Genomic DNA, 57,094 nt, shown 5'->3' on the forward strand with positions numbered 1-57,094 from the left:
TTCCGACGGCGCTAAACAGATCTTGAACGCCATCGGACAGGTCGCCACCAATTCCCATCGACCCGAGGATGACGACGAGATTCGCCCAGATAGCAGTCGGGAGCGGGAGGAGAAACGCGGGAAGAAGTGTCGCGTTCAGCTGGGAACCGAGCTGTGCGCCCATCGAGAGGAGCACAGCGATCGGAATCCCGAGTGCGACCAGGGCGAACGAGAACACCTGTAGCAAGGTGACGAGGGTCGTCGACACCAGCAGCGAGTTGAACACCTGTCGCTCGTGGTACGGGGAACTGAGCAAGAGCTCGAACTGGCCACTGGAGATCAGATTTCCCGCCATGCGCTGCCCGGTGTTCACTCCCAGCACACTCGAGAACGTCGCGAGGAGGTACGGTCCCTGGATCAGAAACAGCGCCAGCGCGAAGGCGTACTCGCTGTTTTGCGTTTCGAAGTAGAGTCCCACGAGTCGCTGGACGCTCCGTCTCGTCGTCGGCGTCACCGATCCCGGAGAACCGATACTCACCACGGTGATCCCCCCAAACACCACGGCCAAAAACAGCGGCATGGCGAACAGTTTGAGCCGCCGGGAGTGCAGTTGCTGCCACACCAGCGCCTCCGAGAGGTCGATCGTTTCGGTTTCGTTACTCATAGTTCGCCTCGATGTTCTTGTACAGTGATTTGACGGAGTTCTCCATCATCTTCACCTCTCGAACGTTGATGCCGTCTCGTGCGAGCCTCGTGACGAGATCGCTCATCTCGGTCTCCGGTCGCTTGGTCACGACCACGTACGAATCTTCGACCGCCGGTTCGTAGCCCTCGCTCTCGAGGGCCTGGCGAGCTGCATCGGTATCGACAGCCTCGAAACCGATGGTCGGTCGTTCGAAGGCGCGGTCACGGACCTCCTCGATGCTTCCGTCGAACACCAGTTGGCCGTCCCGCATTATGAGCAGACGTTCCGCCAGGTCGTCTGCCTCGTTCAGGTCGTGGGTCGAATAGATGACCGTCTGTGTCTTGCCCAGCTGATCGAGATAGGAACGGATATCCTGTGCGATCATCGGATCGAGTCCGGTCGTCGCCTCGTCGAGAAACAACACTGACGGGTCCGGAAGGAGCGCCTGTCCTATCGATGCACGCTGGGACTGCCCACGGCTCAACTCGCCAGCGTTACGATCCAAAAGTTCGCGGAAATCGAATCGGTCCGCCAGCTGCTCGATCCGGTCGGAGACAGTTTCCGTCGGGAGGTTCTGTACCTTCCCCCAGAACCTGAGATTCTGCCGCACCGTCAACCCGGTGTTGAGAACCGGACGATGTGGGAGGTAACTCACGTCCCGTTTCACGCTCGCTTCTTCGTACGGGCTCCGCCCGTCGACCAAAACCGTGCCCTCGTCGGGCTCCAGAATCCCGCACCCACAGCGAAACAGCGTGGTCTTCCCGCAGCCGTTCGGGCCGAGGAGGACATTGAAGCCCCGATCCAACTCGAGAGTCACGTCGTCGAGGACGCGCAACGACTTGTATCCTGCCGTCACCGAAGAGTAAGCGATACCGGTCATCCGTATTTACTCCAGTCACGACGATCGTTCGCCGGAGCGATCGGATATCCGAACGTAGGCGGTGTTCCATCGACGCCTCCGGCTGGTCCGTTTCGTCTTCCGTGGGTCCGTGTTGTTGTACTCATTGTTTATCCGTCTCGAATTCGAAGCGTACCGATCGCACCGTCATCGGTGACGGTAACGAAGAATTCCTTCGAACCGCTGGCGTCCGCGAGAGCCAGTTGAATCACGTCCCGCTTTTTACACATGGCTTCGATACCTTCGAACGAGTCGATATGTGTGGTCCATCCCGACTCGATGTCGGCCACCGTTACCTGCTCTTTGAGTTCCGCAGTGAGCATCTCGTACACCGTCTGGAACTCCCCCTGGTCGAGCAAGTCGACGACGTCCGTGACGATGTCGTGTTCTCGCTCCGTGAGTTCCTGCTTTCGGTTGCGGAGTCTGCCGGTGATAGACGACACTTTGGATTTGCCCAGTAGCCCTACGTCACCGAGGGAGTCCAGCAAGCCCACGTCCTTGTCTTTAAAAATATACAGCCCCTTCGGATCCGCGTTGTCTGTGTAGAATATCTGAATTTTGAACGGCTCGTCGCCGAAATTTCCGTACGCCTCGACGGCCCGCTCTGACGAGTCCATATCGGTTTCGTCCGATAAGTCCGGGTCGACGACGATTTCGTCCACGCCTGCGAAGTGGCCGTGTACGTCTTCGGTCTTTTGCCATGCCGATGTAATCTGAGTCGCCGCCGCCTGGCCGAAACTTGTGATACTGTCGCGCGTTCCGGTGTCCAGAGACCCGATAATGTCCCTGGATTTCTTCTCCAGCAGTTCACCTGGTAACTCGTTCTCATTGTTTTCTGTCATTAATATACCTCTTATTAAATACAGATTTAAATTTTATTGTTATAAATATGGCCAAGAGCAAGACGAGCGGCCCACAGACGATTTTCGCCGCCCGTTTCGTAGATACATCCCAGGCGGCCGACCCCATCTTGATCCAGTTTACACCCGTCCAGACCACCGCTATGGGATAGAGGATATTCGTGAATCGCACGACGGTAAAGGACTGGATTATCGAGGAGCGCGCCTGAACGAGTTCTACGGACTCAGGGGCCGAGATCTGCGTGATAGCGAACAGCGTCGCGGCCGTCCCGAGGAGTGAACTGAGGACGTACGGTATCATCCCGACACCCGTCAACCAGACGGTCGCTCTCAAATCGACATCGATGAAGCTCAACGTCGCGATCACGTAGAACGCGACAGCCGTCCCGATCCAGACTGCAAGCGGTAACAGGACGGCAGTCACAGCCGAGATGAGATAGATATTCGTCGTCGAGCCGGGAAGGACGGGCGCTACCCACCTGACACTCGCTATCGCACTGACGAGGTTCGATACAGCAGCCAGTAGGACGATCGCCGCTGGCGTCCGAAGTTGATCCAGTTCCTGCCGGTCGACGATCTCTCGCAGATCGAACAGAAGATCGAGAACCAGGGGGACTGGGTTTTTATACTGTTTATTTGTCATTGTTGCGGTGTTCTTGCGGTTGTGGCCGAACATTGGGTGGTAGTCGACTCCGTGGTCAGGTTCTGACTTTGTCGTCGGTCCCAGTCACATCGATGTCATCGAGCTTTCGCATGATTTCGTCTTTGTTCTCGGCGAGCCGGGCGACGTTCTTTTCGGTACGATCGCTGAGGAACACGTCGCTTTTGATGAGTTCCGTCCGATTTTCGCGGACGTATTCGAGAAACTCGTCTCGGTAGTCACCCAGCAGATCGTGACAGGCGTGGCAGATGCCGGTGTACTCGACTGCCGGGTCGACGCCCATGCGATCGAGGAGCCGTTTCGGTCCGACCTCGTGTATGAGCCAGTAGACGAGATTGTCCTGCGAGTTCTGGATGATATTGACCAGCGAGTCCTCTTTCAGGTTCCCCATCGTGAGGTCGGGGCGATAGAACTGGGCGTGACCACAGCAGACTTTGACCGACCCGTCCGGGTGAATCGAAAAGGTGCTAACGACGTCGCGACACCCGACGTCGACGTCTTTGACTGCGGAGTACCTGCTGGGGTCCAGCTGGATGCCCGAACCCATCGGCGCGGCCGCGTCTTGGAGGGTGTGTAGCTTTCCGATTTCACCGACCGGGCGACCGACCCGTTCTTCGATGGCTGCTTCCATCCGCTCTAGGTCGTACTCGGGCTCCTCGCTACCGATGATACAGGCCAGCGCAACAGCGCTGAGTTCATCGTACTCCAGGGACGCCTCGATCATGTTCACGATGTTCTCGAAGTCCATGTACTCCGTGTGGAAATCGTCGTAGCTGGTGTTGATCTCGTCGAGGCCTGCGTCAACGAGGTCCTGGAGCATATCGTGGGTGTTATCCATATCGTGCGCCCACCAGGCGTTCGTGACGATTCGGGTGTTGAGACCCGCTTCGGAACATCGTTCGATTCCTTCGAGGAGCTTGTCCTTGTGAAGCGTACATTCACCGCCGGTGAAACACACCAGCTGGAGCGTGTCGAGGGTCTCAAGTTCGTCGAACACGTCCCCCCGCAAGTCGTCCGGCATTTCGAATTTCGTTTCCGGACTGCTCCCCACGCTACAGTGATCACAGGCGAAGTTACACTGATAGTCGAGAAACACCGAAACTGACGTTGGAATCATTACTGTTTTGATGTTGATTGGTATCGTTTGAATTGGATTCAGTTAGTGTGAACACCGAGTACCGCCTAGTAGTGCCCGGTCGTCACAGTCGTGTTCACAGCGGCTCCCACCGTCGCGGCGACGCCTGCGGCGGCGGCGGCGACCACGACCACGACAGCTGCGACACACGCTGCGACTGCGGAACATGCGATGTGGCCATCGACAACCGGCGTCTCGGCGTTGCTGGCTTCCGCCATCGAATCGATCTGGGAGTCGATCTCGATGAGCGCCTCGACATCGTCCTTGGACAACGTGTACTCGTTTGCCTCTTCGGCGAGCTCCTCAATGGAGACGCTGTCGATATCCTCGACGCCCTGCATGTTGAGAGCTTCCTCGAACTCCTTCGTGCAGAGGTCGGTATAGGAGTCGAGAACCTCGTCCGAGATGGTCTCCTCAGTCACGAGCTCGGAGATCTCCTCTTCGTCGAAGAGTCCACTAAAGTAAACGGAGGAACTCACGATTTCGGCCTTGAACGGGTCTATATCGGTCTTGAATTCCCCGTTGTGTGCGATGCTCTGCGAGTGATCTACATTTTCGGACCCAGTTACTGCCGTGGGCATATCCAGTTGAATGAAGAGGAATAATTAAATAGTTTTCGACCATATCGATAAATCGTAACATCGGTCTTACTGGCGAATCATATGATGGTCAACGATGAACAAGCAGTCAGCACAAGTCTTCCTGCCACCGCGTGAGCGATGCTTTGAGTGTCTCCGTCTCGCCCGGTTCGGCGAGACGGTGACATGTGTCCACTGCGAGAAAGACGCTGTCGTCAAGCGAGGGACGACCAGCAAAGATGCCCAGCAATACTGGTGTAAGGCGTGCGAGACCTACTTCAACGACCTCACTCACACGCTCTTCGGCCAGCATCGGTTCGCCCTAGAAGAGATGTTCTACATCGTCAAGGAAATGCGATCTAAGCCGACCACTCAAATCGCTCGGGACCTCGGTCGAGATTACGAGGCTGTCCTCAACTTCGTTCACACAGTCCAGGACGTGGGCGGTGATATCGATGAAATCGCCATAGCTTCCTTCGTCAGTGACTGGTGAAGTTCCGAGGTATCTCAAAACGTCACCTCCAGAAATACCCTGGCTTCCTCGAACTGAAGCTCAACTCACCGAACGACAGCTTCGAGAATTTGCTGTGGTACGATGTATTGGGATGAGCAATAGTTCGGTGAAACCATTCTAATAATTCGATTCGGCGGCCACGCCGACCCGGTGGAGGACAGATAGGCAACGCGACGGCCGTCTGCTGATTCACGATGTCCGAGCCCACCACCGATGCACAGAAGGGGAATCGAGAGGATGGACCGTTTGCTGACCACTCAAGCCGATCAGGTGCCTCGCTGACGGCCTACGGCGTTCCCGTGGGGGTGCCATAGGGATTAGCAGTGGTGTTCGGGGGTTCGTTCCAGAAATCGAGCTACCCGAGGGGCCACTCTCGATGGGATCTATGGGAATAACTGCTAATCCCTATAGCCGTGCGTCCCCGTGGTCGGTGTGGTCCCGCTGAGGGCATCTCGTCCCGTCTGTAGTGTGTGGTCGCAACTCTCCCGTATAGCTTTCCTCTCCGATGCAGGGTAGTCTTCGACAACATCTCTCACGTCGTCTAGCGTCGTTTTCACATCGCCCTGGATCGCTTCTACCGTGGTTCGAGTATCGTCGGTGAGTTCGAGGTTTGTCAGAAAGCACTCGTAGGTACTGTGTTCCAGTAACCCTCGCGCGACAACCCCGGCACCGATGCGTTCCGCAGTTTCGTTCCGCGTGCGGAGGTGGTCGTAGACCGCTCCCCCGGAAGAAGGATGGTATTCGCCCGACAGACAGGACCCGAACCGCTCCAGATGCTGCTGTTTTCTGTCCGCGAGAACAGCGAACAACTCCCGTGCTCGATCGTCGGGTTCGCTGAATGTCCACTGAGAGTACAGCGACTTCGCACCGTAGAGACCGTTACACGCCAATTCGATGGCTCCTCGCTCGTCGGATGGGGATTCGAGAAGTGCTAATAGCCACTGCTCCGAGTGATACAGGTCGAACGCCATCTCGTTAGCGGTCCGAATTTCGGTCAAATCCACAAGTAGATAGTATTAACATCATATAATATTATTTTGGCGATTTCTATGCTGGATCGAGCGGACACGGCACCACGTCGAAAGTCGCTCGCTCGCATCACTCTCGTTACGCGTCACAGCTGTAGAGCCAGTCGACGAGCTCCATTATCACCGCTTCAAACACAGATGTCGTATCCCCCGTCGCTGGGATAGTGTTCAGATACGCAGGGCTGTAACTCGCCTTGTGAACCCAGTTATGGATCGTCGACCGCGCACGAGTAACGCCGAATATTTCGAGAATCGATACGGTATTCGAAAGCGAAAGACCGGCGAGATGCAACTGAATTCCCAGCTTCAGCAACAGCCGTGGCGTTGCTTCTCGCTCCACAAACTCTACGTCGATTTCGCCCAAACAACCGCCGAGGCCGGTGGAATTTGGCATGAAGCACTGAAATCACTCCGCGCCCCACGTTTCAGCCGTATCTGAACACTATCGATTAAAACCCGTAAGCGAGAACTGTGGTCACGGAGTGAACCTGCCTCGGGGTCAAGCCCCGAGACTTCCCGCTTCGGCGTCGGAACTTGCACCCTCCGAAGAAGGCACAGTGGTTCCAGACTCCACGGGCGTTCTTCCACGTTGACGAGACGCTTCGCGTCTCGTTCGCACACCAGAACGCTTCGCGTTCTGGGGACGCTGGAAAGATTCGGAGCGTCCCGCCCCTATCTTTCGGGATGGGCGTTCCGGAACGCGCCACGCCGAACGCCGGGGGTTTGTTCAGCCTCCCGTACTTACGTTCTGGCGGGCCATGTGGCCTATCACGTCCGAACAGAGGTTCGGACGAATCATAAAGCTTACGCGATTCACCCTCGCGGTCAAGCCGCGAGGCATTCTCGCTGTCTTTTCTGTAGAGGTCGCCACAAGAAAAACGCAAATGTTGAAAATCACTCTCCTCGGTGATCGATAAGAGGCACTATTGACCGTAATCTCCGATTGCGATTACTGGGCAACCGGCGCGATCGCGTCCTCGACGGCCTGTTTGACTTGGAGCGCGGCGGTCGCGGCGAGCTGGTGGGCGACTTCGTCGCGATCTTCGTCGGGGATGCCGTCGACGAGCTCCTCGGCGTCGGGCGTGAAGCCCGCGCTCACGGCCGGGCCGACGGGCGGCTGGACCGCGATCGTTCCTTCGGGACCGTCGGAGCCGGCGACGATCTGTGCGCCGACGACGTACTCGTCGGGGAGGAACTCGCGGGTCCGGGCCGCAACCGTATCGAGTCCGGCGCGGAGCTCGCGACGCTCGTCGGCCGAGAGATCGGGGACGTCGGCGTCCGCGCGCTGGCCCGCGCCGATCGCGTCCGGCCGGCCCGCGTAGGGCGTGTTTCCGTTCATGAGAAGGACAGGAACGGTACGAGCGCCCCAGTCAAAAACCTCCCGCTACAGGATCGGCTCGCTCTCGCCGTAGACCGCGAGCACGATCGCCGTCACGAACCGTCCCGAACCGTTCTCGTCGGCTATCCTGTCGGCGGTTTCGATCACGATTGCCTCGTCGTCGAACGACCACTCGCGGAGATCCCGACCCGCCGCCAACCCCGCTGTGACCGTCTCACGGACGCTCGCCGGATCGACACCCGATGCCTCGTAGAAGATCCCGCGACCCGCCTCCGTGACCGACCAGCCGAGTCCGGCAGTGGCCACGGCCGCGTCCGCCGGCTCCACGTCGTCGGCCGCGGCGCTGCCCGTCACGCTGGCCGCTCCATCACCGGCGCGCGCTTCGACCGTGGCACGCGCCTCGACCACGGTGAGACGCTCACCGACCGGACCGAGATCGGACGCGGTATCGTGGCGTTCGATGTCGCTACCGGCGGGGATCATCGAGGAGACCGAGACGAGGTTGTAGTTGTGAACGCCCGCGTCGGCGAGCGCCGTGTCGTACGACGCCATCGCCGTCGGGCCCCGACCCGTGCCGGCGACGATTCTGATGGTGCTCATGGTCGGACGGAGTGGCGCGGGGGCGAGAAGGGTTGTGATTTCGGGACGGTGCTCTCGACTCGGCTCGGTCTGGCCGTTCTCCAGTCCGCTGTCAGTGGAACGCGATCGGCTCGGCCGCGGTGTCCTCGTCCGTGACCTTCTCTAGGGCCGCCTCGAAGTCGTCCATCTCGACCTCGGTGCGCTCCTCGCGGATCGCGAACATCCCGGCCTCGGTCGCGAGACTTTCGATCTCCGCGCCGCTTCGTCCCGCGGTCAGTTCGGCGAGTTCGGCGAAGTCGACGTCGTCGGCGAGGGTCGTCCCGCGGGTGTGGATCTGGAAGATCTGCTCGCGACCCTCCGCGTCGGGCTCGGGGACCTCGATGAGCCGGTCGAACCGCCCGGGGCGGAGGATGGCGGGATCGAGCATGTCGAAGCGGTTCGTCGCGGCGATGATCGAGACGTCGCCGCGCTCGTCGAACCCGTCCATCTCGTTCAGCAGCTGCATCATCGTGCGCTGGACCTCGGCGTCGCCCGACGTTTTGGAGTCGGTGCGTTTGGCGGCGACCGCGTCGAGCTCGTCGATGAAGATCACCGCGGGCTCGTGTTCGTTCGCGAGTTCGAACAGATCGCGAACGAGGCGCGCTCCCTCGCCGATGAACTTCCGGACGAGTTCGGAGCCCGCCATCTTGATGAACGTCGCGTCCGTTCCATTGGCGACTGCCTTCGCGAGCATCGTCTTGCCCGTTCCGGGCGGACCGTGGAGCAACACGCCCGTCGGCGGCTCGATCCCCACCGTATCGAACCGTTCGGGGTCGAGCAGCGGGAGCTCGACGGCCTCGCGCACCTCGCGGATCTGGTCGTCGATCCCGCCGATGTCGCCGTAGCTCACTTCCGGGCGGGTCTCGACCTGCATCGCCTGGGCGCGCGCGTCGGTCTCGCTTGAGAGGGTCTGCTGGACGCTGAAGGAGTCGTTGACGGCAACCCGATCGCCGTTGTCGACCTCCTCTTCGAGCGTCGGCGAGATCTCGGTCAGCACCTCCTGGTTGTTGCCGTGCTGGCGCACGATCGCGCCCTCGTCGGTCAGCTCCTCGACCGTGGCGACGTACAGCGAGGAAGTCTTGAGCGTCTCGTTCTCCCGCTGGAGCCGTCCCGCCTCGCTCTCGAGTTCCTCGTGGCGCGCCTCGGCCTCGTCGAGGCGTTCGGCGAGCTCGTCGTGGACCTGCGCGATCTCCGCCAGATGCTCGTCGAGCGCCGCCACCCGCTCGTCGTCCGAGAGCTCGGGGTCGAGATCGAGCCGGGGCCGGTCGGGGAGGGAGGGGCTGTGGGACATTCGGTGCCCGCTGGTAGGGGCCGTGTGTTAAAAGTCCCTTTGGGTTCGGGAGAATTATGGGGCTCAGGCGAGACGCTCGAACTCGGCGAGCGAAGCGTCGTAGGCTGCGAGCGCCGATTCGATCGGGTCGGCGGTCGTCATGTCGACGCCGGCCTCCCGGAGGAGATCGATCGGATAGCCGTGTGAACCCGATTCGAGGAACTCCCGGTAGGGCTTCGCGGCTGCCTCGCCCTCCTCCTGAATGCCCTCGGCGAGCGCGACCGCCGCCGAGATCCCGGTCGCGTACTGGTAGACGTAGAACGACCGATAGAAGTGGGGGATCCGCATCCACTCGCGGGCGATCCGGTCGTCGACCGCACTCGTCGCGTAGTACTCCTCCTTCAGCCCGCGATAGAGGTCGTCGAGTCGATCCGGCGTGAGCGCCTCGCCGTCCTCCACGAGCCGGTGGGTCTCCTTCTCGAACTCCGCGAACATCGTCTGGCGAAAGAGCGTCGACCGGAAGCGTTCGAGGTACTCGTTCAGCACGTGCCGGCGGAAGGTGTCGTCCTCGACGGTGTCGAGCAGGTGGTTCGTCAGGAGCGCCTCGTTGACCGTGGAGGCGACCTCGGCGACGAAAATCTCGTAGCCTCCATACACATAGGGCTGGGTCTCGCTGGCGAGCTGGGTGTGCAGCGAGTGGCCGAGTTCGTGGGCCAGCGTGTACATCGAGTCGATGTCGTCCTGGTAGTTCATCAGGATGTACGGCTGGGAGTCGTACGTGCCGCCGGAGTAGGCTCCCGACTGCTTGCCGACGCTCTCGTAGACGTCGACCCACCGGGAATCGAGCCCCTCCGCGAGCCGGTTCTGATAGTCGTCGCCGAGCGGCGCGACCGCCTCGATGACGTGTTCTTCGGCCTCCTCGTAGGGCACTTCGGGACTCTCGTCGTCGGCCAGCGGCATGTAAACGTCCCACATTTGAAGCTCGTCGACACCGAGCGCCTCTCCTTTGAGATCCGCGTGGCGCTGCAACAGATCGAGATTTTCATGTACTGTGTCGATCAGGGTGTCGTACACCGAGACCGGGATGTTCGCGCCGTCGAGCGACGCCTCGCGTGCGGTGTCGTAGTTGCGGGCCTCGGCGAGCTTGACGTCCGCTTTCACGCTGTTGTGGTGGGCCGTCCCCACTGCGTTGCGGACCCCGGTCCACTCGTCGTAGAACTGCTCGTAGACCTCCCGGCGGAAGTCGCGGTCGGGGCGTTTCTGGAGAGTGGTGAAGTTGCTCAGCGAGATCTCGACCGGCTCACCGTCTGCATCCTCGACCGCGGGGAAATCCATGTCGGCGTTCGTCAGGAGGCTGTAGACCTCGCTCGCCCCGCCCGTGACCTCGCTGAGATCCGCGAGGAGCTCCTCGATCTCGGCCGAGCGGGTATGGGGTTTCATCCGGAGCACGTCGTCGAAGTAGTGCTCGTAGGTCGCGAGTTCGGATTCTTCCTCGATCATCGCATCGAGCTCCTCGCGTGTGCAGTTCTGGAGTTCGGGTTCGATGAAACTCGCTGCGCTCCGTGCGTCGGTGGCAAGTGTACTCGCCCGCGAGGCGAGCGCCTGATAGTGCTGGTCGGCGGTGTCCTCGTCGCTGCGGAGCTTGGCGTAGGTGGCGACGTTCGCGACCTCGCGCATGAGCTCCTCGCGGGTTTCGAGGGTCGCGAGCAGGGTCGCGGCGCTCTCGGTCGTCCGGCCCTCGTAGGCCGCGAGATCGTCGAGGCGCGCCTCGATCGCGTCGAAGGCGTCCTCCCACGCCTCGTCCGAGGCGAAGAGGTCGTCGAGATCCCACGTGTACTCGGTCTCGATCTCGCCGCGTTCGGGAACCGAACTCATGGGCAAGCGTTGCGAGGGCACCGAAGTAAGCCTTCTCACACCGGAGCCGGTGGCGCAACAACGGCCGAAACGCTCCCCACGAAAGGCGGGCCGACGGAGCAGGGGTTCGGGGACCGAACGCGGCGATCGACGGCGTGTCTCGGTCGAGATCGCTCGCCAACCGTCAGCAATCATATGTGAACTATCGAATCCGAACCGCGCGGGACGACTGATACTGCGGATGGAGTGGGTCAGAGAAGCGTTCCGACGACCGCCGAGACGGTTTCGATGAACGACCCCCAGATCGAGACCCCCGTGAACACCGCGAGGAACGTATCGAGCGCGAAGAACGCGAACAGCGCCACGCCGAAGAGATGGGCCTTCCGGACGTCGATCCGATGGGCGAACCGATGGAAGAAGAAGGCGTTGGCGAGGCTCACGGGGATGATCGCGACCATCTCACCGACCCAGATGGCCGCGGTCGCGCCGTACTGGGCCGCGAGGCCGATCGTCACGAGCTGGGTCTTGTCACCGAACTCGCCGGCGGCCATCAGCAGGAAGATCGGGACGAACCCGCCCAGCGACTCCGAGAGGTCGTGCCCGAACACCGTCGGTGCGTCGATGCTCGGCGCAATGGCCGCGACGCCGCCGTCGGTCCGTCGAGCGACGCCCTCTGGACTATCCGCGTCGGGAATCGACCGATACAGCAACACGGCGAACAACAAGAACAGACACCCCGTCAGCACGTTGAGCACCGTCGGGGAAAGCGCGGTCTGTAGCGTCCGCCCGACGAGGATTTCGAGCGCGGTCCAGCCCGCGAACGCCAGGCCGGCGGCGCTCACGACGAGCCACGGCCGGAACTGCGTCGAGAGGCCGGCGATGATGTACTGCACCTTCTCGCCAGGCAACACCGCCAACTGGGCGACGAACGCGATCACCGCGATCTCCAGCCATCCCGTCACGTCCCACTCACCTCGATCGACGGCGGGCCGGTCGACCCGACTCGGCGGCCACGGATCGTCTCGGTGCCGCCGATCCGTTCGAGGGAGCGGATCGCTCCGAGACCGTCCTCCATCCCGTCGCTCGTCACACTCGAATTAGATAGCTCTAACCTTTTGTAGTTTGTCCACTAAATCGTCTCCCGCCCGACGATTGTTCGCTTCAGCAACCGATGCGCGGTCGCGACGTTCCGCGGCCGGGTTCGGAGCCGAACAGTGATCCCACTACGCAACAGCGTCGGTTCTTCGAGACCGATCCGTGATGAGGGTGGGGAACCCACTGACACCGCCGATCCGACCACGGAACGATTCACGGGGCAAACCCACCGATCCGGCTGGTTTCGACGAACTCGTCGTCGCTCGGCCGAACGGAGCAGCTGTGGGTGCGACTACTCGCCTGCGCCGATGACGTGGATCGCGTCGCTCGGCAGGGAGAGTCGGACCCGTTCGCCGTCAGCCAGTTCCAGGCGATCGTAGACGGGCGACGACAGCGTGACCCGAATCACGTCGTCGACACCCTCGGGAGCGACGTCGACGAGATAGCCGTCGCCCTCGAACACCACGCGTCGAACCCGTCCGAAGAGCGTGTTCCGTCGTTCCCGCACACCGCTCTCGACGACAGTGACGTACTCCGGCCGGATACAGAACTGGACCGTTTCGCCGATCTCGCACCCGTGATCGGGAGCGCCGAGTTCGAGGCCGCCCCATTCGAGGACGGGGCTGCCGTCCGCCTCGGCGACCCGTACCCGAAACAGGTTCGTGCTCCCGGTGAACGACGCGACGAACGGCGTCGCGGGGCGGGCGAACACCTCGCCTGGCGTGTCGCACTGCTGGATCCTCCCCTCGGCCATCACGGCGAGCCGGTCGCCGATCGCCGTGGCCTCGTGCTGGTCGTGGGTGACGTAGAGCACCGGGATCGAGAGCGACGCGAGGAGGGGCCGAAGCTCGTCCCGGAGCCGGCGCTTGATCGGCGCGTCGAGGTTGGCGAGCGGCTCGTCGAGCAGCAGTGCGTCGGGGTCGGCGGCGAGCGAGCGCGCGAGCGCGACGCGCTGGCGCTCGCCGCCCGACAGCGTCGCCGCCCGCTGGTCGAGCACGTCGGCGACCTCGAGCCTGGCGGCGAGCTCCTCGACGTTCCCCGCCGACGCCGCGGCGTACGCGACGTTCTCCCGGGCGGTCATGTGCGGGAAGAGCGCGCCGTCCTGAAAGACGAGCACCGTTCCGCGCTCCTCTGGCGGGCGACCCGCGAGATCCGCGCCGTTCAGCGTGACCGTTCCGGCGTCGGGCTCGACGACTCCCGCGACCGCCGAGAGGAGCGTCGTCTTTCCACACCCCGACGGGCCGAGCACCGAGAGCACCTCCGCGTCGACCGCGAGATCGATCGGTCCGAGCTCGAACGCGCCGTAGGACTTCTTCACCCCGTTGATCGTGAGCATCTCACTCCCACGGGTTCGACGCGACGGTGTTGAGCACCACGAGCGCGGCGATCGAGACGGCGACGAGTACGATCGCCACGGGGTAGGCGCTGTCGAGCCCCCCTTCGAGGAACGCGTCCCAGACCGCGACCGGCATCGTCTGTGGGTAGTACGCCACCATCACGGTCGCGCCGAACTCCCCCATCGCCCGCGCGAACGCGAGCGTCACGCCGGCGAGAACACCGGGCGCGGCGAGCGGGAGCGTCACCCGGCGCGCGGTCGTCCACCGTCCCTTCCCGAGCGACCGCGAGGCGTGTTCGAGGGTTCGATCGACGCCCTCGAAGGCCGCCTTGCCGGTGACGACCACGAACGGAGAAGCGACGAAGGTTTGGGCGAGCACCACCCCAGCGAGCGACCGCGTGAGCGGCATTCCCGCGGTGATGGCGAACGCACCGATCGGCGCGTTCGGCCCGACAACGGTGAGCAACACGATCCCGCTCACCGTCGGCGGCAACACCAGCGGCAGGATCACGACCGCGAGAACCCCACTCTTCCAGCGCGCCTCGCTCCGCGCGAGCCAGTACGCGAGCGGCAGCCCGAACACCGTGGCGAGGGTCGTGCTGATCGACGCCGACAGCAGCGAGGTGGTCGCCGCGCTCACGACCGCCGGGTCGGAAAGCGCGTCGAGGAGCGCCGTCTCGGGAACCGAGAGGAACAGCGACACCAGCGGCGCGAGGTAGTAGAGACACAGCACGCCGCCGAGCACCAGCGCCACCGTGAGCCAGTCGAAACCCCCGATCGCCGTGCGAGATCGATCGGAGCGCGTCGCCATCTCAGACCGGTCCCCTGTCGGCGACCGCCGACGATCGGTCCGCGAGACGACCGTTCTGCCGTGACGGCGACTGGCTCTCCTTTGCCCGGTCGGTCGTCCGTTTTACGCGCTGCGGGACGTTCCCATCGTAGGTCGGGAACCCCTCGCGGCGGACGAACCCGTGGTCGTCGAGATACGTTCCCGTACTCTGTGCGGCGAACACCGACAGCGCAGCGTCGCTCGTCCTGCGCACCGTCGAGCCGTAGCTGATTGGTCCGCCCGCGATCTCGTGGCCAGTCGGCAGCGAGTACGAAACGGTCGAGTACCACTCCTCCTCGTGGGCTGGCTCGCTGAGGTCGATCCGATCGGGCAGGGCCACGTACTCGTAGTCGCGCTCGACCGCCATGCTCCGGTAGGCGATCGCGGCGTCGATCGCGCCGGTCTCGAACCCGCTGATCAGCGCCGTCTCGGGGTAGATCTGGTTTCGCTTCAGGATCTTCCCCCCGAGGTTCGACGCGCCGTCGTAGTACCGCGAGGCGAGTTCGAGCACAAACAGCGCCCGATAGCCGAGCGGGTCGTGGTCCGGGTCGGTTCGTCCGAGCCTGACGTCGCCGTTCACGAGCGGCTCGTACCAGCGCTCTTTTCCTGCGTTGGCGAGACGTTTGCCGCCCTCCGTCTCCGGATTGTACGCGATCACGACGGCGTTGCTCGTAAACGTCGAATACCACGGCGGCGAGAGCGGTTCGTCGAACAGCGCCGTGTCGGCGACGCTCACGATGTCCGGGTCGCGCTTGCCCTCGTCGATCAGTCGGGCGACGGTCGCCGACCCGTGGGACTCGATCCGCACTGGGACATCGAGGGTAGGTTCGAGCCCGTTCGCCAGGGCGTTCTGGAGGCTCCCCGCCGCGAGGATCGTGACCGGCCCGGTGTCGCCATCGCCGTCGTCGCCGTCGACACCGCTCTCGCGGCCGCTGCCCACGCAGCCGGCCGCCCCTGCGAGCCCTACTGCTCCAACGCCCCCGAGGAACGCCCGCCGCGAACACGACCCCGGCGAGCGTTGTTCCGACGTGGACACAACACCGTTATTCGATCCGGACATAAAGCTCTTGCTCGCGGGTAGTAATGGATGGGTATGGACGCGGGATTCGAGGCGCGCCTCCGGGCCGACGGCGTGTCGTTCGAGGCGCGGGATGCGGCACTGTTGCGCGCCGTCGACGAGCATCACTCGCTCAACGCCGCTGCAGACGCGCTCGAACGGTCGTTCTCGCGGGCGCACGCCCGGATCACGGCCCTGGAGGAGGAGTTCGGCCCGCTCGTCGAGCGCCAGCGCGGCGGGGTCGGCGGCGGCGGCAGCGAACTCACCGACGACGCCCGCGACCTGCTCGCGCGGTTCGAACGTCTCCGAGCGGCGTACGCCGGTACCGCCAGCGTCGCGGAGACGGTTCTCGACGGGCGGATCACGGAACGCGACGGCGAGCTGGCGACCGTCGAGACCGCCGCCGGAACGGTGCGCGCGCTCGCCCCCGAGGCCGCAGAGCGGGTCGAAGTGACCCTCCGGGCCGACGCGGTCACGCTCCACGTACCCGACGACGTACCGGCGTCGGGCGAGATGAGCGCACGCAATCGGCTCCGTGGCGAAGCCGTCGATCTCGTCCCTGGCGAGACGATCGTTCGCGTCGGCGTCGACGTCGGTGCCGACGCCCCGCTCACGGTGCTCGTGACACACGACGCCCTCGGGGCGCTCGATCTCGCGGTCGGCGACCCGGTCGTGGCGTCGTTCAAGGCGACCGCGACACGCGCGACGGCTGCGGAACGCGCCGACGAGTAGCGTCTCTCGGCGATGGGACTTTTGTCCACCATCCCCCTGTGGCGTGCATGGACGACGCCGACCGCGCGCTGGGCCGCGCGTGGCGCGACGGGTATCCCTGGGAGTTCCTCACTCGACTGTGCGAGATCGACGACCGCCTCGGCGGCCACTCGGGCGAGCGCGAGGCCGCCGACCTCGTCGCCGCGGGTCTCGAACGCGCCGGAGCCGAGCCTTCGATCGAGACGTTCGGGATGCAGCGCTGGACGCGCGGCCGGACCGAGTTCGGTGTCAGCGTCCCCGCGGCGAACGATCTCGGTGGGGACGAACCGGTCGAGCGATCGTTCGAGGCGTTCGCGCTGCCGTACTCGCCGGGCGGCGACGTCCACGCACCCCTCGTCGACGTGGGTCACGGCACGCCCGACGAGATCGACGCCGCCGACGTCGCCGGGAGCGTGGCGCTCGCGAGCACCGACTCGCCGGCGGGCGAACGACGGGTCCACCGGATGGAGAAGCTCGGCCACGCCGCGGCCGCCGGCGCGGCGGCGTTCGTCTTCCACAACCACCGCCCTGGCCAGCTCCCGCCCACCGGAGCGCTCCGGTTCGATCACGCGGCCGCGATCCCCGGGATCGGCGTGAGCCACGAAACAGGTGAATGGCTCACGGAGTACGCCGACCGCGGCGCGGACGCAGCCATCTCCGTGGAGGCGACGACCGAGCGAGGCGAGAGCCGGAACGTCGTCGGCCGTCTGGGGCCCGACACCGACGAGGAGATCGTCCTGCTCGCTCACTACGACGCCCACGACGTCGCGGAGGGTGCGCTCGACAACGGCTGTGGGATCACGGTCGCGGTCGCCGCCGCCGGGATCCTCGCGGATCTCGATCTCGACTGCGGGGTTCGGGTGGCGGGGGTGAGCTGCGAAGAGCTCGGCCTGATGGGCAGTGCGGCGCTCGCGGAATCGCTCGATCTCGATCGCGTGCGGGCGGTCGTCAACGTCGACGGGGCCGGACGGTACCGCGATCTCCACGCGATCACCCATACCTCGGATGGGGTGGCGAGCGTGGCCGAGCGCGTGAGTGACGACACCGGGCAGCCGATCTCGGTGAGCGACCGTCCCCATCCCTACAGCGACCACTGGCCGTTCCTCCGCGAGGGGGTACCGGCGCTTCAGCTCCACAGTCACCGCGCGGACGAAAGCGGCCGCTGGGAGCGCGGCTGGACGCACACCCGAGCTGACACTCGCGACAAAGTCGACGTCCGGAACCTCCGCGAGCACGCGATGCTCGCCGCCCTCCTCGTCCACGAGATCACGACTACCGATCCCGGTTCCGTCGACACCGACGCCCTCCGCGAGCGACTCCGCGAGGACGGTGCGGAGCCGGGGATGCGCGCGGCGGGCGTCTGGCCCGACGACTGGGCGTGATCGGTGCTCGCCTCACCCGCGGAGCTTCTGGAGCGTGACCCATCCCGCCGCGAGGGCGGCGGCGAGCCCGATCGCGACGGCGACCGGCTGGCCCGAGCCACCCCACTCCCAGCCGAGAAACGTGGACCCGACAATGGCGACGATCATCACCGCAACCCCGACGACGGTGCCGATCGTCGACGTGTCGCGCTCGAACACTGACGACATAGCCGACAGTACGTGGTGACACGGGATAAACACGTGGACCGTTCGGCCACGGTTCGGGTGCGTGGCCCGCCGGGATCGTGACACCGTGGACGGAACCCACGGGATCGAGTGGAACCGGCCGGCCGTTTTTCGACCCTGTGTTCAGTCCCCAATGCCGTCTCGCACCGAGCCCGCGACCCGTCCGGCCGTCACGGCTGCGATCCGGCGCTGCTCGAAGACTTCGCGTGCGCTCGCGGCGGCCTCGGTGTCGACGCGGAAATCGAGGTCAGGATAGGCGACCTCGGTCAGCACGAGCGGCGCGGCGGGCGCGGGACCCACACCCTCGGGACCCGAAAGCGATGCAGGCGAGAGCACCCGATCGATCTTCGAGAGGGGTGCCACACCAGTCGCGATATTCTCGACGAGCGCGACGATCCGGCGGACGAGCTGGCGCGAGAAGCCGCCCGCCCGGAGCGTGAGAACGAGGAACTCCCCATCCGATTCGACCGCCGGAACGAGCGTGCGAACAGTTCCACCCTCGTCCGGCGTGAGGTTGTGAAAGTCGTGCTCGCCGGCGAGCATCGACAGCGCCTCGCGCGCGCGGTCGATGTCGACAGCGGGCGCGTGGAGGTGGTAGGTGTAGGTGCGGGCCGTGGCGTCATGGGTGGCGTGAAACCCCGCTGGTGCGTCTGCGGCCGCCCACGCCCGGATCGACGCCGGGAGCTCGCCGTTCAGCGCCGCCGGTGCCAGCCACTCTGGGGCCGCGAGCGCAATGGTTTGGGCGACCGCCGACACCCCACGATCGGTCCGGCCCGCGGCGGCGTAGCCGTGCGGCTTGTCGCCGGTCGCATCGAGCACGTCCAGCTCACGAAGCGCATCGAACAGGGCGTCCTCGACGGTCGGAACGTCGGGCTGGCGCTGGAAGCCGTGATACGGCTGGCCGTCGTAGGCCACCCGGAACGCGCGCAGCTCTCGACCGTCGTCGGCCATCAGGCGAGATCGTCGTCCGTCGGCCGCTCGCGCTCGCCGGGGAACCCCTCGACCGGCACCTGGGTCTGGTCGCCCGATTCCATGTCCTTCACCGTGACCTGGCCCTCCGCGAGGTCCTGCTCGCCCACGATCACCACGGTCTCGGCGTTGATCGAGTCGGCGTACTCCAGCTGCGCGCCGAAGCTTCGGCCGGCGACGTCGGTCTCGACGACGTGGCCCTGCGCCCGGAGATCGCGAACGACCCGGGCGGCCGTCGGGCGGGTATCGCCGACCTGGAGGACGTAGTAGTCGGTCGCGATCGTCTCCTCGGGCCAGACGCCCGCGCGCTGGCAGAGCAGCGCGAGCGGCGCGAGTCCCGGCGCGACGCCGACCGCGGGCATCGGCTGGCCGCCGAACCCCTCGATCAGGTCGTCGTACCGGCCGCCGCCGAACACCGACCGACTCACCTCGCCTGTGGAGTCGAAACACTCGAAGACGACTCCCGTGTAGTAATCCAGCCCGCGGGCGGTGTCGAGCGAGAGCGTGCAGTACTCGCGCGCGCCGAGGTCGTCGGCGGCGTCGAGCACGTTCCGAAGGTTCGTCACTGCACTTTCGACCTGTTCCGAGCCAGCGAACGCCACCAGCTCGTCGAGGTCGTCTTCAGGAGTGTCGAGCAAGCTGTCGAACTCCTCCGCCTGACCATCCGAGAGCCCGGCGTCCGTCAGGAGGCCGTGGTACTCGGCAGGTTCGAGCTTTGCGCGCTTGTCGACCGCCCGGATCGCGGCCCCGGTGTCGACCTCGCTTTCGAACGATGCGAGCAACCCACCGAGCACGTCGCGGTGGCTCACCCGGAAGTCGAAGTCCTCGCTCGTGAGCCCCAGTTCGGTGAGCGCGTCGGCGGCGTAGGCGAGCACCTCGGCGTCGGCCGCCGGCTCGGCCGACCCGAAGACGTCGACGTTGGTCTGGTAGAACTCGCGGAACCGGCCCTGTTGGACCTGCTCGTACCGCCAGAACGGCCGGGTCGAGAACCACTTGACGGGTTTCGAGAGCTCCTGCTGTTTTTCGACCACCATTCGGGCGACGGTGGGCGTGAGTTCGGGCGTCATCGCCACGTCGCGGCCGCCCTGGTCGGTGAAGGAGTAGAGCTCCTCGACGATCTCCGCGCCGCTCTTGTCGACGTACATCTCGGTGCGTTCGAGGGCGGGCGTCCCGACCTCGCGGAACCCGTAGCGTGTAGCGGTCGCTTCGAGCGTGTCGATGACGGTCCGCCGCGAACTCATCTCGCCCGGGTAGAAGTCGCGAAACCCCTTGGTGCGGTCGTACATACCGGCGAGTGGCGAGCCCGTGGTTGAAGCCTTTCGGTCCTTTCGGTGGTTCGCTTTTGGCGTGGTTCTATCGGCGCTTGATGTCGAAGCTCTGCTGGTCGGGCTTGAGTTCCTGGAGGAGCTGGCGCATCTGGTCCTCGTCGATCTTGTCGCCGAGCCGACCGCTCCGCGCGAGCGCGATCACCTGCTGTTCGACCTGCTCGCCGAAGTCGGGTTTCGACATCTTGACCGAGTTGAGCCGCTTGCGCGCGCCGTCGGTGAGATGCTGGCGGAGCTGGGCCTTCTTCTGGGCCTCGGCCTGTTCCTGCTGGGCCTGCATCGCCTCCTCGCGGTCGCCGCCCTCCCCGCCCTGCTGTTCTTGAAGCTGTTCGAGTTTCTCCTGGCGGAGCTCTTCGAGTTCGTCGTCGTCGGGTGAGCCGCTCATACGTCACAGTACGGCTACCCGAACAAAAACCCGGCGGACGCCGCAGCACGATTTCCGCTTTCCCGTCGCCCGTTCCGACCCAAATTCACGAATTCACGTGAATCCGTGAGTTTCACTCACCGATTCAGGGTGTGGATCGCCCTCCCCTGGGCGTTCTCGACGGCCTCCATCACAGCCTCGCCGAGCGTCGGGTGGGTGTGGATGGTCGCAGCCACGTCCTCTAAGGTCGCGCCCATCTCGATCGCCAATCCGAATTCGGCGATCATCTCGGAAGCCTCCGGCGCGACGATCTGCGCGCCGAGAACGAACCCCGCGTCGTCGTCGGCGACGACCCGGACGAACCCCTCGCTCTCGCCGAGCGTGAGCGCGCGGCCGCTCGCCTGCATCGGCATCTCGCCGACGACCGGCGAGAACCCGGCCTCTTCGGCCTCTGCCTCGGTCATTCCCACGGTGCCGATCTCGGGATCGGTGAAGACGGCGGCGGGCACGCTCTGATAATCGAGCGCGGCTGGTTCGCCCGCGATGACCTCGGTGGCGACCTCACCTTCTTTCATTCCCTTGTGCGCGAGCATCGGTTCGCCCGCGACGTCGCCGACCGCGAAGACGTGCTCGACGTCGGTTCGCGCGCGGTCGTCGGTGTCGAGGAACCCGCCCTCGCCTGGTTCGAGACCCAACGCATCGAGGTTCAGCGTGTCGGTCACGGGTTCGCGCCCGACCGCGACCAGCGCCTTCTCCGCACCGAACTCCGCGACCTCGCCGTCCTCGTCCTCCGTCATGACGGTGATCCCGTCGCCCGATTCCTCCCACTCGCTTGCGGACTCGCCGAAGTAGAAGTCGATCCCTAACTCTTCGGCCCGGCTCTTGACGACGCGCGCGACGTCGTCCTCGTAGGCCGGGAGCGCCGAGTCGAGCATCTCCACCACGGTGACGTCGGTGCCGAGTTTGGCGAACACGGTGGAGAGCTCCATCCCGATGTAGCCCGCGCCGACGACCACGAGGCTCTCGGGCACGGCGTCGAGCGCGAGCGCGTCGCGCGAGGAGATGACGTGCTCGCCGTCGAACCCGAAGTTCGGGACCTCGATCGGGCGCGAGCCGGTGGCGACGATGGCGTGTTCGAAATCGATGGATTCGGAACCCTGACCATCGCCGTCATGGGCGACCCGCACCGTGTTCTCGCCCGCGAACTCCGCGCGCCCCTCGACGAGGTTCACGCCGTTGGCCTTGCAGAGCTTCTCGACGCCGCCCGTGAGCTGGTCGACGATCTCGTCCTTCCAGCCCACCATCGCGCTCAGGTCCACGGCAGGATCGGCGTGGATGCCCATGTCCTCGGCGTGGCCCGCGTCGTGGGCGACGTCGGTCGCCGAGATCAGCGCCTTCGAGGGGATGCAGCCGTGGTTCAGGCAGGTGCCGCCGTAGGCGTCTTTCTCGACCAGCGTGACGTCGAGGTCCAGCTGGCCGGCGCGGATGGCGGCGACGTAGCCGCCAGGCCCCGCGCCGATGATCAGTACGTCGGTTCCGGTTGTCACGTCGCCAACGACCATGCACGGCAACACTCGCCGCCGCGTGAAAAACCAGGCGGGTTTCGCCCGCGGCCGACGCTTCTGCCTGCAAAAGCAAGCCGTCGAACGAAGACGGCTCCGGTGTGGATACCGTTCGTATGAGCGAGAGCACACCGGAGAGCGGAACGACCGGTTCCAGCGTCGACCGCTCCACGGGCAGTGCCGGACAGTCCGACGTGGTGGTCATCACCGGGGCCACGTCGGGAATCGGTCGCGCGACGGCGCGGGAGTTCGGCGAAGACGGGGCTTGCGTGGGGCTGCTCGCGCGCGGCGAGGACGGGCTCAGCGCGGCGAAAGCCGAGGTCGAGGAGGCGGGCGGCGAGGCGCTCGCGATCCCGACCGACGTCAGCGAGTACGAGGAAGTCGAGGCGGCGGCCGACGAGATCGAGGCGGCGTTCGGCCCGATCGACGTCTGGATCAACAACGCGATGACCACGGTCTACTCCTCGTTTCTCGACCTCGATCCCGACGAGTTCGAGCGCGTGACCGACGTGACGTACATCGGCGCGGTCAACGGCTCGCGCGCCGCACTCTCGCGGATGACCGAGCGCGACGAGGGCAAACTGGTCCAGGTCGGTTCCGCCCTCTCGTATCGGGGGATCCCGCTCCAGTCGGCGTACTGCGGCTCGAAGTTCGCGATGCGCGGAATGAACGAGTCGCTTCGAACCGAGCTCCTCGCCGACGACTCCGACGTGGACATCACGATGGTCCAGCTCCCGGGGCTCAACACCCCGCAGTTCGAGCACTGCCGGTCGCATCTGGAGGATCACCCACAGCCCGTGCCGCCGATCTACCAGCCCGAGGTCGCCGCCGACGGGATCCACTGGGCGGCCTACAACCGGCGACGCGAGCTCTACATCGGTCGCGCCACCCTCAAGACGATCTGGGGCAACAAGTTCGTGCCGTGGTTCGTCGATCGGTATCTCGCGTGGACCGCGGTCGACGGCCAGAGATCGGACCTTCCCTACGATCCCGACCGACCCGAGAACCTCTACGAGCCCGTCGACGGCGATCCAGGCGCTCGCGGTCCCTTCAGCGGCCAGGCCACGAACGTGAGCCAGCAGCTCTGGCTCGCCAAACACCGCCGGCATCTCGGTGTCGCGCTCTCGGCGATCGTCGGGCTGCTCGCGCTGGTCGGACTGAGTGCGGGCAGTGACGGAAGTGAGAACGGATGAGAACCGTCGCCGTCGTCCGTGCGCTCTACGGAGCTGTCCTGCTGGTCGCGCCAGACGTGTTCGTCCGGCGGGTCACCGGCGAGCCGGCGGGCCGGGGCGTCTCGATCGTCGGGCGACTGCTCGGCGCACGCCATCTCGGCCAGGCGCTCACCGCCGGACGGTCGGGGAGTCGCGCGTGGCTGCTCGTGGGCACGCTCGCCGACATCGCTCACGGGCTCACCATGGTCGCCGTCGCGCTCGTGAGCAGCGATCACCGTCGCCTCGCGGCGCTCGACGCGCTCGTGGCGAGTGCGTGGGCGCTCACCGGGCTGTGGGCGGTCGAACGCGAGTAAGGGAAAAACAGCGAACGTCGGACGCTATTCGAGCAGTAGTCGGTTCGGGTGTTCGAGGTACTCCTCGACTCTGTTCGTGAACTGCGCGGCGATCGCACCGTCGAGCACGCGGTGATCGAAGGAGAGCGAGACCGTCATCACGTGGCGTGGAACCACGTCACCGTCCACGACGCGTGGCTTCTCCTTGATCGCGCCGAGCGCGAGGATCGCCACCTCGGGATGGTTGACGATCGGGGTGGCGTACTCGCCGCCGATCGCGCCGACGTTGGTGATCGTGAACGTCCCGCCCTGCATCTCCTCGCGCGCGATCGAGCGCTCGCGGGCCTTCTCGACCAGCTCGTTCATCTCCGAAGCGAGTTGGAGCAGGCTCTTGTCGCCGGCGTCGTCGACGACGGGTACCATCAGTCCAGCGTCGGTCGCGGTCGCCACGCCGACGTTGTAATACTTCTTCTGAACGATCTCTTCGGCCTCCTCGTCGAGCATCGCGTTCACCATCGGGAACTCCCGGAGCGCGGCGACGCAGGCTTTCATGATGAACGGCATGTACGACAGCGAGATGCCGCGCTCGGCCGCGACCGCCTTCAGCTCCCCGCGGGTCTCGACCAGCTCGGTGACGTCGACCTCGTCGTGGTGAGTGACGTGGGGCGCGGTGAACTTCGAGGCCTCCATCTGCTGGCCGATGGTCCGGCGCATCCCGCGATACGGGATCCGTTCCTCCTGTGCTCCCGACTCGCCCGCCGCGACCGCGGCCGTGTCGGCGGCCTGGGCTTCCTGCTGGGCCTCGGCGTACGCCTCGACCGCTTCCGGTGAGACGAACGCCTCGCCGTCGCGCTCCTCGTCGGTCGGTACGTCGTCGATGTCGACGCCCGCCTCCTCGGCGAGCCGCCGCGTCGCGGGCGCGGCGAGGGTGCGGTCGCGGTTCGCCCCCGAGGGTGCGGACGCCTGGGCGGCACTCGTCTCGCCAGCGCCGGCAGCCGCTCCACCGGTTTCGGCTGCCGTGCCGGTCTCGTCCGACACGTCCGAGACGGCCGACGTGACGTCCTCACCGCCCGTTCCGTCATCCCCAGTAGCTCCGCCCGTTCCGCTCGCGCCGCCCTCGGCGGCCGCACGGACGTCGTGCTCGCTCACTCGCCCACCGGGACCCGAGCCCTCGACGGTCGCGATGTCGATCCCCTGCTCGCGCGCGAGCCGACGGGCGCTCGGCGCGGCGAAGACCCGTCCATCGGCGGTCGACGCTTCGCCGTCCTGGCCCGTCCCCGTGCCCGCCGCGCTCGCTTCGCTCTCCGCTCCGTCGGCGTCGGGATCGGTTTCGGTCGCGGTGTCGGTACGGCTCTCGGCCGGCTCTTCCTGGCTCGTCGCGCCCGGATCGTCGTCTTCGCCCTCCACGGCGAACGTGATGATGACGTTGCCGACGGGCACCATCTCGCCCTCCTCGGCGAGGATCTCCTTCACGCTGCCGTTCACCGGCGAGGGGACCTCCACGACGGCTTTGTCGGTCTCGACCTCCGCGACCGCCTGGTCCTCCTCTACTGCGTCGCCTGTCTCGACCAGCCACGAGACGATCTCGCCCTCGGCGACGCCCTCGCCGACGTCGGGCAGCTTGAACTCACGGACCATTTCAGAACTCCGCGGCCTCCCGGATCCCGTCGGTGATCCGTGCCGCCTCGGGGAGGTAGTAGTCCTCCAGCGCGTACAGCGGGAACGGGGTGTCGAAGCCCGTGACGCGCTCGATCGGGGCCTCCTGATACATGAGCGCCTCCTCCTGGATGGTCGAGGTGATCTCGCCAGCGAGACCCCCTGTCTTGGGGGCCTCGTGGACCACTGCCGCCCGTCCCGTCTTCTTGAACGATTCGAGGATGGTCTCTTCGTCGAGCGGCGAAAGAGTACGAAGATCGACCACTTCCGTGTCGATCCCCTCTTCGGCGAGGTCCTCTGCTGCTTCGATAGTCGGGCGGGTCATCGCGCCCCACGTGAACACCGAGACGTCAGTCCCCTCCCGGCGGACGGCAGCCTCGCCGAGCGGCACGGTGTAGGACTCGTCGGGGACCTCCTCGCGGAACGCGCGGTAGATGAGTTTGGGTTCGAGGAACATCACGGGGTCGGGATCCCGGATCGCCGACGCAAGCATCCCCTTGGCGTCGTACGGTGTCGACGGGATCGCGACCTTGAGGCCCGGCTCGTGAACGAAGAACGCTTCTTTGGATTCGGAGTGGTGTTCGGGCGCGCGGATCCCACCGCCGTACGGCGCACGAATCACCATCGGGCAGGTGTACCGACCCCGCGAGCGGGTCCGGAGCCGGGCGGCGTGGCTCACGATCTGGTCGAATCCCGGGTAGATGAACCCGAGGAACTGGATCTCGGGCACCGGCCGGAGCCCGTACGCCGACATCCCGACCGCCGTCCCGATGATCCCCGATTCGGCGAGCGGCGTGTCGATCACGCGGTCGTCGCCGAACTCGTCGTAGAGACCCTGCGTGGCGCGGAACACACCTCCATTTTTGCCGACGTCCTCGCCCATCACGAGCACGTCGTCGTCCCGCTCCATCTCGCCGTACAGCCCATCCCGGACGGCCTGCACGAGCGTGAGATTTTGACTCTCCCCCTCCGCCTCGGCCTGTTGTGCTTCGCTCATAGTTGTCGTTATTCGAGAAGTTCGTCGTCGCCGTGGGTGTCGCGCAGCCGTTCGAGATAGCGTCGCTGCTCTTCGAGGCGTTTGGGCATGTCCGCGTAGACGTGCGCGAACATCTCCTCGGGATCGGGCCGGTCGTACGCCTCGGCGGCATCGATCGCGTCGGCCACTTCGTCCTCGATCTCGCTCTCGATCGCGTCGATCCGCTCGTCGTCGAGATGTCCCTCGTTCACGAGGTAGGTTTCGAGGCGGGGGATCGGGTCCTTCGCCTTCCACTTCTCGACCTCCTCGTCGTCGCGATAGACCGAGGGATCGTCGGCGGTGGTGTGCGCGCCGAAGCGGTACTGGACCGCCTCGATCATCGTCGGCCGGAGCTGGTCCTCGTCGGGATCCTTCGCCTTCTCGATCGCGCGCCGCGTCACCTCGTACACCGCGAGCGGGTCCATCCCGTCGACCTGAATCCCCTCGAACCCGTAGGCGTCGGCCTTCTGGGCCAGGGTGGCGCTTGCGGACTGGCGTTCCCGGGGAACCGAGATCGCCCACTGGTTGTTGTTACAGAAGAAAACGTTCGGGGTGTCGAACACCCCGGCGAAGTTGAGCGCCTCGTGGAAGTCACCCTCGCTCGTCGCGCCGTCGCCGAAATAACAGAGGAACGCCTTGTTCTCGCCCTTGAGCTTCGAGGCCCACGCCGCGCCGGTGGCATGGGGGATCTGTGTGGCGATCGGCACTGCGGGCGTGAAGATGTTGGCGTCGTCTTCCTCGTAGCCGACCTCGTGGCCCATCCAGTAGAGCAGGGTACGCTCCAGGGAGAACCCCCGAATCATCGATGCGCCGTGCTCGCGGTAGCTCGGGAACAGCCAGTCCTCCTCGGCGAGCGCGTGGGCGCTGCCGACCTGTGCGCCTTCCTGACCCGACAGCGGGGGGTAGGTCCCCATCCGGCCCTGGCGCTGGAGGGAAACGGCGCGCTGGTCGAAGTGGCGAACCAAGCGCATCTCGCGATACATCCCCACGAGGGTCTCCTCGTCGAGGTCGGGCGGCTCCACGCCGTCTCGCACCTCGCCGTCCTCGTCGAGGATCCCGAAGCGCTCGCCGGGGTCGCGCTGTAGCGTGCTCACGGGCAAAGCCACCTCGCTGACATACCAACCGACTCGGCCGCCTCGGTTATATCCCTTTTGTAAATGACTTTCCGTGGCTGCCAATCTTGCCAGCCACGTCCGGATAGTTGCTGTTCGTCCGATTTTCGGGCGGGAAAACGACGATCGTTGTTGCCGATCGCGCTCGCTGCGATCGAGTATCGCCACTCCCGGGCGCGCTCGATCGTGGGCGTTCTGTTCGGATGCTCACACCGACCGCGAGGCAGCGCGCGCCGTCGTCCGCGCTTCCTCGACCGACCGACCCTCTCGAATCACTGCGTCGACGAACAGCTCGCCCGCCTTGTACGACGATCGCACCATCGGGCCGCTGGCACAGTAGAGGAAGTCGAGGTCGTCCTCGGCGACCGCCCGCCACGTCTCGAACTTGTCGGGGTGGACGTACGAGCCGACCTCCAGATGGCTTCGCGAGGGCTGGAGGTACTGGCCGAGGGTGACGATGTCGACGTCGGCCTCCCGGAGGTCGGCCAGGGTCTGGTACACCTCGTGGTCGTACTCGCCGAGGCCGAGCATGATCGAGGTCTTGGTGTGGATGTCTGACTCGCGTTCGACCTGTTCGAGCACGGAAAGGGACTGCTCGTAGTTCGCGCGGCGGTCCCGGACGGGCCACTGGAGGCGTTCGACGGTCTCGATGTTGTGGGCGATTACGTCCGGCTCCGCATCGATGATCTGACGCACGCAGTCGGGATCGCCCTGGAAATCGGGGATCAACACCTCGACGAGGATCTCGGGATCGCGCTGCTTGATCGCCTCGATGGTCCGGGCGAAGTGGGCCGCACCCTGGTCGTCGAGGTCGTCGCGGTCGACCGACGTGAGAACGACGTAGTCGAGCCCGATCTCGGCGACGGCGTCGGCGACGTTTGCCGGCTCATCAGGGTCGAGTGGCTCCATTCCCCCAGTCTCGACATCACAGAAGTTACAGCCGCGCGAGCACCGCTCGCCCATCAGCATGAAGGTCGCGGTGCCGGGACCGCTGCCGGCTCCGTCCCCGCCGGACCAGCACTCGCCCATGTTGGGGCAGTTCGCCTCCTCGCAGACGGTGTGGAGGTCGCGCTCGCGGAGCGTGCGCTTGATCTCGGTGAACCGCTCCCCCGAGGGCGGTCGGGTCCTGAGCCAGTCGGGCTTGCGCGCGCGACTCATTGTCCGCTCTCGGGGCCGCGCCGGCAAAAGCGTGGGGTTCGGCGAAGCACACGCTCGCCGTGTGGGCTGTGCAACCACACCAGCACCAGCGATTTCGATGCGGTGTTCTCGGGGGAAATTTAATCAACGGTAGCGCACACAGCTACTGCAACGCCATGTTCGATCTCTCGCCCGAGGAGATAACTGAGGGTTCGCTGGGACGTGCGCTTCTCACGCTCGCTGCCCCGTTGCTGGTCCAGAACCTCGTCCAGGTGGTCCAGCAGGTGGTCGATCTGTTCTGGCTCGGACGGCTGAGTTCGGTCGCGGTCGCCGCGGTCGGGCTCGCGCTCCCGGTGGTCGCGCTGCTGTTCGCGTTCGTCATCACCGCTCCGTTCGTCGGCACGCAGGTGCTCGTTTCCCAGCGGATCGGCGGCGAGGACGTCCCCGCAGCACGACGGACCGCCGCCACGGGTCTCGGCCTCGCGCTCGTGCTCGGGATCGCCGGCGGCCTCACCCTCAGGGTGGGTGCGGGCCCGCTGACCGATCTCCTCACACTCACTCGCGGTGGAGCCGGCGGCGCGGTGGCGCGGTCCACGACCGTCTATCTCGGGGTGCTCGCGCTTGGGCTCCCCTTCGCCGCCGCGAGCGACGCGGTCGAGGGGGCGTTCATCGGGTGGGGTGACTCGCGCGCGCCGCTGTACATCTCGATCGCCACGGTCGGCACGAACCTCGCGCTCGATCCCGTCCTGATCTTCGGATGGGGACCCGCACCCGCACTCGGGATTCGCGGCGCGGGTCTCGCCACGATCGCGGGCTACGCTGTGGGGTTCGCACTCGCGGTGGCGCTCGCCCTCGCCGGCCGCAACGGCGGGATGTACTCGCGCGCGGCCGCGGCGTTCGATCGCGACGAGCTCCGCGAACTCCTGGACGTCGGCGCGCCGGTCGCGGGCCAGGGCGCGGTCAGACAGGTCGTCCGGGTGCTGATCGTCGCGGTCGCGTTCGCCGCCGGCGGTGCGGCGGGGCTCGCGGCGTACACCGTCGGCGCACGGATCGCCTCGATCGCGTTCATTCCGGCGATCGGGCTCCAGCAGGCCACCCAGAGCGTCGTCGGGCAGAACCTCGGGGCCGAACTGCCGGACCGGGCGCGGCGCGCGACCTACCTCGGAGTGGCGATCGCGGCCGTGGGGCTCGCGGTCATCGGACTGGCCCAGTGGCTCGTTCCGACTGCTGTCGCCACCGCGCTCGCCCCCGACCTCACCGACCGCGCGCTCGCGTTCTCGGTCGAGTACCTCCGGATCCTCGCCTACGGCTACCCCGCGATCGGTGCGGCATACATTTTCGAGGCGGGGTTCAACGGCGCACGGCGCACCCGCACCAGCTTCGTCGCGACGGTCCTCCAGTTCTGGGCCGTTCGCCTCCCGATCGCGGCTGGGGCCGGCGTACTGCTGGGCGTCGGCGTGGTCGCGGTGTTCTGGGCGGTCACGATCTCGAACATCGTGGCCGCGGTCGGGCTCGCGCTCTACTACCGCTACGAGACGTCGAGCGGCATGCTTCAGCGCGCGACCGAACGCGCCATCGCCGCGGACTGACCGTCGGCGGACCACTGAAGACGCCGGGCGACGATGTTCCTCCCATGAGCGCGCCGGCAGCATCCACGGGGCGGCTTCGACGGGGGTGGGACTACTACCGCCGCTACACGAAACGACGAACCGGCGTCCACGCGGCGGCAGCAGCCGCCCTGACGGCGTTCGGGCTGCTGGCCACCGTTCACCCCGGATTCATCGCCGTCGCGATCGCGTCGTACCTCCTCCCACCGATCTACCTCTATCTCACCGGCGATGACCTCGCTAGCGACGAACGAACGGCGACCCGCACCGATCGGGAGGCTCGACGCAGCGCTGTCGGGGATGCCGACGTGGATGCGGACGGGAGCGATGGCGACGCTGATGCCGATGCGGACGGCATCGATACCGACACCGATACGGATGGTGTGGATACCGACACCGATGCAGACGGCACGGACACGGATACGGACTCCGACGGTGCCGACACCGATTCGGACTCGGACGGGTAGTCACCTCTCGCCCTGAACGGCTCTTCTGACTACCGTTGCGGGTGTTTCCAGCTGCGTCACCGAGCCGGGCCGAGCGCCCGAGCGACGGGTAAGGAAACGCCTTTGGCCGCCCCACTCTCACCGTCGAGGCACGTGATTACCTCCGTCGTTTCGCGCCGCTCACGACGTGTCTCTGGAGACTGCTGGAGGCCATCGCCGTGAACGCCGTCGTTTCGCTCCGCTCACGACGGGCTCATGCGAAGCACCCCAGGAGGTGCTTCGCATGAACGTCGCCGAGACCGTCCCCGCGTTCGCCGACGCGTTCGCCTTCGAGTCGTTCAACCGGATGCAGCGCGAGGCGCTGCCGGCGATTCTGGAGGGCGACGAGAACGTGGTCGCGAGCGCGCCCACCGCCAGCGGGAAGACCGCACTCGCCGAGCTCGCGATCTGCAGATGTCTCGATGCGGGCGACACCGCCCTCTTCATCGCGCCGCTGCGCGCGCTCACCAACGAGAAGGAGTCGGAGTGGGAGCGCTTCGAGGACCTCGGCTACTCGGTGTACGTCGTCACCGGCGAGCGCGACCTCAGCCCCCGCCGAGCCGAGCGCGCGGACATCCTCGTGATGACGCCCGAGAAGGTCGATTCGGCGACACGGAAGCACGACTCCCCCAGATACGGGTTCATCACCGACGTCGCGTGCTGTGTCATCGACGAGGTCCACCTCCTCGACTCCGAGCGCCGCGGCAGCGTGCTCGAAGTCACGATCTCGCGGCTCCGGCGGCTCTCGGCACCCAGAATCGTCGCACTCTCGGCCACGATGCCGAACGTCGACGAGGTCGCCGAGTGGCTCGACGCTCCTCCCGAATCGACGTTCGACTTCGGCGAGGAGTATCGTCCTGTCGAGCTCGAAGCCGACGTTCGGACCTACACCCACGGCGAGAACGCCTTCGCCGACAAGTACCGCCGGCTGTACCGCGCGCTCGATCTCGCCGAGGAGCACATCCGCGACGACGGCCAGGCGCTCGTCTTCGTCGCCTCCCGCCAGGATACCGTCCGTGCGGCCGAGAAGGCCCGGGACGAACTCGCCTCGCGGGACGTCCCGATCGGCGCGCGCGGCGACTACGATTTTCATACCGAGACCCAAGTTTTGGAGAACCAGACGCTCCGGAACTCGGCGCTCGATGGCGTTGCCTTCCACCACGCCGGCCTCTCGAAATCCGACAAGGATCACGTCGAGGAGTGGTTCCGGCAGGGGAAGATACAACTCCTCTTCTCGACCTCGACGCTCGCGTGGGGCGTCAACCTCCCCGCTCGGTGTGTCGTGATTCGGGATACGAAATACCACGACCCCCTGGAGGGCGAGGTCGACATGAGTCCGCTCGACGTGCTCCAGATGCTCGGACGGGCGGGCCGGCCAGGCTACGACGACGCGGGCTACGCGCACGTGGTCTGTGACGGGAGCGACGCCGAGAAGTATCGTCGTCTGCTCCGCGACGGGAAGGAGATCGAATCGCATCTCACCGCGGACCTCGACACCCACCTCAACGCCGAGATCGCGATGGGCACGATCGGGGACGTCGGCGACGTGATGGACTGGCTCGAAACCACGTTCGCGTTCGTCCGGGCGCAGAGCAGCTCGAACCCCGACGCGGTCGACGACTTGCGCGAGGCGGTCCGCGAGACGCTCGCCGAACTCCGGGAGCGTGGGTTCGTCGCGACCGACGGCCTCCGGGTGTCGGCCACACCGTTGGGAACGCTCGCTTCTGCCTACTACCTCCGGCTCCCGACCGCGAGCCGGTTCGAGGAGCTGGCGGGGGCGGATCCCAGCACCGACGAAATCCTCGCGACCGTCGCCGCCAGTGCGGAGTTCGACAGCGTGAACGCACGCCAGGCCGAGCGCGACGCGATCGACGACGTGCTCGGCTCCCGTGGAAAGGATCTCGACTCGGGAACCCGCAAGGTGCTCGCGATCCTCGACGCCAGCACGACCGGTTCGACCCCCACCGAGCTTCGGAGCGACGCGTGGGTCATCCGGCAGAACGCGCTCCGGCTGCTCGCGGCGCTGCGGGCGTTCCTCGATCGGTTCGGTGGGCCACGCGAGGCGAACCGCGCGAGCCGCGTGGCTGCGCGCGTCGAGAACGGCGTGAGCGAGGCTGCCGCCGCGCTCACCGCGATCGACGGCGTCGGGCCGGGCCGGGCGAGCAAACTCGCCGGGGAGGGCATCGAGACGCCTTCCGACGTGGTCGCCGCCGGCACCGCGGGGCTGGTCGACGCCGGACTGAGCGAGGGCGTCGCCGAACGCGTCGTCGAGAGCGCGCGCGAACTCCCCCGGATCGAGATCGAGTGGGGCGAGTTCCCCGAACGGATCGCGCGTGGCGAGAACGACCCCCGCGAGGTCACGATTACGAACCACGCCGGCGGCGCGCGCGCCGGTCTCCGGGTGACGGTGAACGACGTCGAGATGACCGCGACCGACTCCTATCTCGGCAGCGAGACGGTGCCCGTGCCGGTGTTCGGCGGCGACCCCGATACACTCACCTTCGCTGTCGAGGTGATCTTCCCCGAACTCCCGCTCGAACCGGTCACCGAAACCAGAACTGTGTGGGTCGACTGATCCTCGGCGTCACGTCGTGACCTCTCGTGGTGTGCTCCCCTCGATCGCGGACTCGTCCGATAGCGGCGGTGGCCCGAGAGAACCGGGTGTCGGGTGATCCGAGCCGCTATACGGCTGCTGTGCGGTTGCGTGTGGGTGGCGCGCGGCGAGCGCGCTGCGGTGTGTGAGCGCGCTCGCGCGCGAGGGATGAACGACAGGCGGCGCGAACGAAGTGAGCAGCGAGGGACGCTTCGCGTCCCTCGGGCAGCCGACGCGAAGCGCCGGCGACGCCGCCGAACGCGCGAACGGGGAGCAAAGCGCCCCGTGAGCGAAGCGAGCGGAGCGAGCGAAGTGAATCGGCTGGGGAGGCCCGTGGCCCGGGTGCGGTCTGCGGGGCGGTGGCGGTTTTCATTTGTGTCGGCACTCTTGGTTCGTGTCCCGTTCCAATCTACCCAACCTAGTCATGAACGAACACTTCGATATCAACTCGCGGTTCGTCTCCCGTTTTGGGATTCGTCATGCAAGCAGCCTACTCCGAGTTCCTGCGGAAACGGGGCTACTCAGCCGCGATGCTGTTGTAGAAGACATACAAAGCATACACCGCGACGAAGACGGCCGCCACACCCACTATCGCACCGATCCCGGCAGTGGGGGTTCCGGTGAGCAGGTAGCCAGCGACCAGCACGAACAGCACCAGCCCGACGAGCACGCCGAGCTGTCGGAGTACGTCGAGCTTCCCGCTATACCTGTCCAACTCCATACGCCGTTTCGTGTCCCTGGTAACAAAAATCCACGTCTCTCTCGTTGTGAGTTATCACGGTCTCGCTCCCGATTACCGCGCGAGCAGTGCCGCCCGGAGTTCCTGGGGCCCGTCGACGACGCTATCCGCCGCCGCGAGGTCGAGTTCCTTCGCGTTCGCACCGCGGTAGCCAATGCAGGTCATCCCGACCGCCGTGGCCGACGCCACGCCGTGGGTCGAATCCTCGACCGCGACGCAGTCGGTGGGATCGAGCGCGAGTTCGTTGGCCGCATGGCGGTAGACGTCGGGTTCGGGCTTGCCAGGCCCGTCGATGTCTTCGGCCGAGACGGTCGCGTCGAAGCCCGTCAGTTCGAACCGATCGCACACCAGGTCGATCCACTCGGGCGGCGAGGAGGAGACGATCGCGAGGCGCGTCCCTCGATCCCGGAGCGTGCCACAGAGATCGCGAAAGCCGTCCATGAGCGCGGCGCGCTCGGTGTAGACCTCGCGGGCGGCCGCCTCGTAGATCCCGAGGAACTCCTCGCGGTCGACGGTCACGCCGTACTCGTCGTCGAGGTAGTCGTAGACCTCGCGGTAGTTCATTCCGGTGATCTCCGCGGCCTGGAGGTCGGGGACGCCCGCCGCGGGGAAGATGCGCTCCTCCTCGATCTCGGCCCAGTAGCGCTCGGAGTCGACGATCACGCCGTCCATGTCGAACAGTACGGCTTCGTCGACACTCGACCTGTCAGCACTCATTGCTTGCTCGAACACCCAGCCCAGCAAATGAACTCCGGTTCGATTCCGTTTCCGCTCCTCCATCGCGCTTCCTTCGAAATGCGAACCCCGATCGGGCTCTGACAGCGGGGAGTGACTGCTGGTAACCGAGAAAACATCGAAAGACAAACAACTCGTCGTTCCACACTTGCTCCATGCCGACTGCCGAGACGAACGGGATCCAAACGTACTACGAAGAATACGGCGACGGTCCGCCGGTTGTATTTCTTCACGGTGCGTGGGGTGACCACCGTCTCTGGGCCGAGCAAGTCCGCTCGCTCGCCACGGACTACCGAATCATCGTGTACGACCTCCGGGGACACGGCCGAACCGGTGGCTCCGAGCTCGATTCCTACACGATGCGATCGTACGTCGAGGATCTCAATGCGCTCGTTACGACCCTCGACCTCGACAGGCCAGCGATCTGTGGGCGGTCAATGGGCGGAATGGTTGCGCTGGCATATGCCGCTGCATATCCGGATACTATCGGTGCTCTCTGTACGTTGGGAGCGGAAACGCCGGAAGCTCAGACGCGCGGTGAGTGGGTCGAGCGACGGGCGCTACCGAAACTCATCGATGTACTGTCGACGGTCGTCGACCGCGACCGGCTCATGGCAGTGATGCACCGGATCGACGAATGGCGATACGACCCGAGAGGCGCTGGCGATATGGAGGAGATCGAGCGCATTCTGCGAAGTCATGCGGAAGAATTTCCAAAACCTTCGGCAGATGAGTCGACGAAAATCCGCAAAGCAGTGGAGTCATACCCTTCGGAGTCTATCGATTACTCGTCGATCCTCGTTCCGTCATTGATTCTCTATGGGGAATACGAGATACCGCTGATTCGCCGTCATGCGAAATACATGGAGAACGTCATTCCCCACGCCGAAGCGAGTCGAATACCGAACGCCGGTCACGTTTCCACCGTCGATAGTCCCGAGTTCGTCGTCGAGTCGCTTCGTGAACTCCTCGCTTCCTCGCTCGAACGCGTATCCGGATAAGCGCCATCTCGCGACGTTGGCGATTGCGTCCATGAGCACACTATTCACAGCCAGACAAGGCGCTTCCCGTTCGTTTCCGTCGGCGAAGGTTTACACCCGAAGCCGTGACCATCCCGGGCCATGTCCGACGGCATCCGGGTGTTCGCCGGCGACTGCACGATCACCGCCGAGGGCGACCGTGCCCACGAGCAGCGCGGCGACGTCGTGGTGGTGGTCAAACCCGACGACACGGTGTTGGTCCACGATCGCGACGGCTATCAGCCCGTGGCGTGGCTCACCCGCCCCGAGACGCTCGCGTACGACGGGACGAGTACCGAGGAGTTCTCGCTCACCGCGATCGACGGCGATTCGCGCCTCCGGGTCGTCGCCAACGATCGGTACGGGCTCGCGCGCTACCCCGCCTCCGCTGCCGGCGCGCCGGTCGGGGACTGTCCCGACTGTGCGGAGGCGCTCGTCCGCGCGGACGGCGCGGTGACGTGTCTCGACTGCGAGGCACGGTACGGCCTGGCGGCGGGCGCGGACGTGCTCGACGACCGCTGCGAGGCGTGTGGCCTCCCGACGATGCGCGCCGAGCGCGGGCGCGCGTTCACGCTCTGTGTCGATCGGGAGTGCGAGTCGCTCGACGGCGCAGTGAAAGCGGCGTTCGACCGCGCGTGGGACTGCCCCGACTGTGGCGGCGATCTCCGGGTGATTCGGGAGGGCGGGCTCCTCGCCGGCTGCGACAACTACCCCGACTGCGAGACCGCCTTTTCCTTCCCGACCGGCATCGTCGACGGCGAATGCGGCTGTGGGCTGCCCAAATTTTCGACCCCGAGTGGAACGCGGTGTCTCGACGCGACCTGCGAGCGCGCCGGCTGAGTGCAGTTCGGCCCTGTCGACGCGCCCGGACCGGTGGACCACAGCCCCTATGTCCGCCCACGGCGCGACACCTGGTATGGAGGGACGGCTCGATGGCGACGTCGTGATGGTCGGGGGCGACGCTCGCCAGCGCTTTTACGATTCCAGTGGGTACGGCCGACCCACGGGCGATGGGGTTGCGCTCGCGCCGGTCGAGGCCGCTCACCTGCTCTTTCGCGGCGATCTCGACGCGGTCGACGGGATGGGGTTTCGTGAGTTCCTCGGCGTCGAAGACTGCGTCGTCCGATTTCTGGTCTACAAGGACTTCCGCGAGCGCGGATTCTACCTCTCGCCCGCGCGCGAGGGCTGGATCGACGTGGGCGACAGCGACGTCGCGTCCGACGCCATCCCTGACAGCCACGGCGGTGACGCCGACGCCCAGGCCGGTCCCGATCTGATCGTCTACCCGCAGGGCAAAGGGCCGTGGGACGACGCGATCGCCTACCGGATCCGGGTCGTCGGCGAGCGCGAGTCGATCCGGGCGTCGAGCCTCGGACACTGCGTCCTCGCGGTCGTCGACGAGGAGAGCGAGATCACCTACCTCGACACCACCCGTCCCGCCGTCGACGGATCGACGGCGTACGACGCACCGACCGACGTTGTGGGTGATCTCCTCGCGGATCGTGCGGTCCTCTGGGACCCGCCCGACGAACTCTACGGGGCGGCCTTTTACGGTCAACGCCTCGCCGGCCGCGGGGCCGAGGACGGTCCGCTCCAGCTCTCCCTCGTCGAGACCGCCTTTCTCCTCGGCGAGGGCGCGATCGATCTCGGCGTCGATCTCACCAGGGTCGTCGACCGGGGTCGACGGGTCGAGGGCGATCGATTCGACCGCCGGCTTGCGGTGTATACGGCGCTCCGCGAGGCCGGCGTCGTCCCGAAGACCGGGTTCAAGTTCGGCGCGGACTTCCGGACCTACGCCGACGTCGAGAGCGTCGACGACCTCGGTCACTCCGAGCGGCTCGTCCGGGCGCTACCCGCCGATCACGCGTTCGCGCCGCGCGAACTCTCGCTCGACGTCCGCCTGGCCGGCGGGGTCCACAAGCGGATGACGTTCGCGCTGACGACCCCGACCGGTGACGTCGACTGGCTCGCCGTCGAGCGGCTCACGCCCTGACTACTTCGGGACGTACACCAGCGGGGCGTGGTGCCACGCCCACCGCACGTCCGGTCGGTCGGCGATCGTGAACGCGCTCCGCGGCCACGTGCCGAGCGTCTCGTAGATCCGCTCGCGTGAGAGTACGCTGTCGCCGTCCAGCAGCGCGCCGAACCGCTCGGTGTACTGGTCGGGATCGAACACGAACGGGTGGTCCACGTTGGCGTGCGGGTCGTCGGCCGCGACTAGGCAAAAGTCGCGGGCCGCACGGTTCATGTAGTTGCACACGAGTGCGCCGCCTGGTGCGACCGCCGCATAGAGGTTTTCCAGTGTCCGCTCCACGTCCCGCACGTACTGGAGCGTAAAGTACGAGAAGACGATGCCGAACTCGCGATCGGGGTCGAACGTCGGGAGCGTCGCTTGCTCGAAACGGACGTTTTCGACGCCCTCCCGCTCGGCGCGGTCGCGGTTCCGCTCGACGACCGGGGCGGCTGTGTCGTAGCCGACGACCGTCTCCGCGAGGCGGTCGGCCGCCGTGAAGGTCGTGACGCCGGCTCCACAGCCCACGTCCGCGACGCCTGGCGGTGCGTCGAACCGATCGACGAACTCGGGCAACACGTCCGCTGCGTGGTGGCTGCTCGGGCTCGCTTCCTCGCGTTTCTCCTCGTCGGCGTCGGTCCAGTACGCGTCCCAGTCGAAGGCGTCTCCGGTGGCTCCGCTACTCATGCGTTCGTCCCCACGAACCGTTCGATGTCGGCGTAGACTCCCTTCGCGTTGTCGTCGAGCCACGTCGGCATCGCGTCGATCCACCGGAGTTCCCACGGGTTGTCCTCACACAGCCCGTTGAGGGACGCGTCGGGATCGGCGAACGATCCGCCGAAGACGACGTGGTGGGTCCGTGATCGAGCTTCGCCGTCCACGCGGTGTTCGACCTCACGGACACACCGCACGTCGTCGAGGGTCACTCCGATGCCGGCCATTCCTTCTACTCGTTCCCGGCCGACTGCCGCCCAGTCACCGTCCGGCTCAACCGTCTCGTTCGGCAGGATCGCGTGGTTCTCCTCAGGTTGGACGACGACCAGCACTCGTCCGTCTGGATCGGCTATCCCGACGATAACCCGTCCTGCGGCGTCGGTTTCACAGTGGTCCGCGCCGTCGTGTTCGTAAGTCTGGTGCTCGAACGCGACGCCATCGCGTTCCGCGAGTGCTTCGGGGTCCATTGTGATCTGGCCGTCACCGTCCGTGCTGTCTGCTGTGTCGATTGCGTGTTCGTGCATGTCTGTGATGATCGCTGTTCGCGCCGTTCGAACCGTCCTCTCTCCGGCATCGATCACAGGAACCGCTCGACATCGGCACGGCGGCCGGTCCCGTCCGCTTCGAGCCATCCCGGCACCGTCTCGACCCATCGAAACTCCCAGTCCGCCTCGTCGAAGCCGTCCGTCACCGTATCGTCGGCGATGGATCCTTCGACGACAACGTGGTGCGTTTGTGATTGCTTCTCGCCGTCAACGACGTGTTCTACCTCGCGGACTGCCCGCGCGCCGTCGAGTGTCGTGTCGGTACCGGTCATCTCCTCGATCAGCCACCGACCGACCGCTGCCCAGTCGCCACCTGGATCGACCGCCTCGTTCGGCAGGACCGCGAACTCGTCCTCGGGGTTGACGACGAGGAGCAACCGTCCATCGGCGTCCGTGATACCGACGACGACCCGTCCCACGGCGTCGGTTTCACAGTGCTCTACGTCGTCGCGCTCGTACGTTCGTTGTTCGGACGCCACCCCACTCCGCTCGGCCACCGCTGTTGGATCCATTATCGTCCACCTGTCATCCCTCTCTCCGTCCACCGTGTCGGCTGTGTGTCCTGTCATGCTCGTGGCTGTCGCTACTCGCCGCTCGATACGTCACCGCTAAATCGACGCCACCGTGGCTCTTCGGTGGCTTCTCGTCGTATTAGCTGCTCCGACAAAAACTTGTCGACTATCGGAATTTTACTCTTCGCTTACTACTTCGAACGCCGTGGATTTAGTTCTTTCCCCGATGTGTGGACGGTTGCGGGGAACGAACCCTTTTTGCGCGAACCTGCCCGATCCCGAGACGAAATGGCCGACGATCACCGCGACGGGGACGACGCCTCGTCCGAGCGCTTGGGCGAGGGCGAGCGCTTCCGGCGCGACGACCGTGAGTCCCGGCAGAGCGTGGCGGACGCATCGGCGCTCCGCTCCGACGGCGTCCGCGCGAGCAAAGCGAGGTGCGAACGGAGTGAGCACCTCGATGCGAACGGCGAGGTACGAGCCGTGAGCGAAGCGAGCGCGGGCTCGTCAGAGCTTCGCTCTGACGGTGGAACCGCCACCGGAGCCGACGAGACGACGCTCGACCCGTGGGGTTCCTCGACGGTCGCGGACTACCGAAACCTGTTCGAGGAGTTCGGGATCGAGGCGTTCGACGACCTCCTTCCCACGGTTCCGGCCCCACACTACCTGATGCGCCGGGGGGTCATCTTCGGCCACCGTGACTACGACCGCGTGCTGGCGGCACTCGACGCGGGTGAGCCTGCCGCCGCACTCTCGGGGTTCATGCCGACCGGCGATCCTCACATCGGTCACAAGCTCGTCTTCGACGAACTGGTCTGGCACCAGGAGCGCGGCGCGGACAGCTATGGACTGATCGCCGATCTCGAAGCCCACAGCGCACGCGGGCTCGACTGGGACGAGATCGACGAGCACGCCCGTGATTACCTCCTCTCGCTCGTCGCGCTCGGGTTCGATCCCGATGAGGGCGAGCTCTACCGCCAGTCAGACAACCGCCCGCTTCAGGACCTCGCCTTCGAGCTCGGCGTCGAGACCAACCTCTCCGAACTGGAAAGCATCTACGGGTTCGGCGGCGAGACCGACGTCTCACATATGCAGTCGGTCGTGACCCAGATGGCGGACATCCTCTACCCCCAACTCGACGAACCGAAACCCACGGTGATCCCGGTCGGGCCGGATCAGGATCCCCACGTTCGCCTCGCACGCGACCTCGCGGCGCGGATGCGCTTCTTCGGCGTGACGGCGGCGTACGCGAGCTTCGAGGCCGATCGCGAGGAACGCCACCTCATCGCCGCGGCCTACGAGGCACTCTCGTCGAACGCCGAACCTGGGGCTGAGGACGACCCCGATCCGGTCCGGTGTGTCGAGGCCGCCGAGTGGCTCGCGGAGCGAGCCGAGGCCGACGCTGACGACGCTGACTTGGATGCCACTACCCGTGAGAGTGCCATCGAGAAGCTCCGCGCCGCCGGCAAGGAGCCGCTCAGGCCACGGACGCGATTCCTCGATCGCAACGCGACCGACGAGGCGTTCGAAGCGCTCATCGAGGCGATCGACGGCGAGAAACGCGTCTACGACGAACACATCGATAGCTTCGATCTCGCACTCGATGCGGCCGACGACCTCGCGCGCGAGGTCGAACTCGACCACGGCGGCTACGGCTTTCTCGCGCCGTCGTCGATCTACCACCGCTTCATGACTGGGCTGACTGGAGGAAAAATGAGTTCGTCGATCCCGGCGAGCCATATCAGCCTGCTCGACGACCCCGAAACGGGCTACGACAAGGTAAAATCCGCGACGACGGGCGGACGCGAGACGGCCGAACGCCAGCGCGAACTCGGTGGCGAGGCCGACGAATGTCCGGTGTACGAGCTCTACGCCTACCTCCTCGCTGCGGACGACGACGAGTTCGCCACAGAGGTCTACGAAGAGTGTGTCGGTGGCGAACGGCTGTGTGGCGGGTGCAAGGAACAGGCCGCCGAACTGATGGCCGAGTTCCTCGAAGAACACCAGGAGAAACGAGCGGAGGCCGAAGAGGTCCTCGACGGTCTCGACATCGACCTCGATACCGAGCGAGCCTGACAGCTCTCGGGGGACGAGATCGACGCTCCTCGCTGTCGACGAACGGATTTGCGTGCTCTCGTCACAGAATCTAGTGACGACGGCCGACTCGTCGAAACCAAATCACGACACAAATGAGAGCCGCAGGCCACACACCTCCCCAGCCGACTCCCTCGTTCGCTCACTCCATTCGCTTCACTCGGTCATCCCTCGCGCGAGTCGCGCCTTCGGCGCTCCCGCGCGCCACCGCCCGCAGGCGATCGAGCTCTCGATGACAGTTCATCCGTAGCTCTCCTCTTCGTAGTAGAGATCGGGGACGCCGAGCGGTTCGATCACCTCCCGGACGCTGTTGCACATCGCGCCGATGCCACAGACGTACACCTCGGCGTTTTCGGGGTCGATCCGCGCGTCGATGTCTTCGGCAGGCTCGCTGCCGACGAACTCCGTGGTGTCGGGCGGCAGTGTGTCGGTATCGACGCAATCGGGATCGAGATACTTCAGGAGGGTGTGCTGGACGTACTCGGTCTCGCCGTCCCAGTCGCCCATGTACTCCTCCCGGCTGCACGTCATCACCGGATGGAAGTTGTCGTGCTCGTCGGCGAGGTCGAGAAACGCCTCGCGGTACGGCAGGTCGTCCTCCCACGACGAGCCGAGGAACAGCCAGACGTCGCGTTTCTCGCCCTCGTACTCGTCGAGGCCTTCCTCGAAGACGTAGTCGATCATGCTCTTGAACGGGGCCGCGCCGGTCCCGGTGGCGACGAACACGAGGTCGCGCTCGGAGGGGTCCTGGAGCATGAACTCGTCGCCGTAGGGGCCGCGAACGAAGATGTCGTCGCCCTCGACGGTGCGATCACAGAGGTCGGGCGTGAGCTCCCCGTCGGGCACACGTCGGATACAGAGTTCGAGCACCTCACGGTTCGGCGAACTCGCAATGGAGTAGACTCGCGGTGCCTCCTCCTCGTAGCTGATCCGCACGTACTGGCCCGGCACGAACTCGAACGGCTCCTCGGGCCGGAAGCGGAGTCGGAGCAACGACGGGTACGATCGCTCGGCCCGCTCACGGAGCGCCTCGACCTTCGACGCCATCGTTTCGGCGAGATGATCCTTGCCCGTCGCCGCGAGCCGCTCGATGGCGTCGTCCCACGCGTCGGCGTCGGTCACGTCGCCCGGTGGCTCGTCGCCGAGGGTCTCGACGAGCATCTCGCGGTCGGCGTCGAGCGCCGCCTCGATCTCGTCGTCGCGCTCGCGATCCATCGCTGTCGTGGACGTCACGACCGCGTGCTGGTTCTCGATCTCCGCCTCGTCCGCCTGTGCCTGGGAGAGACGTTTCGGGGCCATCTGTCGTTTGTCGGGTCGCGCCCGTCCCTGTTAGCTCTTCTGTGGAGACGATCGGGACCACTCGGCCGTGATCCGCGTTCTCTCGACCCGGAAGACTTTTGCCGGAGAGCGAGTCACTCGCTGACATGGTAGCCGAACCTCGCGTCGGACGCCTCGGAGACCGACCATCGACTGCGATCCGGCGGTTCGGCGTTCGCTTTTTCTTCGCGAGCTAACGGGCGGTGGACCTCGTAGCGGTTTGCGGGCGAACCCGCTCGGTCGGCATCGGAACCGTTAGTTGAACGACCCTCGGTACACCTCACATCATGCAACTCCCCGAAGCCCAGGTCGCGGTGCTCGAAGCCGCGAGCGCGAACGACGCACAGTCGATCGACCATCTCGCCGAGGAAACCGATCTCGAACCGGCCACCGTCGCCGGTGCGGCGTTCGCCCTCGAAGAGGAGGGTCTCGTCGGCGTTACCGAACGTACTGAGACCTCGGCGACGCTCACAGATGAAGGCCGTGAGTATCTCGAAAACGGCCTCCCCGAGACCGAACTCTTCAGAGCCGTTCAGGAGACCGGTAGCGAGACCGACCTCGGGAGCGCGATCGACGCGGCGGGCCTCGACGGCCCGCAGGTCGACATCGCGCTCTCGAACTACGCCCGAAAGGGATATGGCTCGGTCGAAAGCGGAACGATCACCGCCGACGCGGACGCCGATCCCGACGCCGACCCCGAGCGCCGCGTGCTCGCGACGCTCGCCGACAAGGAATCAGTCGCGGACGAGTCGGTGCTCGATCGGCTCGCGAGTCGAAACCTGATCGAGCGCCACGAGACCACCTATCGGGAAGTCTGGCTCACCGACGACGGGATCACCGCGCTGATGGAGGGCGTCGAGACCGCCGATACGGTGGGCCAGATCACCTCCGAACTCCTCACCACCGGCGAGTGGGAGGATGTCGAGTTCGCCGAGTACAACGTCGCAGCCGACGCCGAGGCGGCTCACGGCGGCCGGACCCACGTCCTCCGGCGGACCGCCGAACGCGTGAAGGACGTGCTCGTCGGCATGGGGTTCGAGGAGATGGCCGGCCCGCACGTCGACGCCGACTTCTGGATCCACGACTGTCTGTTCATGCCGCAGGATCACCCCGCCAGAACCCACTGGGGCCGCTTCGAGATGGACCAGCCGACCGCGATCGACGACCTCCCCGAGGATCTCGTCGATCGCGTCCGCGAGGCCCATCGAGACGGCGTCGGTCCCGACAGTGACGGGTATCACTCGCCGTGGGACGTCGAGTTCGCGCGCGAACTCGCGCTCCGTGGTCACACCACGTCGTTGTCGTCACGGTATCTCTCGGGCTTCGAAGTCGGCGAGCTAGAGCCGCCACAGCGCTTCTTCAGCGTGGAGAAGGTGTACCGCAACGACACTCTCGACGCGACCCATCTCCTCGAGTTCTTCCAGATCGAGGGCCTGGTGATGGCCGAGAACCTCTCGGTGCGCGACCTGATGGGCACGTTCAGGGAGTTCTACGAGCAGTTCGGGATCACCGATCTGGAGTTCAAGCCGACGTACAACCCCTACACCGAGCCGAGCTTCGAACTGTTCGGCGAGCATCCCGTGACGGGTGAGATCGTCGAAATCGGCAACTCCGGACTCTTTCGCCCGGAGATGCTCGAACCGCTCGGGGTCGACTGCGACGTGATGGCGTGGGGGCTCGCGCTCGAACGCCTCCTGATGCTCACCCACGGGTTCGAGGACATTCGAGATGTCCACGGCACGCTGGTCGATCTCGACTTCCTCCGGAACGCGGAGGTGGTGTACTGATGGCCGTCGTCGACGTCGATCCCGACGAACTCCGACGGTTCACCGGCCACGACGAGAAGTCGAACGAGGAACTCCGTGAGGACCTGTTCGAACTCGGCCTCGAATACGAGGGCGAGACCGACGAGGGGCTCATGCAGCTGGAGTTCGAGGCCGACCGGCTCGACCGCCTCTCGGTCGAGGGGATCGCGCGCTCGCTCCGCTACCAGTACGGCGACGACCGGGGGGTGTACGTCCCGCGAACCAACGACGCCGACTGGACGATCGAGGTCGATCCCTCGACGCCCGACGAGCGGCCGTACGTCACCGGCGCGGTGATCCGGGGCCTCGATCTCGACGGGGCGGGCCTTGACTCGCTGATCCAACTCCAGGAGAAACTCCACGCCACGATGGGTCGCGGGCGCGCGAAGGGGGCCATCGGGATCCACGACCTCACCATGCTGAAGGGCCAATCCCTCGCCGAGGGCGCGGACAACTCGATCACGTATCGCGGGATCGATCCCGAGCAAGACAGCTTCGTCCCGCTCGATAGCCACGCCGAACTCACGCCCGCCGAAGTGCTCACCGACCATCCGACCGGCGAGACCTACGCCGACCTGATCGCCGAGTACGAGCGCTACCCCGCGATCTACGACGATCTCGGGCTCTTTTCGTTCCCACCGGTGATCAACGGTCGCCGAACCGAGGTGAACACCGAGAGCCGGGAGCTGTTCGTCGAACTCACGGGGACCGACCAGTGGACCATCGATCGAATGTGCGCGATCGTCTGCTACGCGCTCGACGCCCGCGGCGCGACGGTCGAGCGCGTGACCGTCGAGTACCCCGATCACACGCTCGATCGGCCCGATTTCGAGATTTCCGAGAAGACCGTCCCCCACGAGCGGATCGAGCGCTCCCTCGGCGTCCCGCTCGACGAGCACGAGGTGGTGGACCTCCTCGAACGCTCGGGCCTCGACGCCGAGACGTCGGACGGTGGCGGTGGGGACGGCGAAAGCAACGGAGGCCGGGTCTACGACGTGTCGATTCCCCCCTACCGTGTCGACGTGCTCCATCCGGTCGACGTGATCGACGACATCGGCCGCGCGTACGGGTTCAACGAACTGGAGCCGCAGTACCCCGACGTGAGCACCGTCGGCGGTCGCCACGAGCGCTCGCGCCGGGAACGCGCCATCCGGGACACCCTCGTGGGCCTCGGGTTCGAGGACCTGCTCGACTTCCACCTCATCGGCGAGGCCGAGAACTTCGATCGGATGGGCCTCTCCCCGGACGACGACGCGTTCGGCGCGGTCGAACCGACGACCATCGCGGAGCCGTACAGCCAGGAGTACGGGATGGTCCGGACGTGGGCGCTGCCCTCGCTCGTGATGGTTCTGGAGAACAACACCCACCGACGCTACCCCCAGGATCTCGCCGAGGTCGGCCTCGCCGCCCACGTCGATAGCGAGGAGAACACGAACGTCGCTGAGGAACGCCACGTCGCTGGCGTGCTCGCGCGGACCGACGCCTCCTACGAGGACGCGAAGGGGAGGCTGAACGCGCTCGCGCGCGCGTTCGATGTCGAACTCGCGACGCCCGCGATCGACCATCCGTCGTTCATCGACGGTCGCGCCGCGAGCGTGGTGCTCGACGGTGAGCAGGCGGGTGTTATCGGCGAACTCCATCCGGAAGTCCTGGTCGAGCACGGTCTCGAACTGCCCGTAGCAGCGTTCGAGTTCCGTGCCGACGCGCTCCGGTAACCCTCGTTATCCGAGATCAGCCCCGACCGCCTCCTCGACGCTCTCGAACCCATCGCGCTCCAGCAGTTCAAGCAGTCCGTGATTGATGTCGCGCGCGAGCGACGGCCCCTGATAGACGAGTCCGGTGTAGAGCTGCACCAGCGACGCGCCCGCGCGGAGCTTCCGGTAGGCTCCGGCCGCGCTCGACACGCCGCCGACCCCGATCACCGGGACGTCGGTCCGCTCGGCGACGAACGCGACGGCTCGCGTTGCACGCGCTTCGAGTGGTTTCCCCGACAGGCCCCCCTCCTCGACACGGCTCGGGCTCCGGAGCGACGCCGATCGCTCGGTCGTGGTGTTCGTCGCGATCACACCGTCGAGACCCATCTCGTCGACCACCGCGAGCGCTTCCTCGACGGCACCGTCGGTGAGATCGGGCGAGAGCTTCACCAACAGCGGATCCGCGCCCGCGTCCTGGAGGGTTCCGAAGATGTGTTCGAGGTGGTCGCGGTGCTGGAGGTCGCGCAGGCCCGGCGTGTTCGGACTCGATACGTTCACCACGAAGTAGTCGCCCGCGGCACAGCGTTCGTAGGAGTAGCGGTAGTCATCGGCGGCCGCTTCGAGCGGCGTCGCCTTCGACTTCCCGATGTTGACGCCCGTGGGCACGTCCACGCGTGCGCGCGCAAGTCGATCGCCGATTCGGTCCGCACCGTGGTTGTTGAACCCCATTCGGTTGACGAGCGCGCCGTCCTCGGCCAGTCGGAAGAGGCGCGGGCGCGGGTTACCGTCCTGTGGTTCGGCGGTAACGCCACCGACCTCGACGTGGCCGAAGCCGAGCCGGCCGAGCGCCCGCGGGATCTCGGCGTTCTTGTCGAAGCCGGCGGCGACGCCGACCGGGTTCGGGAAGTCGAGACCGAACGCGGGAGTGGCGAGTCGCTCGTCGTCGACGCCGTAGCGTGCGGCGAGCGCCCGTTCGATCTGGGTGTGTTGGGTGGCTTCGAGCAGCCTGTGCACGGCGCTGTGGGCGGATTCGGCTGGCAGGCGGAACAACAGCGGCTTCAATGTGTCGTAGAAGTGCATCGTGCTCTCTGAACCGGCCGACCAGTCGTCAGCCCATGGTTTAGAAGTCGTGCTCGACCTCGTCCTGATCTGCCTTCTGGATGATGATCTTGTCCTCGCGCACCCGGACGAACACCTCGTCGCCGATCGCCATCCCCGCGACCGCCAGTTCGTCCTCGTGGAGGTTGACGTGGACGTTGTGGTACTCGCCGCTCTCGTCTTTCGCCCCGCTGGGACTGAGCTTCTTTTTCCGTACCATCCCGGTGTCTTATCCGGTCGTTCGATACAGGATACACTTAAGCTTACGGTCCGACGACCGCCGCTCGTCCCGATCGTCCGGAAGTTCGGAGCGTACCCGAACACACTCTCGACTAGCTCCGATTCCACTCGTCGGTCGATGGTTCTCTCTCGTCTATCGTCGTGCGATGTACCCTCGAAATATCAGAGAAATGTTGATTACGGGCGAAACCGCCCCCTATCGCGGGGATATATTTATAGTGTGGCATGTGCTGGGTCAGCACGGAGTGGTGTAAATCATGGCACGAGATACGGACGACAAGCGAAACTTCGCGCTCCGGGGAGACGGCGACGACGAGACGAGCGTCTTCTCGGGGCGGACGCCACGCCAGGCGGCACTGAAGGCTGCCAGGCGGCTCGATGCCGCCGACGGCGAGGAGAACGCGAGCCGCGAGGAGCTCCGGCTCCGCGAAAAGGGGACACACAAGGTCCATATCTACGAGGGATGGGCGTGGAACGAGGAGGCCCCGTCGGACAAACCCGACTGGATGCCCGAGACGATCACCGAGGCCAACGTCTCGAAACAGGGGATCGAACACCTCGAAGCGCTCTGAGGGCACGCCCGGCGAGATCCGTACTGGTTTCAATCCGGCAGTTCGAGGAGTGAGTGCGCGGCCAGACACCCGACTCGACCGGACGCGCACGCGTGGGATGAGGAGTCGGCCTCCAGCCGCGCGACACCGTTCTTCGATTTTCCACACGACACGTGAACCCCTCGCTCACATCGACCACCGATTCTCGGGACGATCTCGCTAGATCTTCGGGGCCATTGTTTCGGTACCAGAAGATTTTTCTGCTAATTCGGCGATGAACTCTCCCCGGGAGCTGGTCGCAGGAACCGAGTCACCAGAACACAAAGCGGCCTTGAGTCGACGGGTTTATCCGTCAACCGCGATTCGAATGGAATGCGAACGGCCGGTCGGAGACGACCGCCGGCCCGAAGACGATCCGACGCCCTTAAGTGGTACAGGGCACTCGGATGGAATGCAGAAAGCGAACGACACGGGAGGCCGTTCGACTCGGTCTCCGCTGCGGGCTTCCGGGGCGATTTGGAATCGCTCCCTGGCACCCTTCGAAGGGTTTATCCCCTCGAACGGTGTACGATGAAGTCCGAAGGAAATGAGGATTCCGCCCCTGCGGTCCGCCGTCAAGACGGGATCTGATGTCAGCCCTGATAGTTCGGTGACACCCGGTTCGGTCCGCGGTGTCGCCGAGTGCGAACCCGATAGGTGAACACATACCTTGTGTTCCCGCCTAAACCCCCCGAGCACGAGCTCGGGACATTCCGGTTGATCCTGCCGGAGGCTATTGCTATCGGGATCCGATTCAGTCATGCTAGTCGCACGGGCTCAGACCCGTGGCGAATAGCTCCGTAACACGTGGTCAAACTACCCTCTGGACCGGGACACCCTCGGGAAACTGAGGCTAATCCCGGATACTGCTTTCATGTTGGAATACGGAAAGCCGGAAACGGTCCGCCGCCGGAGGACGTGACTGCGGCCGATTAGGTAGACGGTGGGGTAACGGCCCACCGTGCCGATAATCGGTACGGGTTGTGAGAGCAAGAACCCGGAGACGGACTCTGAGACAAGAGTCCGGGCCCTACGGGGCGCAGCAGACGCGAAACCTTTACACTGCACGACAGTGCGATAAGGGGATCCCGAGTGCGAGGGCATACAGTCCTCGCTTTTCGTGACCGTAAGGTGGTCTCAGAATAAGGGCTGGGCAAGACCGGTGCCAGCCGCCGCGGTAATACCGGCAGCCCGAGTGATAGCCACTCTTATTGGGCCTAAAGCGTCCGTAGCTGGCCGAACGGGTCCGTCGGGAAATCCACCCGCTCAACGGGTGGGCGTCCGGCGGAAACCAGTCGGCTTGGGACCGGAGGACCTGCGGGGTACGTCCGGGGTAGGAGTGAAATCCTGTAATCCCGGACGGACCGCCGGTGGCGAAAGCGCCGCAGGAGGACGGATCCGACAGTGAGGGACGAAAGCTTGGGTCTCGAACCGGATTAGATACCCGGGTAGTCCAAGCCGTAAACGATGCTCGCTAGGTGTGGCGCAGGCTACGAGCCTGCGCTGTGCCGTAGGGAAGCCGAGAAGCGAGCCGCCTGGGAAGTACGTCCGCAAGGATGAAACTTAAAGGAATTGGCGGGGGAGCACTACAACCGGAGGAGCCTGCGGTTTAATTGGACTCAACGCCGGACATCTCACCGGCACCGACAATGTGCAGTGACGGTCAGTGTGATGAGCTTACCTGAGCCATTGAGAGGAGGTGCATGGCCGCCGTCAGCTCGTACCGTGAGGCGTCCTGTTAAGTCAGGCAACGAGCGAGACCCGCATCCCTAATTGCCAGCAACACCCATGTGGTGGTTGGGTACATTAGGGAGACTGCCGCTGCCAAAGCGGAGGAAGGAACGGGCAACGGTAGGTCAGTATGCCCCGAATGTGCCGGGCTACACGCGGGCTACAATGGCCGAGACAGTGGGACGCTACCCCGAGAGGGGACGCTAATCTCCTAACCTCGGTCGTAGTTCGGATTGCGGGTTGAAACCCACCCGCATGAAGCTGGATTCGGTAGTAATCGCATTTCAGAAGAGTGCGGTGAATACGTCCCTGCTCCTTGCACACACCGCCCGTCAAAGCACCCGAGTGAGGTCCGGATGAGGTCGACGCAACGTCGATCGAATCTGGGCTTCGCAAGGGGGCTTAAGTCGTAACAAGGTAGCCGTAGGGGAATCTGCGGCTGGATCACCTCCTACAGAACGGGATCGGGCCGACGGCCCGACCCACACACGGTTCGCACACGGCGACTCGCGGTGCCGACCGGGCACCGACGAACTATCGGGGCTGATATCTGTCCGACCAGCCTTCCTTCGTGGAAGGCGGGCCCATAGCTCAGTGGGAGAGTGCCTCCTTTGCAAGGAGGATGCCCTGGGTTCGAATCCCAGTGGGTCCATGCGTCGACTCGATCCGAACCGCGGCCCTTAAGTGGGTCTCGGTGGTACGATCGAGTCCGACCGAACCGATGCACCACCCCGTGTGAGCGCGGGTGGGAAGGGTCAATACACGCACCACTCCACACCTGGGCGTGTAGATGAGACCGTGTGTACGTGCGATCCAGGCGTCCACTGGACCCGTTCAGCGGGTTCATGGATTCTGTAGACGACCGTGGCTACTATGCCAACTGGTGGATAGCTCGGCTCGAGTGCCGACGAAGGACGTGCCAAGCTGCGATAAGCCTGAGGGAGCCGCACGGAGGCGAAGAACTCAGGATTTCCGAATGAGAATCTCCATCGCAATTGCTTCGCGCAATGGGGAACGTCCGGAACTGAAACATCTCAGTACGGACAGGAAGAGAAACCGAACGGGATGTCGTCAGTAACCGCGAGTGAACGCGACACAGTCCAAACCGAAGCCTTCGGGCAATGTGGTGTTCGGACTGACTCTCATCGCCGGATCGTCCATGTGAAGTCTTCTGGAACGAAGCGTGAGACAGGGTGACAACCCCGTAACATGGACCAGTACGGTGTGCGTCAGCTCCAGAGTATCGGGGGTTGGATCTCCCTCGTGAACGTGGCCGGCATCGACGGCCAAGACTAAACACAACTCGAGACCGATAGTGAACAAGTAGCGTGAGCGAACGCTGAAAAGCACCCCAAGAAGGGAGGTGCAACAGGGCTTGAACTCAGTTGGCGATCGAACGACGGGGCACGAAAGGCGTGTCGACGAACGACCCGGGGGCGACCCCGCAGTAGGACTCGACACGAGCCGGTGTTCCGTCGTGCGTTTTGAAAAACGAGTCAGGGAGTGTGTCTGCCCGGCGAGTCTAACCCGAGCATCGGGGGAGGCGTAGGGAAACCGACATGGCCGCAGCATTGCGAGGGCCGCCGTGTTCAAGCGCGGGGAGCCAGGCGGACACGACCCGAATCCGGACGATCTACGCGCCGGCAAGGTGAAGCGTGGCGAAAGCCGCGTGGAGGCCTGTTAGGGATGGTGTCCTACAATACCCTCCCGTGACCGTCGTGTAGGGGTGAAAGGCCCATCGAGTCCGGCAACAGCTGGTTCCGACCGAAACATGTCGAAGCATGACCTCTGTCGAGGTAGTTCGTGGGGTAGAGCGACCGATTGGAGGGTCTGACTCCGAGAGGAGTCAGCCCTCCTGTCGAACTCCGAACCTACGAACGCCGCAGACGCAGGGAGTCCGGTGTGCGGGGTAAGCCTGTGCACCGTGAGGGAGACAACCCAGAGCTTGGTTGAGGTCCCCAAGTGTGGACTAAGTGCGATCGAAGGTGGTTCCGAGCCATAGACAGCCGGGAGGTGAGCTTAGAAGCAGCTACCCGCTAAGAAAAGCGTAACAGCTTACCGGCCGAGGTTTGGAGCGCCGAAAATGATCGGGGCTCAAGTCCACCACCGAGACCTAGCGGCGTACCAGTATGGTACGATCCAGTAGGTCGGCGCTCCGTTCGGGTGGAAGTACGGGCGAGAGCTCGTATGGACCGAGCGGTGACGACAATCCTGGCCACAGTAGCAGCGGTAGTCGGGTGAGAATCTCGACGGCCAAACGGACAAGGGTTCCTCAGCAATGTTCGTCAACTGAGGGTTAGCCGGTCCTTAGTCCCCCCGCAATTCGACGGGGACGAACCGGGAAACTGGTTAACATTCCAGTGCCTGCGTGCAACAATGCCGACGCTTTGGGGTCGATCGAGCCGGGCACTCGCCCGGTCGAACTGTCAAAACTCGTGGAAGCCGTAACGGCACGAAGCGGGCGAACGGCAGCACAGGGAAACTCGATCCAACCTAGAGCCCGTGAAAAGGCGCACGCTGACCGTACCCAGATCCGACACAGGTGTCCGTGGCGGCGAAAGCCAAGGTCTGTCGGGAACAACCGACGTTAGGGAATTCGGCAAGTTAGTCCCGTACGTTCGCAATAAGGGATGCCTGCTCCGGAACGGAGCAGGTCGCAGCGACTCGGACGCTCCAACTGTCTAATAACAACACAGGTGACCGCAAATCCGCAAGGACTCGTACGGTCACTGAATCCTGCCCAGTGCGGGTATCTGAACACTCAGTACAATGAGGCGAAGGACCCGTCAACGGCGGGGGTAACTATGACCCTCTTAAGGTAGCGTAGTACCTTGCCGCTTCAGTAGCGGCTCGCATGAATGGATGAATGAGAGCGTCACTGTCCCAACGTCGGGCCCGGTGAACTGTACGTTCCAGTGCGGAGTCTGGAGACCCCCAAGGGGAAGCGAAGACCCTATAGAGCTTTACTGCAAGCTGTCGCTGGGACACGGTCGCTAGTGTGCAGGATAGGTAGGAGTCGTCACACAGGTACCCGCGCTAGCGGGCCACCGAGACACCACTGAAATACTACCCACTAGTGACTGTGACCCTTACTCCTGGCGGAGGACACCGGTAGCTGGGCAGTTTGACTGGGGCGGTACGGGCTTGAAAGAATATCGAGCCCGCCCAAAGATCACCTCATCCGGGTCGGAGACCCGGAAAAGAGCGTAAGAGCAAACGGTGGTCTGACAGTGTTCTCTCCAACACGAGAACGCTGACGCGAAAGCGTGGTCTAGCGAACGGATGAGCCTGCTTGATGCGGGCCATTTACGACAGAAAAGCTACCTTAGGGATAACAGAGTCGTCACTCGCAAGAGCACATATCGACCGAGTGGCTTGCTACCTCGATGTCGGTTCCCTCCATCCTGCCCGTGCAGCAGCGGGCAAGGGTGAGGTTGTTCGCCTATTAAAGGAGGTCGTGAGCTGGGTTTAGACCGTCGTGAGACAGGTCGGCTGCTATCTATTGGGGGTGTGATGGTACCTGACGGGAACGGTCGTATAGTACGAGAGGAACTACGACTGGTTGCCACTGGTGTACCGGTTGTCCGAGAGGGCACGTGCCGGGCAGCCACGCAACACGGGGTAAGAGCTGAACGCATCTAAGCTCGAAACCCACCTGGAAAAGAGGTACCGCCGAGGTCACTCGTAGAAGACGAGTTCGATAGACTCGGGGTGTACGCGCCGAGGCAACGAGGCGTTCAGCCCGCGAGCACTAACAGACCGAGCCACACAGTCATAACGCATTGAATCCGTCCTGCTGGACGGGTCCAGGCGCTATCTGGATCGCACGTACCATAGCCATACGCTGGCCTCACCGATCGTCGGCTGCACGCGGTTCGATTCCGCGGATCGGCATTGAGGCGGCCATAGCGGCGGGGCAAACTCCCGTACCCATCCCGAACACGGCAGATAAGCCCGCCAGCGTTCCAGCGAGTACTGGAGTGCGCGAGCCTCTGGGAAAACTGCCTCGCAAGAGGGGCCAAGTACGAGCCCAGGAACGCAATCGGTAGTACACGCTGGGTCCGTCCCGGTGGAACCCGAGACCGTTCCGTTACAACGGCTCGCAACTAGTGGTTCGCCGCCTCTCCATTCATACCTGAGGCACCGTTTCGGTGCCTCGACTCATCATTCCTCGCGGAGTGGCAACGCTCGGTAGCAATCGCTACCGTTATCCCTTCGAGTTCAGTAGTACCGACCGTGCCAAGGTGGCAGAGTCCGGCCTAACGCAGCGGCCTGCAGAGCCGCCCATCGCCGGTTCAAATCCGGCCCTTGGCTTCCATCGAAGATCCGTGCTGTCCGATCTCGGGTACGAGGACTGTTCTGTAACAGTATAGTGAGTTCCATCGACGATGTCGTCGGCCCGAATGCCGGTTTGAGCGAAAGCGATCGACGCTCTCTCCTGAAGTAGTCACATGTAACGACACACCCGATCATCGGGTTGGTCCAGTAACTCCCACTCGATGGTCGAATCGACCTCGAAGCATCAACCGAGTTACTGCAGATGTGGATCGGCTTGAATCGGTTTCATCGCCGGATCACCGCGACGTCCAAACAGCAAATTCTGCCCAATTCGACCGTTGAATCCGTGGTTTGCTCCGCTGAGCGAACTCGTCGTCCCGAAGACATGATGCTCCTGCAGCTGTCTCTTTCTGTCCGTGTCTTCTCCCTTGACTCGCGACGCGATTGTCGTGCCGCCATCGATATTTTCCATGGGTCTGTGTGATTGATTCTGACTGCTTTGATTCATCGAGACGTGCAGCGGCATCGTTGTTGGTATCTTTTCCGATCGGATCGCTGCCGCCTGAACGACGTGCGCCTTAACACCCTAAGTGCGTTCAGACACCGTCGTGTGTATCGGCCCTGAAGTGATCGTTGGCCGCGCTCGTTGTGGGCCTGATCGGGGGGAACTACTGTCCTCTCCATCCTTCGTTCCCGAACACCGGCACGCCTTCGGTGTGGCCCGAACTCTCGAATCATCGAGCACTCGCACACGGCGCTCCCGTCCCTGTGGGATCGCCGTTTCGAACGTGCCGGCAAAACCGGTGGACGGTTACTGTGTGGCGATGGCTTCGATTTCGACGCCGACTCCCTTCGGGAGGTTCGCCACCTCGAAGGCGCTCCTCGCGGGCGGCTCGTCGTCGAAGAACTCCCCGTAGGTCTCGTTCATCTCGTCGAAGTCGTCGATGTCGTCGAGAAGGATCGTCGTCTTGAGCACGTCGCCCATGTCGAGCCCGTCCTCGGCAAGGACCGCCTCGACGTTCGCGAGTGCCCGCTTGGTCTGGGTCGCGACGGACTCGTCGGCGAGCGACTCCCCCTCGGGCGTGAACGGGATCTGGCCCGCGGTGAAGACGAGGTCGTCGTTCGTGGTTGCCTGGCTGTACGCGCCGACCGCTGCCGGTGCGTCCTCGGTGCTGATGATGCGCTTCACGCGCCCATCCTCATGCGCGTCCGGCTTAACGCTTCTGGAGCGTCGACGAGCCACCGAGGTGGGCGTCGGACGTCGAGCAGCGCTCTCGATAGTGGATGTGTCAGTCGTCGGCCGCGGCGGGCTGGACCTCGCCGTAGAGTTCACTGACCTCCTCGATCCGCGAGTCGACACGGTAGGCGTCGCCGGTGGCCTGTCTCGCACTCTCGGTCTGGATCCCGACCATCTTCGAAGCGTCCTCGACGCAGTCGAGCTCGTGGAACTCGCGGAACCCCTTCCACGCGCCCGCGATCGTACAGCCGTCGTCCATCGAGAACACGAACCAGTCGGGACCTCGCCCCGAACCGCCGACTGTTCGGCGAGTTCGAGGCCCACCATGCGCTTGCCCTCGGCGCTTTCGTGCTCGGGGCAGGTGTAGACGATGCGGGCGGGATCGTACTCGGTGCCACACAGCGTACACTCGAGCGAGTGATGTGCTCCATCGCCACACTCACCGTGTTCCATCCCTCAGATAAATCCCGTTGCTCAGATCCGCTCCGTGGGGGACGACACGACTCGGGGACGACGCGTAGCTTTATCAGGCGCGACGCGCTGGTCGACGTATGGCAGACTCCGCCCGCAGCGCCGTCCCGGAGGACGCGGACGCGTTCGAGTTCGACCACGTGCCCGAGACCGATCAGGCGTTCGAGAACGCGCTCGCGAAGGCACGCGACGGCGAGCGCCTCTCTGTCGAGGACGGTGTGGCGCTCATCACGACGGGCTCCGACGTCGCGGGGATCGACCCCGACCGGAAGGAGCGGGTGCTGGAGGCCGCCGACCGTCGCCGGGCCGACGTCGTCGGCGAGGAGGTCACGTTCGTGGCGAACCTGAACAACAACGTCACCACGGCGTGCAACACCGGCTGTCTGTTCTGTAACTTCAAGGACACCGCCGCGAACTTCGAGACCGGCTCGGACGTCGATCACGCCGGCTTCACGAAGACGCTCGACGAGTCGCGCGAGGTCGTCCGCGACGCGGTCGAACGGGGGGTCTCCGAGGTCACGTCCGTCTCGGGGCTCCATCCAGGGCTCGCGCTCGACGACGAACACCACGAGATCCTCGAGTCGTTCGACAGCCCGGCGAGCGACGTGAACTACAAACCACCCGACAGGTATGAGACGCCGCCAGGCACCTACGTCGAGCAGATGCGGGCGATGTCGGTCGGGGACGTCCACCTCCACTCGATGACGCCCGAGGAGGCCTACCACGCGATTCGTGGCACCGACCGGAGCTACGAAACTGTCTACCGCCGACTCGCAGACGCCGGCCTCGACTCGGCTCCCGGGACGGCCGCCGAGATCCTCGTCGACGAGGTGCGCGACGTC

General features: G+C 65.0%; 49 protein-coding genes, 2 tRNA genes, 3 rRNA genes and 3 pseudogenes (2 of these 57 cut by a window edge). 21 read left to right on the plus strand and 36 right to left on the minus strand.

Going from position 1 to position 57,094, the window contains the following annotated elements; translation table 11 throughout:
* The 6 genes from TX76_RS09510 to TX76_RS09535 form a co-directional block, all read right to left on the minus strand.
* Window positions 1-643, minus strand: partial view of a hypothetical protein gene (locus TX76_RS09510; protein ID WP_049902026.1) — the 5' portion only. Its footprint begins 164 nt before the window's first position; 643 of the gene's 807 nt are visible here — the first part of the coding sequence; its start codon is at window positions 641-643; its stop codon lies beyond the left edge, outside the window.
* Window positions 636-1,544: an ABC transporter ATP-binding protein gene (locus tag TX76_RS09515; protein ID WP_049902030.1), complete on the minus strand. Its 909-nt coding sequence runs from the start codon at window positions 1,542-1,544 to the stop codon at window positions 636-638. Before TX76_RS09515 ends, TX76_RS09510 begins: the two co-directional genes overlap by 8 nt.
* Window positions 1,545-1,672: 128 nt before the next feature.
* Window positions 1,673-2,404, minus strand: a complete 732-nt coding sequence (locus tag TX76_RS09520; protein WP_049902034.1) for a hypothetical protein — start codon at window positions 2,402-2,404, stop codon at window positions 1,673-1,675.
* The gene (locus tag TX76_RS09525) at window positions 2,388-3,098 is read right to left on the minus strand and encodes a YIP1 family protein (protein ID WP_079890796.1); all 711 of its coding nucleotides are present in this window, start codon (window positions 3,096-3,098) and stop codon (window positions 2,388-2,390) included. Before TX76_RS09525 ends, TX76_RS09520 begins: the two co-directional genes overlap by 17 nt.
* A gap of 22 nt (window positions 3,099-3,120) precedes the next feature.
* The gene (locus TX76_RS09530; RefSeq protein WP_079890797.1) at window positions 3,121-4,200 is read right to left on the minus strand and encodes a radical SAM/SPASM domain-containing protein; all 1,080 of its coding nucleotides are present in this window, start codon (window positions 4,198-4,200) and stop codon (window positions 3,121-3,123) included.
* A 65-nt stretch (window positions 4,201-4,265) separates the two neighbouring features.
* A complete protein-coding gene (locus TX76_RS09535) occupies window positions 4,266-4,799 on the minus strand; it encodes a hypothetical protein (RefSeq protein WP_049902044.1) in 534 nt (177 codons plus the stop codon).
* 94 nt (window positions 4,800-4,893) lie between these two features.
* On the opposite strand from TX76_RS09535, the pseudogene TX76_RS09540 reads away from it, so the two are divergent.
* Window positions 4,894-5,256: pseudogene (locus TX76_RS09540) on the plus strand (transposase); the annotation flags it as partial.
* Between the two features lie 452 nt (window positions 5,257-5,708).
* Here the strand turns inward: TX76_RS09540 and TX76_RS09545 are convergent.
* The 11 genes and pseudogenes from TX76_RS09545 to TX76_RS09590 all read right to left on the minus strand — a co-directional run bounded on the left by TX76_RS09545 (window position 5,709) and on the right by TX76_RS09590 (window position 15,739).
* The gene (locus TX76_RS09545; RefSeq protein WP_049902045.1) at window positions 5,709-6,281 is read right to left on the minus strand and encodes a hypothetical protein; all 573 of its coding nucleotides are present in this window, start codon (window positions 6,279-6,281) and stop codon (window positions 5,709-5,711) included.
* Window positions 6,282-6,516: 235 nt separating this feature from the next.
* Window positions 6,517-6,732, minus strand: a pseudogene (locus TX76_RS09550) (IS6 family transposase); the annotation flags it as partial.
* A 555-nt stretch (window positions 6,733-7,287) separates the two neighbouring features.
* Window positions 7,288-7,677: a DUF5811 family protein gene (locus TX76_RS09555; protein ID WP_049902047.1), complete on the minus strand. Its 390-nt coding sequence runs from the start codon at window positions 7,675-7,677 to the stop codon at window positions 7,288-7,290.
* A 45-nt stretch (window positions 7,678-7,722) separates the two neighbouring features.
* Window positions 7,723-8,277 (minus strand): pyruvoyl-dependent arginine decarboxylase, encoded by a 555-nt coding sequence (locus TX76_RS09560; RefSeq protein ID WP_049902050.1) that lies wholly within the window; start codon window positions 8,275-8,277, stop codon window positions 7,723-7,725.
* Between the two features lie 91 nt (window positions 8,278-8,368).
* Entirely contained in the window at window positions 8,369-9,586 is a 1,218-nt protein-coding gene (pan2, locus tag TX76_RS09565) for a proteasome-activating nucleotidase Pan2 (RefSeq protein ID WP_049902052.1), read from the minus strand.
* A 63-nt stretch (window positions 9,587-9,649) separates the two neighbouring features.
* A complete protein-coding gene (gene pepF / locus TX76_RS09570; RefSeq protein WP_049902054.1) occupies window positions 9,650-11,440 on the minus strand; it encodes an oligoendopeptidase F in 1,791 nt (596 codons plus the stop codon).
* Window positions 11,441-11,670: 230 nt separating this feature from the next.
* Window positions 11,671-12,381: a TMEM165/GDT1 family protein gene (locus tag TX76_RS09575; RefSeq protein WP_049902057.1), complete on the minus strand. Its 711-nt coding sequence runs from the start codon at window positions 12,379-12,381 to the stop codon at window positions 11,671-11,673.
* Window positions 12,378-12,509, minus strand: coding sequence for a hypothetical protein (locus tag TX76_RS18500; protein ID WP_267462363.1), 132 nt, complete (start codon window positions 12,507-12,509; stop codon window positions 12,378-12,380). Before TX76_RS18500 ends, TX76_RS09575 begins: the two co-directional genes overlap by 4 nt.
* Window positions 12,510-12,806: 297 nt before the next feature.
* Window positions 12,807-13,850, minus strand: a complete 1,044-nt coding sequence (locus TX76_RS09580; protein ID WP_049902058.1) for an ABC transporter ATP-binding protein — start codon at window positions 13,848-13,850, stop codon at window positions 12,807-12,809.
* A 1-nt stretch (window position 13,851) separates the two neighbouring features.
* Window positions 13,852-14,661, minus strand: a complete 810-nt coding sequence (locus TX76_RS09585) for a molybdate ABC transporter permease subunit (protein WP_049902061.1) — start codon at window positions 14,659-14,661, stop codon at window positions 13,852-13,854.
* A 1-nt stretch (window position 14,662) separates the two neighbouring features.
* Window positions 14,663-15,739: an extracellular solute-binding protein gene (locus TX76_RS09590; RefSeq protein WP_079890798.1), complete on the minus strand. Its 1,077-nt coding sequence runs from the start codon at window positions 15,737-15,739 to the stop codon at window positions 14,663-14,665.
* Between the two features lie 33 nt (window positions 15,740-15,772).
* On the opposite strand from TX76_RS09590, the gene TX76_RS09595 reads away from it, so the two are divergent.
* Window positions 15,773-16,468 (plus strand): TOBE domain-containing protein, encoded by a 696-nt coding sequence (locus TX76_RS09595; RefSeq protein ID WP_195156036.1) that lies wholly within the window; start codon window positions 15,773-15,775, stop codon window positions 16,466-16,468.
* 47 nt (window positions 16,469-16,515) lie between these two features.
* Window positions 16,516-17,868, plus strand: a complete 1,353-nt coding sequence (locus TX76_RS09600) for a M28 family metallopeptidase (protein ID WP_049902067.1) — start codon at window positions 16,516-16,518, stop codon at window positions 17,866-17,868.
* Between the two features lie 12 nt (window positions 17,869-17,880).
* Here TX76_RS09600 and TX76_RS09605 read toward each other — a convergent pair whose 3' ends face one another.
* The 5 genes from TX76_RS09605 to lpdA form a co-directional block, all read right to left on the minus strand.
* Entirely contained in the window at window positions 17,881-18,075 is a 195-nt protein-coding gene (locus TX76_RS09605; protein WP_049902069.1) for a hypothetical protein, read from the minus strand.
* A gap of 141 nt (window positions 18,076-18,216) precedes the next feature.
* Window positions 18,217-19,044 carry a tRNA pseudouridine(38-40) synthase TruA gene (truA, locus tag TX76_RS09610; RefSeq protein ID WP_049902072.1) on the minus strand — a complete coding sequence of 276 codons (828 nt, stop codon included), beginning with the start codon at window positions 19,042-19,044 and terminating at the stop codon, window positions 18,217-18,219.
* Window positions 19,044-20,348 carry a histidine--tRNA ligase gene (hisS, locus tag TX76_RS09615; protein ID WP_049902076.1) on the minus strand — a complete coding sequence of 435 codons (1,305 nt, stop codon included), beginning with the start codon at window positions 20,346-20,348 and terminating at the stop codon, window positions 19,044-19,046. The genes truA and hisS overlap by 1 nt, the downstream gene beginning before the upstream one ends.
* Before the next feature lie 67 nt (window positions 20,349-20,415).
* Window positions 20,416-20,772, minus strand: a complete 357-nt coding sequence (locus tag TX76_RS09620; protein WP_049902079.1) for a DNA-binding protein — start codon at window positions 20,770-20,772, stop codon at window positions 20,416-20,418.
* A gap of 116 nt (window positions 20,773-20,888) precedes the next feature.
* Window positions 20,889-22,313: a dihydrolipoyl dehydrogenase gene (gene lpdA, locus TX76_RS09625; protein WP_049902082.1), complete on the minus strand. Its 1,425-nt coding sequence runs from the start codon at window positions 22,311-22,313 to the stop codon at window positions 20,889-20,891.
* A gap of 116 nt (window positions 22,314-22,429) precedes the next feature.
* Here lpdA and TX76_RS09630 point away from each other — a divergent pair, with 116 nt between their 5' ends.
* Window positions 22,430-23,506 (plus strand): SDR family oxidoreductase, encoded by a 1,077-nt coding sequence (locus TX76_RS09630; RefSeq protein ID WP_049902085.1) that lies wholly within the window; start codon window positions 22,430-22,432, stop codon window positions 23,504-23,506.
* A complete protein-coding gene (locus TX76_RS09635; RefSeq protein ID WP_049902086.1) occupies window positions 23,503-23,838 on the plus strand; it encodes a hypothetical protein in 336 nt (111 codons plus the stop codon). Before TX76_RS09630 ends, TX76_RS09635 begins: the two co-directional genes overlap by 4 nt.
* A 24-nt stretch (window positions 23,839-23,862) precedes the next feature.
* Here the strand turns inward: TX76_RS09635 and TX76_RS09640 are convergent, their stop codons facing one another.
* From TX76_RS09640 to lipA, 4 genes are all read right to left on the minus strand, one after another.
* On the minus strand, window positions 23,863-25,455 hold the full coding sequence (locus TX76_RS09640; RefSeq protein ID WP_049902089.1) for a dihydrolipoamide acetyltransferase family protein: 1,593 nt from the start codon (window positions 25,453-25,455) through the stop codon (window positions 23,863-23,865).
* 1 nt (window position 25,456) lies between these two features.
* On the minus strand, window positions 25,457-26,470 hold the full coding sequence (locus tag TX76_RS09645; RefSeq protein WP_049902092.1) for an alpha-ketoacid dehydrogenase subunit beta: 1,014 nt from the start codon (window positions 26,468-26,470) through the stop codon (window positions 25,457-25,459).
* A gap of 8 nt (window positions 26,471-26,478) precedes the next feature.
* Window positions 26,479-27,582 (minus strand): pyruvate dehydrogenase (acetyl-transferring) E1 component subunit alpha, encoded by a 1,104-nt coding sequence (pdhA, locus tag TX76_RS09650; RefSeq protein WP_049902095.1) that lies wholly within the window; start codon window positions 27,580-27,582, stop codon window positions 26,479-26,481.
* 225 nt (window positions 27,583-27,807) lie between these two features.
* A complete protein-coding gene (lipA, locus tag TX76_RS09655) occupies window positions 27,808-28,758 on the minus strand; it encodes a lipoyl synthase (protein WP_049902097.1) in 951 nt (316 codons plus the stop codon).
* A gap of 68 nt (window positions 28,759-28,826) precedes the next feature.
* Here lipA and TX76_RS09660 point away from each other — a divergent pair, with 68 nt between their 5' ends.
* From TX76_RS09660 to TX76_RS09670, 3 genes are all read left to right on the plus strand, one after another.
* Window positions 28,827-30,326, plus strand: a complete 1,500-nt coding sequence (locus tag TX76_RS09660; RefSeq protein WP_154019046.1) for an MATE family efflux transporter — start codon at window positions 28,827-28,829, stop codon at window positions 30,324-30,326.
* Between the two features lie 44 nt (window positions 30,327-30,370).
* Window positions 30,371-30,811: a hypothetical protein gene (locus TX76_RS09665; protein WP_049902105.1), complete on the plus strand. Its 441-nt coding sequence runs from the start codon at window positions 30,371-30,373 to the stop codon at window positions 30,809-30,811.
* A gap of 262 nt (window positions 30,812-31,073) precedes the next feature.
* On the plus strand, window positions 31,074-33,404 hold the full coding sequence (locus TX76_RS09670; RefSeq protein WP_049902108.1) for a DEAD/DEAH box helicase: 2,331 nt from the start codon (window positions 31,074-31,076) through the stop codon (window positions 33,402-33,404).
* Between the two features lie 535 nt (window positions 33,405-33,939).
* Here TX76_RS09670 and TX76_RS09675 read toward each other — a convergent pair.
* Together TX76_RS09675 and TX76_RS09680 are read right to left on the minus strand one after the other, a co-directional pair.
* Window positions 33,940-34,143 (minus strand): hypothetical protein, encoded by a 204-nt coding sequence (locus TX76_RS09675; protein ID WP_049902111.1) that lies wholly within the window; start codon window positions 34,141-34,143, stop codon window positions 33,940-33,942.
* A gap of 72 nt (window positions 34,144-34,215) precedes the next feature.
* Complete coding sequence (locus TX76_RS09680; protein ID WP_049902210.1) at window positions 34,216-34,878, minus strand: HAD family hydrolase; 663 nt, start codon at window positions 34,876-34,878, stop codon at window positions 34,216-34,218.
* A gap of 173 nt (window positions 34,879-35,051) precedes the next feature.
* Between TX76_RS09680 and TX76_RS09685 the strand changes: the two genes are divergently transcribed.
* The 3 genes from TX76_RS09685 (at window position 35,052) to endA (ending at window position 37,908) form a co-directional block, all read left to right on the plus strand.
* Window positions 35,052-35,897: an alpha/beta fold hydrolase gene (locus TX76_RS09685; RefSeq protein WP_049902114.1), complete on the plus strand. Its 846-nt coding sequence runs from the start codon at window positions 35,052-35,054 to the stop codon at window positions 35,895-35,897.
* A 120-nt stretch (window positions 35,898-36,017) separates the two neighbouring features.
* The gene (locus TX76_RS09690) at window positions 36,018-36,755 is read left to right on the plus strand and encodes a topoisomerase DNA-binding C4 zinc finger domain-containing protein (RefSeq protein ID WP_049902116.1); all 738 of its coding nucleotides are present in this window, start codon (window positions 36,018-36,020) and stop codon (window positions 36,753-36,755) included.
* A gap of 76 nt (window positions 36,756-36,831) precedes the next feature.
* Complete coding sequence (endA, locus tag TX76_RS09695; RefSeq protein ID WP_049902118.1) at window positions 36,832-37,908, plus strand: tRNA-intron lyase; 1,077 nt, start codon at window positions 36,832-36,834, stop codon at window positions 37,906-37,908.
* Here the strand turns inward: endA and TX76_RS09700 are convergent, their stop codons facing one another.
* Genes TX76_RS09700 through TX76_RS09710 form a run of 3 tightly spaced genes read right to left on the minus strand, consistent with a single transcriptional unit; the run spans window position 37,909 to window position 39,697 of the window.
* Window positions 37,909-38,613 (minus strand): class I SAM-dependent methyltransferase, encoded by a 705-nt coding sequence (locus TX76_RS09700; RefSeq protein WP_049902121.1) that lies wholly within the window; start codon window positions 38,611-38,613, stop codon window positions 37,909-37,911. It abuts the gene before it with no gap.
* On the minus strand, window positions 38,610-39,164 hold the full coding sequence (locus TX76_RS09705; protein ID WP_228842352.1) for a hypothetical protein: 555 nt from the start codon (window positions 39,162-39,164) through the stop codon (window positions 38,610-38,612). The genes TX76_RS09700 and TX76_RS09705 overlap by 4 nt, the downstream gene beginning before the upstream one ends.
* Window positions 39,165-39,217: 53 nt before the next feature.
* The gene (locus tag TX76_RS09710; RefSeq protein WP_228842353.1) at window positions 39,218-39,697 is read right to left on the minus strand and encodes a hypothetical protein; all 480 of its coding nucleotides are present in this window, start codon (window positions 39,695-39,697) and stop codon (window positions 39,218-39,220) included.
* 288 nt (window positions 39,698-39,985) lie between these two features.
* Between TX76_RS09710 and TX76_RS09715 the strand changes: the two genes are divergently transcribed.
* Window positions 39,986-41,773, plus strand: a complete 1,788-nt coding sequence (locus TX76_RS09715; protein WP_049902126.1) for a tryptophan--tRNA ligase — start codon at window positions 39,986-39,988, stop codon at window positions 41,771-41,773.
* 258 nt (window positions 41,774-42,031) lie between these two features.
* Here the strand turns inward: TX76_RS09715 and TX76_RS09720 are convergent, their stop codons facing one another.
* The gene (locus tag TX76_RS09720) at window positions 42,032-43,090 is read right to left on the minus strand and encodes a ferredoxin--NADP reductase (protein WP_049902128.1); all 1,059 of its coding nucleotides are present in this window, start codon (window positions 43,088-43,090) and stop codon (window positions 42,032-42,034) included.
* Window positions 43,091-43,395: 305 nt separating this feature from the next.
* Here TX76_RS09720 and pheS point away from each other — a divergent pair, with 305 nt between their 5' ends.
* Entirely contained in the window at window positions 43,396-44,895 is a 1,500-nt protein-coding gene (gene pheS / locus TX76_RS09725; protein ID WP_049902130.1) for a phenylalanine--tRNA ligase subunit alpha, read from the plus strand.
* Window positions 44,895-46,628 carry a phenylalanine--tRNA ligase subunit beta gene (gene pheT, locus TX76_RS09730; RefSeq protein WP_049902132.1) on the plus strand — a complete coding sequence of 578 codons (1,734 nt, stop codon included), beginning with the start codon at window positions 44,895-44,897 and terminating at the stop codon, window positions 46,626-46,628. The genes pheS and pheT overlap by 1 nt, the downstream gene beginning before the upstream one ends.
* A gap of 6 nt (window positions 46,629-46,634) precedes the next feature.
* On the opposite strand, the gene TX76_RS09735 is transcribed toward pheT, so the two are convergent.
* Window positions 46,635-47,687 carry a quinone-dependent dihydroorotate dehydrogenase gene (locus TX76_RS09735; RefSeq protein ID WP_049902134.1) on the minus strand — a complete coding sequence of 351 codons (1,053 nt, stop codon included), beginning with the start codon at window positions 47,685-47,687 and terminating at the stop codon, window positions 46,635-46,637.
* A 40-nt stretch (window positions 47,688-47,727) separates the two neighbouring features.
* On the minus strand, window positions 47,728-47,925 hold the full coding sequence (locus tag TX76_RS09740; RefSeq protein WP_049902136.1) for a hypothetical protein: 198 nt from the start codon (window positions 47,923-47,925) through the stop codon (window positions 47,728-47,730).
* Window positions 47,926-48,202: 277 nt separating this feature from the next.
* On the opposite strand from TX76_RS09740, the gene TX76_RS09745 reads away from it, so the two are divergent.
* From TX76_RS09745 to TX76_RS09770, 6 genes are all read left to right on the plus strand, one after another.
* Entirely contained in the window at window positions 48,203-48,517 is a 315-nt protein-coding gene (locus TX76_RS09745) for a non-histone chromosomal MC1 family protein (protein ID WP_049902139.1), read from the plus strand.
* Window positions 48,518-49,245: 728 nt separating this feature from the next.
* Window positions 49,246-50,719 (plus strand): 16S ribosomal RNA (locus TX76_RS09750).
* A 127-nt stretch (window positions 50,720-50,846) separates the two neighbouring features.
* A tRNA-Ala gene (locus tag TX76_RS09755) sits at window positions 50,847-50,918 on the plus strand.
* Window positions 50,919-51,125: 207 nt separating this feature from the next.
* Window positions 51,126-54,039 (plus strand): 23S ribosomal RNA (locus TX76_RS09760).
* 122 nt (window positions 54,040-54,161) lie between these two features.
* Window positions 54,162-54,276 (plus strand): 5S ribosomal RNA (gene rrf / locus TX76_RS09765).
* The 16S, 23S and 5S rRNA genes sit together here with 2 tRNA genes alongside, the layout of an rRNA operon.
* Before the next feature lie 228 nt (window positions 54,277-54,504).
* Window positions 54,505-54,580: transfer RNA gene (locus tag TX76_RS09770), tRNA-Cys, on the plus strand.
* 775 nt (window positions 54,581-55,355) lie between these two features.
* On the opposite strand, the gene TX76_RS09775 is transcribed toward TX76_RS09770, so the two are convergent.
* Both TX76_RS09775 and TX76_RS09780 read right to left on the minus strand, forming a co-directional pair.
* Window positions 55,356-55,733 carry a Rid family detoxifying hydrolase gene (locus TX76_RS09775; RefSeq protein ID WP_049902140.1) on the minus strand — a complete coding sequence of 126 codons (378 nt, stop codon included), beginning with the start codon at window positions 55,731-55,733 and terminating at the stop codon, window positions 55,356-55,358.
* 100 nt (window positions 55,734-55,833) lie between these two features.
* Window positions 55,834-56,120: pseudogene (locus tag TX76_RS09780) on the minus strand (hypothetical protein); the annotation flags it as partial.
* A gap of 212 nt (window positions 56,121-56,332) precedes the next feature.
* Between TX76_RS09780 and cofH the strand changes: the two are divergent.
* Window positions 56,333-57,094, plus strand: partial view of a 7,8-didemethyl-8-hydroxy-5-deazariboflavin synthase subunit CofH gene (gene cofH / locus TX76_RS09785; RefSeq protein ID WP_049902144.1) — the 5' portion only. Its footprint extends 600 nt past the window's final position; 762 of the gene's 1,362 nt are visible here — the first part of the coding sequence; the start codon lies at window positions 56,333-56,335; its stop codon lies beyond the right edge, outside the window.

The sequence above is a fragment of the Halococcus agarilyticus genome, from assembly GCF_000334895.1.
GTDB classification, from domain to species: domain Archaea; phylum Halobacteriota; class Halobacteria; order Halobacteriales; family Halococcaceae; genus Halococcus; species Halococcus agarilyticus.

Bases quoted from the DNA above. Each gene is read 5' to 3' on its own strand.
- TX76_RS09700 (WP_049902121.1), bottom strand. From the start codon at position 38,613: ATGAGTAGCGGAGCCACCGGAGACGCCTTCGACTGGGACGCGTACTGG.
- TX76_RS09680 (WP_049902210.1), bottom strand. From the start codon at position 34,878: ATGAGTGCTGACAGGTCGAGTGTCGACGAAGCCGTACTGTTCGACATG.
- TX76_RS09645 (WP_049902092.1), bottom strand. From the start codon at position 26,470: ATGAGCGAAGCACAACAGGCCGAGGCGGAGGGGGAGAGTCAAAATCTC.
- truA (WP_049902072.1), bottom strand. From the start codon at position 19,044: ATGGCCGACGACGGTCGAGAGCTGCGCGCGTTCCGGGTGGCCTACGAC.
- TX76_RS09595 (WP_195156036.1), top strand. From the start codon at position 15,773: ATGGACGCGGGATTCGAGGCGCGCCTCCGGGCCGACGGCGTGTCGTTC.
- TX76_RS09530 (WP_079890797.1), bottom strand. From the start codon at position 4,200: ATGATTCCAACGTCAGTTTCGGTGTTTCTCGACTATCAGTGTAACTTC.
- TX76_RS09665 (WP_049902105.1), top strand. From the start codon at position 30,371: ATGAGCGCGCCGGCAGCATCCACGGGGCGGCTTCGACGGGGGTGGGAC.
- TX76_RS09745 (WP_049902139.1), top strand. From the start codon at position 48,203: ATGGCACGAGATACGGACGACAAGCGAAACTTCGCGCTCCGGGGAGAC.
- TX76_RS09580 (WP_049902058.1), bottom strand. From the start codon at position 13,850: ATGCTCACGATCAACGGGGTGAAGAAGTCCTACGGCGCGTTCGAGCTC.
- TX76_RS09640 (WP_049902089.1), bottom strand. From the start codon at position 25,455: ATGGTCCGTGAGTTCAAGCTGCCCGACGTCGGCGAGGGCGTCGCCGAG.
- pheS (WP_049902130.1), top strand. From the start codon at position 43,396: ATGCAACTCCCCGAAGCCCAGGTCGCGGTGCTCGAAGCCGCGAGCGCG.
- TX76_RS09675 (WP_049902111.1), bottom strand. From the start codon at position 34,143: ATGGAGTTGGACAGGTATAGCGGGAAGCTCGACGTACTCCGACAGCTC.
- pheT (WP_049902132.1), top strand. From the start codon at position 44,895: ATGGCCGTCGTCGACGTCGATCCCGACGAACTCCGACGGTTCACCGGC.
- pepF (WP_049902054.1), bottom strand. From the start codon at position 11,440: ATGAGTTCGGTTCCCGAACGCGGCGAGATCGAGACCGAGTACACGTGG.
- pan2 (WP_049902052.1), bottom strand. From the start codon at position 9,586: ATGTCCCACAGCCCCTCCCTCCCCGACCGGCCCCGGCTCGATCTCGAC.
- TX76_RS09525 (WP_079890796.1), bottom strand. From the start codon at position 3,098: ATGTTCGGCCACAACCGCAAGAACACCGCAACAATGACAAATAAACAG.
- TX76_RS09735 (WP_049902134.1), bottom strand. From the start codon at position 47,687: ATGCACTTCTACGACACATTGAAGCCGCTGTTGTTCCGCCTGCCAGCC.
- TX76_RS09740 (WP_049902136.1), bottom strand. From the start codon at position 47,925: ATGGTACGGAAAAAGAAGCTCAGTCCCAGCGGGGCGAAAGACGAGAGC.
- TX76_RS09630 (WP_049902085.1), top strand. From the start codon at position 22,430: ATGAGCGAGAGCACACCGGAGAGCGGAACGACCGGTTCCAGCGTCGAC.
- TX76_RS09600 (WP_049902067.1), top strand. From the start codon at position 16,516: ATGGACGACGCCGACCGCGCGCTGGGCCGCGCGTGGCGCGACGGGTAT.
- TX76_RS09635 (WP_049902086.1), top strand. From the start codon at position 23,503: ATGAGAACCGTCGCCGTCGTCCGTGCGCTCTACGGAGCTGTCCTGCTG.
- TX76_RS09620 (WP_049902079.1), bottom strand. From the start codon at position 20,772: ATGAGCGGCTCACCCGACGACGACGAACTCGAAGAGCTCCGCCAGGAG.
- TX76_RS09705 (WP_228842352.1), bottom strand. From the start codon at position 39,164: ATGCACGAACACGCAATCGACACAGCAGACAGCACGGACGGTGACGGC.
- TX76_RS09515 (WP_049902030.1), bottom strand. From the start codon at position 1,544: ATGACCGGTATCGCTTACTCTTCGGTGACGGCAGGATACAAGTCGTTG.
- TX76_RS09685 (WP_049902114.1), top strand. From the start codon at position 35,052: ATGCCGACTGCCGAGACGAACGGGATCCAAACGTACTACGAAGAATAC.
- TX76_RS09535 (WP_049902044.1), bottom strand. From the start codon at position 4,799: ATGCCCACGGCAGTAACTGGGTCCGAAAATGTAGATCACTCGCAGAGC.
- TX76_RS09690 (WP_049902116.1), top strand. From the start codon at position 36,018: ATGTCCGACGGCATCCGGGTGTTCGCCGGCGACTGCACGATCACCGCC.
- lipA (WP_049902097.1), bottom strand. From the start codon at position 28,758: ATGAGTCGCGCGCGCAAGCCCGACTGGCTCAGGACCCGACCGCCCTCG.
- TX76_RS09710 (WP_228842353.1), bottom strand. From the start codon at position 39,697: ATGGATCCAACAGCGGTGGCCGAGCGGAGTGGGGTGGCGTCCGAACAA.
- TX76_RS09590 (WP_079890798.1), bottom strand. From the start codon at position 15,739: ATGTCCGGATCGAATAACGGTGTTGTGTCCACGTCGGAACAACGCTCG.
- TX76_RS09560 (WP_049902050.1), bottom strand. From the start codon at position 8,277: ATGAGCACCATCAGAATCGTCGCCGGCACGGGTCGGGGCCCGACGGCG.
- endA (WP_049902118.1), top strand. From the start codon at position 36,832: ATGGAGGGACGGCTCGATGGCGACGTCGTGATGGTCGGGGGCGACGCT.
- TX76_RS09545 (WP_049902045.1), bottom strand. From the start codon at position 6,281: ATGGCGTTCGACCTGTATCACTCGGAGCAGTGGCTATTAGCACTTCTC.
- TX76_RS09670 (WP_049902108.1), top strand. From the start codon at position 31,074: ATGAACGTCGCCGAGACCGTCCCCGCGTTCGCCGACGCGTTCGCCTTC.
- TX76_RS09605 (WP_049902069.1), bottom strand. From the start codon at position 18,075: ATGTCGTCAGTGTTCGAGCGCGACACGTCGACGATCGGCACCGTCGTC.
- TX76_RS09720 (WP_049902128.1), bottom strand. From the start codon at position 43,090: ATGGCCCCGAAACGTCTCTCCCAGGCACAGGCGGACGAGGCGGAGATC.
- TX76_RS09555 (WP_049902047.1), bottom strand. From the start codon at position 7,677: ATGAACGGAAACACGCCCTACGCGGGCCGGCCGGACGCGATCGGCGCG.
- TX76_RS09715 (WP_049902126.1), top strand. From the start codon at position 39,986: ATGGCCGACGATCACCGCGACGGGGACGACGCCTCGTCCGAGCGCTTG.
- TX76_RS09585 (WP_049902061.1), bottom strand. From the start codon at position 14,661: ATGGCGACGCGCTCCGATCGATCTCGCACGGCGATCGGGGGTTTCGAC.
- hisS (WP_049902076.1), bottom strand. From the start codon at position 20,348: ATGTACGACCGCACCAAGGGGTTTCGCGACTTCTACCCGGGCGAGATG.
- lpdA (WP_049902082.1), bottom strand. From the start codon at position 22,313: ATGGTCGTTGGCGACGTGACAACCGGAACCGACGTACTGATCATCGGC.
- TX76_RS09520 (WP_049902034.1), bottom strand. From the start codon at position 2,404: ATGACAGAAAACAATGAGAACGAGTTACCAGGTGAACTGCTGGAGAAG.